The following is a 56,967-nucleotide window of genomic DNA, read 5'->3' on the forward strand; positions in this document are numbered from 1 at the left end:
CGGCGGAGGCCGGGCAGGCGGTCGCCGATTTCCTGCGCGCGACCGGCCAGGCCGCCGCCGGGGTGGCGCCCTGCCCGCCGCCGGCCGCGGGGGCGCTGCCGCTGCGGGTGCACTGGCCGCTGCCCGGACCGCCGCCGCTGGCCAGCGTCATCGTCCCGACCCGCGACCACCCTGACCTGCTCGCGCGCTGCGCCGAGGGCGTGCTGCAGGACACCGCCTATGCGCCGCTCGAGCTGCTGGTGATCGACAACGGCAGCACCGAGCCGGCGACTCATGCGCTGCTCGGCCGGCTGCGGCAGGACCCGCGGGTGCGGGTGCTGGATGCGCCGGGGCCCTTCAACTACGCCGCGCTCAACAACCGCGCCGTGGCCGCGGCGCGGGGCGAGGTGCTGGTGCTGCTCAACAACGACGTCGCGGTGATCGAGCCGGGCTGGCTCGGCGAGATGGTCGCCCACGCCCTCCGGCCGGGGATCGGCGCAGTGGGGGCGCGGCTGCTCTATGCCGATGGCCGGGTGCAGCATGGCGGCGTCGTGCTCGGCGTCGGCGGGGTGGCCAGCCACTACCACCCCTTCGCCGGGCGCGAGGATCCCGGCTACCATGGCGCGCTGCGCCTGGTCCGCCGCGTCGCGGCGGTCACCGCGGCCTGCCTGGCGATGCGCCGGACGGTGTTCGAGGCGGTCGGCGGGCTGGATGCGGAACACCTCGCCGTCGCCTTCAACGACGTCGATCTCTGCCTGCGGATCCGCGCGGCCGGCCACGCCATCGTCTGGACGCCCCATGCCGAGCTCTACCACCTCGAATCCGTTTCGCGCGGCTTCGACGGGGCGCCGCAGAACCGCGAGCGCTTCGCCCGCGAGGTCGCCTACATGCGCGGGCGCTGGGGGCCGGCGCTGGATGCCGACCCCTACTATTCGCCGAACTTCTCGCTGCAGGATGCCGGCTTCAACCTGGCCTTCCCGCCGCGCCGGCCGCGGCGTTGGGAGGCGGGCGGCGTCGCCCCGCCAGGGGCGCCACCCGAAGCCCCGCCAGGGGCGCCACCCGAAGCCCCGCCAGGGGCGCCACCCGAAGCCCCGCCAGGGGCGCCACCCGAAGCCCCGCCAGGGGCGCCACCCGAGGCCCCGCCAGGGGTGCTGCCCGAGGTACTGGCGGCGGCGCGCTGAGGCCGGCGCCGGGTCAGCCGAGCAGCCGGCCGATCACCCGGGCGGTGTAGTCCACCACCGGGATGACCCGGCCGTAGTTGATCCGCATCGGCCCGATCACGCCGATGGCGCCGACGATGCGTTCCTGCCCGTTGCGGAAGGGTGCCACGACCATCGACAGGCCGGCGGTGTTGAACAGCCCGCTCTCGGCGCCGATGAAGATCTGCACGCCCTCGCCGCGCTGGGCGAGCTCGAGCAGCTTCAGCACCGTCTCCTGCGCCTCCAGCCGCTCGAACAGCGCCTGGATCTCGTGCACCTGGGCGAGCTGGTCGAGGTTCTCCAGCAGCCTTGCCTGGCCGCGGACGATCAGGCTGCCGCTCGCCCCGCCGGCCCAGGTCGCAAGGCCTGCCTCGACCACCTGGTTGGTGAGCGCATCGAGCGCGGTGCGGTTGGCGGTGATCTCCTCGTTCACCCGCGACCGCGCATCGTCGAGGCTGCTGCCGGCGAGCCGGGCATTGAGGTAGTTGCTGGCCTGGGCGAGGGAGGAGGGCGGCAGCCCGGCCGGGACCTCGATCACCCGGTTCTCCACCTGGCCGTCCTCCATGACCAGCACGACCAGGGCGCGGCCGGGGCCGAGGGCGACGAATTCCAGGTGGCGGATGCGCCCCTCGCTCTTCGGCGCGACCACTAGGCCGGCGGCGCCGGCGAGGCCCGAGAGCATCTGCCCGGCCTCGGCCAGGGTTTCCTGCATCGACCGGCCGGAGGCGGCGCAGCGGGCCGAGATCGCCTCCCGCTCGGCCGGGCCGAGGTCGCCGAATTCCAGCAGGCCGTCGACGAAAAGGCGCAGGCCCCGATCGGTCGGCAGCCGGCCGGCCGAGGTATGCGGGGCATAAAGGAAGCCGGCTTCCTCGAGGTCCGCCATGACGTTGCGGATCGAGGCGGGGGAGAGGCCGAGCGGCAGGCGGCGCGAAAGGGTGCGGGAGCCGACCGGCTCGCCGGTCAGGACATAAACCTCGACGAGTTCGCGGAGGATGGTCGCGCTGCGGCTGTCGAGGCCCGCGAAGGACGCCCCGGTCGCGCCGCCGAGCGCTTTCGTTGAAGGCATCATCGTGCGGGTCGGATCCAGACGGGACACGCATGAAGGCTAGGGAGGGGGGGCGCGGGCGTCAACCGCCGCCTTGCCGAGGACGGGCGGGAGCGCCTATAACGCCCAGCCGGCCGCGGGCGTAGCTCAATGGTAGAGCTCTTGGTTCCCAACCAAGTGACGAGGGTTCGATTCCCTTCGCCCGCTCCAGCCCGCCCGCCGGGCTCCCGGTCCGTCGTCGCCCTTCCGTCATCGCGTCCCCCGCCAGCCCAGCACGGCCGATGCAGCCGGCGGCGCAGCCTGTCCCGGCCGCGGGGTTCCGGCGGCAGCGCGCGCCGGCCCGCCGCGGGTCAGGGCGGCGCCGCCAGGCAGGTGCCGGGCAGGGTCGCGGACGGATCCGCCAGCAGGGCCCGCAGGTCCGCCGCCCCGCCCGGGCCGAGCGCCGCCTGCCGGCGCCGGAGCTCCGCCGGCCAGGTGCTCTTCAGGTAGGCGACGAGGTCGGCGATCCCGTCCGGCCCGAGCTGCCCGGCGAAGCCCGGCATCGCAACCCCCTGGCGGCCCGGCCCGCCGATGCCGAGGGCGATGATGCCGGCGAGCTCCTCGTCCGCGTGCCGCCAGGCATGGCCGCCGGCATCGAGCGGCGGCGCCGGGCCGCCGGGCACGCCGTGGCACTCCGTGCAATGCGCGGCATAGGTGGCCGCGCCGCGGGCCACCGCCGCGGCATCCAGCGCCGGCGCGGAGCGCGTCAGGCCGAGCCCGGCCACGACCAGCCCGGCACCGCAGCCGAGCGCGGCGAGCGCCGCGCCCGGGCCTGCGGCCCGGCGCGCGAGAGACGGTCCGGGCATGGCGCCGGCGCCCCGCGCGTCAGCGGATGTGCTGCGGCGAGGCGAGGCTCGCCACCCGGTGCCCGGCCGACCCGTCCCGCGGCTCGGTGTGCTGCAGCCCGTAATAGGCGAGGAAGAACATCCCCACCGCCCCGAGGAACAGCGTGCCCGACAGGCGTGCCTCCGCCAGCATGCCGCGCCCGGCGTCGTGCAGCGCATGGTGCAGCGGGGTCGGCCCGTGCAGGAACATCGCCGCGAGCGCCGCGACCAGCGGCAGGTGGCCGATGGCGTCGACCTTGCCGAAGTCGAGGATCGCCGCGACGAAGATGAGCCCGAGGATGCCGATCCCGAGCCGCAGCAGCCCGAGCCCGGTCAGGATGTAGAAGGCCAGGGCGAACTCGACGAAGCCGGCCAGCACCAGCATCCCCTCCGGCGGCAGGCCGAAGGCGAGGTAGGGCCGCTCCGCCAGCAGCGGATAGGTCCATTGCGGATAGGCCCATTTCTCGATCGCCCCCCACATCATGCTGACGCAGAGCGTGACGTAGAGGATCGGCATGCGGAGCGCGCGCAGCCGCGGGGCGCTGCAGGAGGTCAGCACCAGGTAGGCGGCGATGCCGAGGAAGATCGGGTAGTCCGCCAGGTGGAAGGCGCCGTAGAGCGCGATGCCGTAGCCATAGAGCAGCAGGATCCCGATCCCGCCGAGGACGCAGCTGCGCGCCGAGAACAGGCTTGCGGCGATGCCGAGCTGCAGCCAGGCGGGCCATTCGGCCTCGGTCCGCAGCTCCGGCGTCAGGATGATGCCACCCATGGCGAAGAGGGCGACGAAGAAGGCGCCGATGGCCGCGCGCAGGAAGGACTCGACGGATTCGTGCGGCGCGAATGCGCAGGTCGCCCAGCGCGCCGAGACCACCAGCCGGTCGAGCAGGAACCCGCCGGCGACCAGCAGCGCGAAGCCGGTGAGCACCAGCAGGTACTGCCGCGACATCACCTCGGTGATCGGCACCGGCGCCTGCGAGACATCATAGGGTTCGAACCACTTGATGTGCGCCGCCGCGGGGCCGGCGGCGAAGCACGTGGCAGCGAGCGTGGCGAGCGGGCCGGCGGCATGCAGCCGCCGGGCCGGCCGGGGGGGTGGGGAGGTGCGGGGATGCGCCTGCATGGATATCTCCTCGGCAAGGGGGCGACCCGGCCAGCGCCGCCGGTCCGGCGGGACATCGGCGCGCCGGCGCCGGCGCAGCGGGACCGGCCGTGGCTGACGCGAGGTCAGCGCGCGATCGGGCCGCGATGCGTGGCGGGAAGTGTCCGGCGCGGCCGCCGCGGCCGCTGTGCCAGCCGTCACATGCCTCGGAAAATATCCGGCCGCGTACCCGCCGCGGCAGCCGTTGCGCGCGGATCCGCCGCGTGCCGGCGGGAAGCCTGGCCGCGTCAGGCGGGGACCGGACTGGGCCCGCACCGCCCGACGCGCCGGCACGCCGTGCGCTCGGTCAATTCCTGTTGCGGTAGGTCACGCCGCGCCGCGCGGGAAGGCGGCGGAGGCCAGGCGGGTCGCGGCGAGGGCCGCGACCCGCGCGTGGATCAGTCCCGGCGGCCCGCGGCCAGGGGACGCGGATGGCCCTCCGCGTCGATGGCGACAAAGGTGAAGACGCCCTCCGTCACCTTCTGCGGCGCCTTGCCGTGGCCGCGCCCGCGGGCCCAGGTCTCGACCTTGACCTCCAGCGAGGTTTCGCCGGTCTTTGCCAGGGAGCAGTAGCAACTCACCTCGTCGCCCACCGAGATGGGCCGCAGGAAGCGCATCGCCTCGATCGCCACGGTGGCGACGCGGCCCTGCGCCTGTTCGGCCGCCAGCCCGCCGGCGGCCAGGTCCATCTGCGACAGCGTCCAGCCGCCGAAGATGTCGCCGCCCGCATTGGCATCGCGGGGCATCGCGATGGTCCGCAGGTGCGGGCCGCCCGGGACATCCGGAAGGGTTTCGGTCACGCTCGTGTCCTCTCGCCGCCTGCGGGATGGCCGGTGCGGCGGCCCCGGCAGGTCCTGCCGGGGCCGCGCGCAGGCATGGCGCGGCCGCTCCGGCCGCCTGCCGTGATCGCCTAGACGGGGCCGACGCGCGGCGAGCCCGGCGCCGGCGCGGGGGCCGGCCCTTCGTCGCGGCGCGGCTGGCCTTCGATGGCGCCGCGCGCCTCGCCGGCCAGGTCATGCGCGGCATCGCTCGCCGCCTGCCGGACCTCCCGCGCCGCATCGGTCAGCGCCGCGCCGACGCCGCCCTGGCCGCTCGCCGCCTGCCCGACCGCAGCCTTGGCATGATCCAGATGCTCGCCCGCGGTGTCCTTCAGCCGCTCGTAGCCCTGCTCGGCGCTGGCCTGGACACGGTCCGCCACGGCGTCGCGGGTCTCGCCCATCAGCCGGTCCTCGGCCTCGGTGCCCGGCAGCAGCGCGCCGACCGCGGCACCCAGCGCCACGCCGATCGCGCCGAGCACCAGCGGCTGCTCCCGCATCAGCCAGGTGGCGCCCTGGCGGGCCTGGTCGCCGAGCTCGCCGGCCCGGGCCTGCACCGCCTGCCCGCTGCCCGCCACCTGGTCGGTGACCGAGGCGGTCGCGCCGCGCAGGCTGTCCGCCACCGCGCCCACCGCATCGCCGACGCTTCGATAGGCCTGCCCGGCCTTCTCGATCGCCTGGTCGGCGGCGCCCGCGACGCTGTCGCGCGCCGCGCCCACGGCTTCCGAGGCGCGCCCGGCCATCGAGCCGCCGGATCCCGCATCCCCGCCATAGACCCGCACCCGGGTGCTGCCGGCCCCGATCGTGCGGTCGGGCGAGGCGGCCATGGACGGCGCGGTCCCGCCCTGGCGGCCGCTGCCCGACATCATCAACCAGCCGATGCCGGCGCCGATCAGCAGCAGCGGCAGCGGGTTGTCCCGCACCGAGGTGCCGAGGTTGCGGACGAACTCGTTGCCGCCGGAGCTGCGGACATAATCCACCGCCTGCTCGAAGAGCTGGCCCGGCGAGGCACGCTCGCGCAGCTCGTCGAGGGTGCTGGTGAGGCCGGCGCGGGTCTGCTCCACCTCGCGCTCGATCTCCGCGGCGGAGCGGCTGCCGGGGTCGGTCGTGCTGCTGCTCATTGGATCTGCTCCTTCGCCACCTGCGCGTCGCGCGACAGCTGCGTGGTCGTGCGGCTCGGCACGAGGTTGGATGTCTTGAGTTGCGACAGGCCGCCGCGGATCAGCGCATAGCCGGCGATCGCCGCGACCAGGCCGACGATCAGCTCCGCCCAGCCGGTGGCGATGCCGAAGCTCACCAGCAGCGAGACCAGGGCGAAGAGCAGCACGATCAGGGCGCCGAGCAGCAGCCCGCCGCCGGCGGCCAGCGGCGTGACGGCGCCGGCGGCGTCGCCGAGCTTCTCGCCCAGCTCGGCGCGCGCGAGCTGCACCTCCTTGCGGAACAGGGTCGAGATCTGGCCGATGGCGTTGCCGAACAGGTCGGCGACGCTGCGGTCACGCTCCGGCGCTCGGTTCATGTCGGATGGCATGGCAGCTCCCTCCTCAACCGGCATCCTTGACCGGGCTGGTCTGCCCGGCCTGGGCTGTGCTGCGGGCGGCGGCGCCGCCCAGCGAGGCCGCGGCGACGGTGGCCGGCCGCGGCGTGTCGTCCGGCCCGCCCTGGACCCAGCCCGGCGCGCCCATGGCGGTGGAATGCGGCACCGCGCGGCCGCCGCCGATGGCCGCATCCGCGGGCCGGCCGCCCGGCCTGCCCACCGGCCCGTGCGCCGCCTGCGCGCCCGGCTGCCGCGCCTGCTCGGCCGAGCTCTTGGCGAAGCGCGCCAGGGCGAAGCCCGCCAGCACCGCGGCGCCGAAGAAGGCGACCGGCTGGCGGCGGGCGAGGCCTTCCATCTGGCCCATCAGCTGGCCCGGGCTGCTGTCGCGCAGGCCGCGCGCCAGCCCGTCCATCGCCGAGGCGGCTTCCTGGACGTAGCGGGCGATCTGCGGCGACGTTTCCTGCAACTGGTCCGCCGCGCCGTGCACGGCGCGGGCGATCCCCTCGGCCTGGTCGGCGCCGCGCCGCGCCTGCTCCTCGGCGAAGCCGAGGGCCTGGTCCTTCGCGGCCTCGGCCACCCCGGCGCCCTCGGCCCTGATATCCTCGACCGCGCCGGCGGCCTCCTGCCGGAGCTGCCCGGCGGTGGCACCGGCCGTGCTGACGTCGCTCATCCCCATATCCCTGCTGCTGTGGCGAGGCCGGACGCCCTCCCGACCCGGACGGCGGCCGCCTCGCGTGACCGGACCTCAACAGCAGGCGGGACCAGATGTTCCTTCCGGCATGGGCGACGATCCGGCGGAACGTGGGACCGGCGCGGGCCGCCGCATTGCCGCATCCGGCATCGCGGCGCCAGGCGAACACCGCGCCCCGCCGCGCGTTGGCCACCCGAACGGAAGAGGGATCCACGGGCCATGACGCAGCGATGGCCGAGCCGGCTCTGGGTCGTCCGCCACGGCGAGAGCAGCGGCAATGTCGCGCGCGACACTGCCCATGCCGCGCGCCTGACGCATATCGACACCGGCGGACGCGACGTCGACGTGCCGCTGAGCGGGTTGGGGGAGCAGCAGTCGCGCGCCCTCGGCCGCTGGTTCGCCGGCCTGCCGAGGGACGCGCAGCCGGAGGTGGTGCTCACCTCGCCCTACCGGCGCGCGGTGCAGACGGCGGTGCTGATCCACGGCGCGGGCGGCCTGCGCGTCGACCCAGCCGGCTTCCTCCAGGACGAGCGGCTGCGCGAGAAGGAATTCGGCGTCCTCGACCGGCTGACCCGCTACGGCATCGAGCAGCACCATCCCGACCAGGCGGAGTTCCGCCGCATCCTCGGCAAGTTCTACCACCGTCCGCCCGGCGGCGAGAGCTGGTGCGACGTCATCCTTCGCCTGCGCAGCGCGCTGGATACCATCTCGCTGCATCACGGCGGCGCCCGCGTGCTGATCGTGGCGCACCAGGTCGTGGTGCTATGCCTCCGCTACCTGCTCGAGCGCATGACCGAGGACGAGATCCTGCGGATCGACGCCGAGGGCGACGTGGCCAATTGCGCCGTCACCGAATACGCCCAAGATCCGGGCCAGGCCGCCGGCATGGTGCTGCAGACCTACAATTTCGTCGTCCCGCTGCAGGAACAGGGCACGCAGGTGACGGCGGAACCCGACGCACCGATCGGTGCGCGATGAGCGGCCCCGTCGTCCCGGTCACCGAGGCGCTGCTCCGCGCCATGCCCCTGCCGCGGCACGAGGAGGGCGAGGACAAGGATGCGCGCGGCCGCATCCTGGTCATCGGCGGCAGCACCGAGACGCCCGGCGGGGCGCTGCTGGCCGGGCTGGCGGCCCTGCGCGCGGGCGCCGGCAAGCTGCAGATCGCCACCTGCCGCAGCGTCGCGCCGGCGCTGGCCGTTGCGGTGCCGGAAGCCCGGGTCAGCGGCCTCGAGGAAACGCCGCAGGGCGGCATCTCCGCGGCGGCGGCCGGCCTGCTGGCCGAACGCTGCGGCCGGGTCGACGTCGTCCTGCTCGGGCCCGGCATGCTGGACGGCGCGGCGGTGTCGCTGCTCACCGCGCGCCTGCTCGGGTCGACGGCCGGCGCGTGCTTCGTGCTGGACGCGGCCGTGCTGCAGGAACTCGCGGGCTGCCGGGCGGCACTGGACGGGCACGCGGGCCGCGTGGTGCTGACCCCGCATGCGGGCGAGATGGCAGCCCTGCTGGGCATCGGGCGGGACGCGGTGCTGGCCGACCCGCTGGCGGCCGCGCGGCGGGCGGCCACGGAACTGCAGGCCGTGGTGGCGATGAAGGGCGGCTGCACCTTTATCGCGGATCCAGGCGGGCGGGCCTGGTCCTGCGACCGCGGCAATGTCGGCCTGGCCACCTCCGGCTCTGGCGACACCCTGGCCGGCATCATCGCCGGGCTGCTCGCCCGCGGTGCTGAGCCCACCGAGGCGACGCTCTGGGGGGTGTTCCTGCATGCCGAGGCGGGCGCGCGGCTCGCCCGCAGGCAGGGGCCGATCGGCTATCTCGCCCGCGAGCTGCTGGCGGAGATCCCCCGCATCCTGGCCGACCTGCTGCCGCGGCGGGGGGATGCGGCGGGATAGCCGACCCGGCGGCGCGGCGGCCCTGGTGCTGCTCGCCCTGCCGTCGCTGGCCGGCTGCGGCCCGCGCTTCGTCCCGCCCGCGGCGGATCCGGCCGGGCTCGCCGCGGCCCGCGCGGCGATCCTGGCCACCCCGACCGCCGCCGGCATGGCGGAGGCGCCGGAGGCGATGCTGGCCGGCGTCGCCGGGCGCCTGACCCGGGCGGCGCAGCCGCTCTGCACCGCCGATGGCGGCCAGGGCTGCATCCTGCAGGTCTCGCTCGATCCCGCCGCCACGCCGCGCGCGGCGATGACCGGCGGGGGAGGGGTGACGATCACCCTCGGCATGCTGCGGCTGCTCGACAGCGAGGACGAGGTCGCGGCGGTGCTGGGACACGAGCTTGGCCACCACCTCGCCAACCATCTTGGCCGGCGGCGGGCCCGCGGCCTGGCGGCCGGCACCGTGGCCGGCACGCTGCTCGGGGCGGTGCTGCCCTTCGGCGGGCTGGCCGGCTGGGCGCTGGGCGAGGGCGCCGCCCTGGCGGGGTCGCAGGGGGCGCAGCTCGCCTTCTCGAAGGACGAGGAGCGGGAGGCGGACTACCTCGGCGCCCATCTCGTCGCCCGGGCAGGCTACGACCTCGACCGGGCGGGCCTGGTCTGGGTCAGGCTGACCCGCGGCGGGCCGCAGGAGACCGCCGGCCTGCTCGACAGCCATCCGGCGGGCCCGGAGCGCCTGGCCGCCTGGCGGCAGGCCGCCGCGGAGATCCGCCGCTCGCCGGATGCGATGCCGCGGCGGTCCGGCCAGCCGGCGCCCTCGTGACAGGCGGCCGGGTGATGCCGCGGGAAGGGCCCTGCGGCCGGGGAAGCCGGGGACCACCGATCGCGGGGAGGGCAGGGGCATGACGGTCTTCTTCACCGCCGACACGCATTTCGGCCATGCCGGCGCCCGCGCGCTCTACCGCCGCCCCTTCGCCTCCGTCGCCGCCATGGACGCGGCGATGCAGGCGCGCTGGAACGCGGCGGTCGGCCCGGCGGACGAGGTCTGGCACCTCGGCGACGTCGCCATCGGGCCCGGTCCCGCGTCGATGGCGGCGCTGCTCGAGGGGCTGCACGGCCGCAAGCACCTCGTCACCGGCAACAACGACGGCCCGGCGACGACCGGCCTCGCCGGCTGGGCCAGCGTGGCGCCCTATGCCGAACTGATGCTGGAGGGCCGCGGCCTCGTGCTCTGCCACTATGCCTTCCGCACCTGGCGCAACATGGGCCGGGGCTGGCTGAACCTGCATGGCCACAGCCATGGCCGGCTGGCGCCGCTGCCCCGGCAGGTGGATGTCGGCGTGGATGCCTGGGACTTCCGCCCGGTGACCCTGGCGGAGATCCTGGCCAGGCCGCGCCGCCGGGCCAGGGCGGCGGCGGCCGATCCGGGCTGACCGGCGGCACTGCCCTGGGCGGCCGGCTCGAGGGGTCAGATCGGCGTGACGGCCGCAGGCCGCGCTGCGGGCCGGATCGGCCGGGGGCATAGGCTGTCCTGCGGCACTGGCGGGTGCCGGGTGCCGCGTTGCGGGAGGGCACGCCATGACCGACCCAAGGGAACGGAACGCGATCACCGCCCACGAACACGCCCATGCACATGACCACGGCCATGGCTCCGGTCATGGCCACGGGCCCGGAGCTTCGCCGGGCTGCCACGCGCCAGGCGGGGCATCGCCGCCATCCTTCGTCTTCGCCGCCGATGACGGCAGCCACGGCGCCGAGCCCTGGGTGAGCGACGGGACGGCGGCCGGGACGCACCTGCTGCGGGACATCAGGCCGGGCCCGGATGCCAGCGGCCACTACTCCACCGGCAATGCCTTCCTTTATGGGGCCACCGCCTTCGTGCCGGCCTCCGGCGGGCGGTTCGTCTTCGAGGCCAATGATGCCACGCATGGCGACGAGCCATGGGTCACCGACGGCACCAGCCGGGGCACCCAGCTGCTGGCCGACCTGGCGCCCGGCCCCGAGAGTTCCTTTCCGCTCCTGTTCACCCCGCTCGGCGACGGGCGCGTGCTGTTCGGCACGACCGGCGGGGCCGAGGGGACCGGTTGGGCCGAGATCGGCACCCGCTACTGGATCACCGACGGCAGCGCCGAGGGCACGCGGGAAGCGCCGCAATTCGAATCCGGCAGCCGCTTCTTCGGTGCCGGCGACTTCGCCCCGCTCGGCGACGGCCGGATAGTGTTCACCTTCGCGTCGGAGCTGCGGGTCGCCACGCCGGACGCGCCGTCCAGCGAGGTCGTCCGCAGCTTCGCCGCAAGCCCCTTCAATGCCGACCTGGGCTACCTGACCGCGCTCGGCGACGGCCGGGCGGTGTTCCGGGCCGATGACGGCATCCACGGCATCGAGCCCTGGATCACCGACGGCACCGCCGCCGGCACGCATCTCCTCGCCGACCTCAACCCCGGCGGCGACGGCAGCTTCGCGGCGGGCTTCACGGCACTCGGCGACGGCCGGGCGCTGTTCACCGCCGACGACTCCCTGCATGGCCGCGAGCTGTGGATCACCGACGCGACCGAGGCCGGCACGCAGCTGGTGGCCGACATCCGGCCGGGTGCCAATGGCAGCCAGCTGCTCTACCTGATCCCGATCGGCGGCGGGCGGGTGCTGTTCTCGGCCAACGACGGCGTGCACGGCGAGGAGCCCTGGGTGTCCGACGGCACCACGGCGGGCACCATGCTGCTGCGGGATATCTACCCCGGCCCGGTCCGCGCCGGGGGCCCGGGCATCCCCGCCCTCGGCAACAGCTTCCCGGGCGACATCATCCCGCTCGGCGACGGAAGGGCGCTGTTCAGCGCCTTCGACCCGGAGCAAGGGCAGGAGCTCTGGGTGAGCGACGGCACGCCGGCCGGGACGCATGTCGTCGCCGACCTCGTGCCCGGCACGGGCAGCAGCTCGCCCTCCTCGATCGGCGCGCTCGGCCGGGGGCTAGCCGCCTTCGCGGCGGATGACGGCAGCACCGGGCGCGAGCCCTGGATCACCGACGGCACGGAGGCGGGAACGCACCGCCTGGCCGACATCAACCCCGGGGCCGCGGGCAGCGGCGCCCAGGGCTTCACGCCGTTGCCGCTGGCCGAGCACGCGCCGATCGGCTGAGGCGGCGCCGGCCTCACCACCTGCCTGCCGCGGGCGCCCCGCCGGCCCGCGGCCGGTTCGCGCGCCCGGCCATGGCCGACAGCGACGTGCCGAACATACGGTTCGGCACGTCGCTGCGGCTCATGGCTTTCGAAGCGGATTCACGCCTGCGGGTGGGTCCGCCCTCCGGCGATCTGCACTAGGCTGGGCGCGACGGCCGAGGAGGAGACGCGGAGATGGCGGCGCCACGCATCGGATACCTGCTCCCGACGCGCGAGCGCGTCATGGAAGGCCGGCACGACACCGGCCCCCTGCTGGCCCTGGCCGAGCGTGCGGAGGCGCTGGGCTACGATTCCATCTGGGTCGGCGACAGCCTACTCGCCCGCCCGCGGCACGATCCGATGACGCTGCTGGCCGCCGTCGCCGCGCGGACGCGGCGCGTGGAGCTCGGCACCGCCGTGCTGCTGCCGGCGCTGCGGAACCCGGTGCTGCTGGCGCATCAATGGGCCACGCTCGACCGGCTGGCGGAGGGGAGGCTGATCCTCGGGGTCGGCATCGCCTCCGACGTGCCGAACATCCGCGACGAATTCGAAGCCGCCGGCGTGCCCTGGGACAGGCGCCTGGGCCGGATGCTGGAGGGGCTGCGGCTGTGCCGCGCCCTCTGGTCAGGCCAGCCGGTGGACTGGGACGGCCGCTGGCGGGTGAGGGCCGGCACGCTGGGTCCGACGCCGCACCGCCCGGGCGGGCCGCCGATCTGGGTCGCCGGCAGCGCCGAGCCGACCATCGAGCGCGTCGGCCGGCATTTCGACGGCTGGTTCCCGAATGGACCCTCCCCGGCGCAGTACGCCGAGACCTGGCGCGCCATGCAGGCGGCCGCCAGGACGGCCGGGCGGGACCCGGGCGCCATCACCGGCGCCGCCTACCTGACCCTGGCGGTGGACGAGGACGCGGCGCGGGCGAATGCCCGGCTGGACCGCTTCATGGCGGGCTACTACGGCCAGCGGCCGGACACCATCCGCAAGCGCCAGGCCTGCTTCGCGGGGCCGCTGGCCGGCGCGCGCGACTGGCTGGCCGCCTATGCCGCGGCGGGGGTGAGCCACTTCACGCTGCGGTTCGCCGGGGATCACGAGCGCCACCTGGAGCTCCTCGCCGGCATCGGCGCCGGGCTCGCGGCGCCGGCGCCCGCCGGATAGCACCGCGTCACGCATCGTCGCCGCAGGCCGCGGGATCAGAAGCGCCAGACCAGCGGCACCAGGAACACCGCCACCGCGAAGAACCAGATCATCAGCGGCAGGCCCAGCTTCCAGTAGTCGCCGAAGGCATAGCCGCCGGGGCGCATGACCATCAGGTTGGTCGGCGTGGCGATCGGCGTCAGGAAGGACGCGGCGGCGGCGACCGCGACGCACATCAGCACCGGCCGCGGCGAGACGCCGATGCTCTCTGCCGCGGCGACGCTGATCGGGATGATGATCAGGGCGGTCGCCGTGTTGCTGATCAGCTGCCCGAGCACGCCGGTCAGCACGAAGAGCCCGGCCAGCAGGGCATAGGGCCCGGCATCGCCGACCACCGCCACCAACCCTTCCGCCAGCAGCCGCGCCGCGCCGGTCTGCTCCATGGCGGCCGAGAGCGGCATCAGCGCGGCGACCAGGATCACCGTCGTCCAGTCGATCGCCCGGTAGGACTGCTCGACGCTCATCACCCCCGTCAGCACCAGCAGGGTGGCGCCGAGCAGCCCGGCGACCGCCGGCGGCATCAGGCCGGTCGCCAGCAGGACCACCATGCCGAGCAGCACGGCGATCGCCTGCCGGGCGCCCATCCCGAGCGGCACGGCCTGCCGGCGCACCACGTCCGGCGCGTTCACCACGAGAACCTGCGGGTCGTTCAGCCGCAGGTCGAGCGCCTTCCAGGTGCCCTGCAGCAGCAGGGTGTCGCCGGCCCGCAGCGCGGTGCGCGGGTCGTCCAGGTCCTCGCCCTGGCGCTGCACCGCGATCACCACGAGGTCGCCGCTCTCGGTCACCATGCCGGGGAAGACCGTCTCCCCGATCATCGCCGAGCGCGGCGGGATCATCACCTCGGCGAGGCCGGAACTGCGGTTGAACAGGGTCTCCTCCACCTCCGCCGCGGTGTCCTCCTCGCGGAAGCCGAGATGCTGGTCGGCGGCGAAGGCGGCGGCCGCATCCGCCGCGCCGGAGACGACGAGGAAGTCGCCCTCGGCCAGGGCGGGCCGGCCCAGCCGGGCGCCCGAGGCCTGCTGCGCCGCGACCAGGCGAAGGTCACCGAAGCGGGCCAGGTCGAGTGACGACGCGGGCTGGCCGACCAGCGGCGAGGTGCCGCGCAGCCGCAGCCGGAAGATGTTGCTGGCCAGGCCGTACTGCTCCACCAGGGTGCGGGCATGGCGGCTGAAATCCGCCGGCATGGCCGGGCCGCCGCGTTCCGGCAGCAGCTTCTGGCCGAACAGCACGATGATGGCGATGGTGCCGAGCAGCAGCGGGACGCCGATGATGGTGAACTCGAAGAAGCCGAAGCCGCCGAGCCCGGCATCATAGGCCGCCTCCGCCACCAGCACGTTCACCGGCGTGCCGGTGAGCGCGAGCAGCGAGCCGGCATGCGCCGAGAAGACCAGCGGCATCAGCAGCTGCGAGGGGGCGCGGCGCAGCCGCACCGCCATGACGACGACGACCGGCAGCAGCGCGGCGACCGCGCCGTTGACGCTGATCAGCGCGGTCAGCAGCGCGACCAGCAGGGCGATCAGCACCAGCAGCCGGGTGCGGCTTTCCTCCCCGGCGCCGGCGATCAGCATGCGCCCGGCCCAGGCGGTGACGCCGGTGCGGTCGAGCGAGGCGCTGATCACGAAGAGGCTGGCGATGAACAGCACCGCCGGGTCGCCGTACCCTGCCAGCGCGCCGTTCAGGCTCAACAGGCCGGTCGCGTAGAGCGACAGGCCGACGCCCATGGCGACGATGACGACCGGCAGCCTGTTCCAGACGAACAGGACCACCGCGACCGCGATGATGAGGCCGATGACGGCGACCTCGCTCATGCGGCTGCCCCCGGGCGCGGGGCGGCGTTCACCCGAGGCCCCAGGGCAGGCCGAGCAGGTACCAGCCGGCGAGGAAGGCGGTCCAGACCACCGACAGCACCAGCACATAGGGCAGCATCAGCGCGATCACCGTGCCGACGCCGGCATCCTTCTGGTAGCGGATGGCGAAGGTGACGATCATGGCGAAATAGGCGTTCAGCGGCGTGATGGCATTGATCGGCGAATCGCCGACGCGGTAGGCGGCCAGCACGGCTTCCGGCTCGACGCCGAGCTGCATCAGCAGCGGGACGAAGACCGGCGCGAAGATGGCCCATTTGGCGATCGCCGCGGTGATCAGCAGGTCCAGGACGAAGACCACGACGACAAAGCCGACCAGCAGCCAGAGCGCATCGAGGTTGGCCTGCTGCAGCACGCCCGCGAGCGAGACCGCGGCCAGCGTCGCCATGTTGGTGTAGTTGAAGAAGGCGATGAACTGGCTGATGACCAGCAGCAGCAGGATCAGCCCGCCGAGCGAGCCGATCGCCTTCTGCATGGCGCCGATCGCCTCCCCCGTCGTCTTCAGGGTGCCGGCGCCGCGGCCATAGGCGATGCCGCAGGCCATGAAGACCAGCGCGATGGAGACGATCAGGCTGTTCATGAAGGGCGAGTCGCTGATCATCGCCCCGGTGTCCGGGTTGCGCAGCGGCGCGCCGGGCGGCAGCAGCAGCAGGCCGATCAGGACGGCGACCGCGATCAGCCCGCGCAGCGCGAAGCGCAGGCCGCGGTATTCGTCGTCCGACAAGGTGTTCTCGCCGGGGACGTGGTAGTCGCCGGCATAGGCGCCGAGCCGCGGCTCGATGACCTTCTCGGTGATCACGGTGATGAGCACGGTCAGCAGCACGACCGAGCCGATGGAGAACCAGAGGTTGGCGGCAAGGTCGATGGTGCGGTTCGGGTTCACCAGGCGGATGGCGTCGTTGGTGATCTCGGTCAGGATGCCGTCGACCGGCACGATCAGGACATTGACCAGGAAGGCGGCGGCGACCGCGGCGAAGGCGGCGGCGAGCCCGGCCAGCGGGTGCCGGCCGACGCTGAGGAAGGCGGCGGCGGCCAGCGGGATCAGCACGAGGTAGCCGGCATCCGCGGCGATCGAGGAAAGGATGCCGACCAGGACCAGGATGAAGGTCAGCGCCTTCGGCGGCGCCACCATGACCAGCTTGCGGATCAGCGCCTTGACCAGGCCGGATTCCTCGGCGACGCCGACGCCCACCATGGCGACGATGATGACGCCGACCGCGTTGAAGCCCATGAAGTTGCGCACCACGCCGGCGAACATGAAGCGGATGCCGTCGATGGTCAGCAGGCTGCGGGCGGCGGTGGTCGCCGGCTCGATCTCGTGCGTCGCCGGGTTGTAGGCCATGTAGCTGACCTGCACGCCGAACAGCGCGAGGATCGCCGACAGCACCACCACGATGCCGATCAGGTAGACGAAGATCATCACCGGATGCGGCACGCGGTTGCCCACGCGCTCCACCGCATCCAGCAGCTTCTGCATGCCCGTCTTCGGGGCCGCGATCACCGTGTCCATAGGCGTCTGCTCCGGCTCAGCGCGACAATGCGTCGAGGATGCGCGCCCAGGAGCGGATGCCCTTGTGGAAGCTCGCCAGGTTGTACTTCTCGTTCGGGCTGTGGATGCGGTCGTCGTCGAGGCCGAAGCCGGCCAGCACCACGTCCATCCCGAGCGACTGCTTGAGCTGCGAGGTGACGGGAATGGACCCGCCGCCGCCGATGAAGACCGCCGGCTTGCCCCATTCGTCGCTCAGCGCCTGCCGCGCCAGGGCGAAGGCCGGGTCGTCGTCGGGGAAGCGGATCGCCTGGCCCGAGCCGTGCTCGATGAACTCGGCGCGGCAATCGGCCGGCAGCCGGTCCTGGACATGCTTGCGGAAGGCGGCGCGGACCTTGTGCGGGTCCTGGTCGAAGACCAGGCGGAAGGACACCTTGGCCGAGGCGACGGCGGGGATGACGGTCTTGAAGCCTTCGCCCTGGTAGCCGCCGCCCATGCCGTTGATCTCGCAGGTCGGCCGCGACCAGACCATCTCGAGCGCGCTGCGCCCCCTCTCCCCCGCCGGAACCGACAGGCCGATCGCGCCGAGGAAGGCCTCGGCGCTGAAGCCGAGCGTGTCCCACTGCGCCGCCAGCGAGTTCGGCAGGTCCGGCACGCCGTCGTAGAAACCGGGGAGCGTGACGCGGCCATCGGCGTCGTGCAGGTCGGCCAGGATCCGCGCGAGGATGCGGTTCGGATTGGCGGCGGCGGAGCCGTAGAAGCCGGAATGCAGGTCGCGGTCGGCGGCGTGGATGGTCACCTCCTCCCCGCACAGCCCGCGCAGCATGGTGACGATGGCCGGCGTCGCCGGGTCCCACATGTTGGTGTCGCAGATCAGGCCGATATCGGCGCGCAGCTCCGCGGCATTCGCCGCGAGGAAGCCGGGCAGGTTGGCGCCGCCGCTCTCCTCCTCGCCCTCGAGCATGATGGTGACGGGGATCGGCAGGCGGCCGGTGACCGCCTTCCAGGCGCGGCAGGCCTCGACGAAGGCCATGAGCTGGCCCTTGTCGTCGGCCGCGCCGCGGCCGCGGATGACCTTCGTGCCGTCTTCGAGCGCCTCGATCTTCGGGTCGAAGGGGTCGTTGTCCCAAAGCTCCAGCGGGTCCACCGGCTGGACGTCGTAGTGGCCGTAGAACAGCGCCGAACGGCCGGATGCGCCGCGGTCGTGCGCGACGACGATGGGGTGGCCCGGTGTCGGCCGCGCCTCGGCGGTGAAGCCGATGCTGCGGAGATCGGCCGCGTGCCATTCGGCATTCGCCTGGCACTCGGCGGCATAGGCGGGATCGGTCGAGATGGAGCGGATGCGCAGCACGGCAAAGAGCCGCTCCAGCGCCGCGTCGATGTCGCCGTCGATCCTCATCAGGACATCGTCGAGCTTGGCCATGTTTCCTCCCGTCCTGGTTGTCCCGGGTGCGGTCTTCGCCGCATGCCCTGATCCTTCGTTCGTCCCGGCCGAAGCTTCGGTTGGCCGGTTGGGGTCGCGGCAACGCAGCGCGACGGCAGACCCGATGGTCCCGCCGCCAGCCACAGGCCGCCGCGCGCCTGTCGCCGGGTGTCGCCGCCGTTCGGTGATGCAGGCGTCCATGCTGCAGGCCCAGCGCCGCCCCGGTCGGTCCACCGCGATCGACAGAGCGCAGGAGAGGTGCCTTCCTGTGGCCGCGACCACCACGCCAGCCTCGTCCGCATCATCAACGCACATAATTCGGTGCCGAACGACGATTGCTCGCCTGGATCACACAATCGCTATTTGACCCCGACGCCAGGCAACCGTGTCGAAGCGAGATGCATGTTGCTGCCGAAAAGGCATGCGGGTTAGCGTGCCGCCTCGCCGCACAGTCCCGCCCTGCCCCGCTGCGGCAGGCGGACCTGCGGCGACACGAACCAGGACGGGAGGCCTCGATGCGGTTCGCCACTCAGATCGCCGCCGGCATGACGACGCTCGCCCTCGGCCAGGCACCGGCAAGCGCCCAGGCCCCGACAGGGCCTGCCGGCGCGGTCACCACCAGCACCCTGGCGGAAGCCTGCGCGGCCAGCGGCACGGACATCACGGGCGCCACCGCGGTCGGCTATTGCCGCGGCTTCATCACCGGCGCCGGCCAGTACCACCAGGAGATGATCACCGGCCGCCCAGCCATCTTTTGTCTGCCCAGCCCCTCCCCGACCCTGGAAGCGGTGCAGGTCTCCTTCGTCGCCTGGGCGCGCGCCAACCCGCAGCGCGCCGAGGAAAAGGCGCTCGACGGCCTGCTCCGCTGGGCCTCGGAAACCTATCCCTGTCCGCCGGCGGCCGCGGCGAAGACCGCCGCGCGCAAGCCCCACCGCTGACCCGGGAGGATCGACCATGACCCGTCGCCTGGCGCCCGCCGGCCTGCTGGCCGCAGCTCTCGCCCTTTCCGCCTGCGCCGATCTCAGCCCAACGGCGCAGCGCACCGGCACCGGCGCCCTGGGCGGCGCCGCGGGCGGCGCGCTGATCGGCGCCATGGCCGGCAATGCCGGGCTCGGCGCCGCCATCGGCGCGGGCGTCGGCGGCGCCGGCGGCTTCGCCTGGGACCGCCACCAGCAGAGCAACGAGCGCGCCTTCAACCAGGGCGTCCAGGCCGGCCGCGCCTCCTCTCGGTAGGATCGGGCGATGCGGGCGCGTCGCGGACACGTCGCGCTGGCCCTGGTGCTCGGCATCCTGTCCGCGCCGGCGGCCGGCCTTGCGCAGCCGGCCGGCAGCGAGGCGGCGACCATCGCCGAGTTGCGGAAGCAGCTCGAGGCGATGCAGCGCCGGCTGGACCAGCTGGAGGCGCGCGCCGCGAAACGCCCGCCCGCGGTCGCCACCGCGCCCGCTCCGCGGTCGGCGCCGCCGCCGGAGCTGCGCGCGGCGCAGGACGCCGCGCGCCAGGCCCAGGCCCAAGCGACCGCCGCGGCGGCGGAAGCCCGCGCCGCGCGCGAGGATGCCCAGCAGGCCCGGCAATCCGCCAGCACCGCGGCCAGCATCACCGCGCCGGTCCAGGGTCTCGACCCGCCCGACCCGATGGGCCGGCCCTACGTCTCGGAGGAAGCGCTGCGGGCCGACCTGCCGGGCATCGCGCTGCGCGTGCCGGGCACGGACACCCAGGTGCGGCTCTACGGCTTCGCCAAGCTGACCACATGGTCGGACTTCAACGGCCGCAACCAGACCGACGCGCCGTCCCCGGCTTCCATCCCGCTGCGCGGCAGCCCGGCCGACCAGCAGGGCGGCGACTACGGCATGACCGCGCGCTTCAGCCGCTTCGGCGTGGATACCCGCACGCTGACCGGCTGGGGCACGCTCGAGACCCGGCTCGAGGGCGATTTCGGCGGCGGCTCCCCCACCTCCTCCAACGCCGTCTTCCGCCTGCGCCAGGCCTGGGGCGAGCTCGGCACGCCGGCCTTCCGCGTGCTGGTCGGCCAGGCCAACAGCCTGTGGAACGAGGGCCTGTTCGAGACCATCATCGACGCCACCAACCTCAACCAGTCCTTCATCCGCCAGGCGCAGATCCGCCTGACCGGCCGGCTGGCGCCCGGCCTGACCGGGCAGGTCTCGCTCGAGGCGCCGGAGACCAACTACGTCTCCGCCGCCGGCACCTTCAACCCGGGCAGCTCGCTGAACAACGGCGCCAGCCCGGCCTTCAACGCGCTGCCCGACCTGCATGGCCGGCTGACCTGGCGGGATGCCGGCTGGGAGCTCGGCCTGCGCGCCCTGCTGCGCGACCTGAGGATCGAGACCGCCGGCACCGCCGCGACGGGCGGCAGCCGCAGCGCCACGGGCTGGGGCCTGGCGGGCCATGCGCGGATGCCGCTGAACATCCTCGGCGCCCGCTTCGGCGCGGATGAGCTGATCGGCATGGCCTATTACGGCGAGGGCATCGGCCGCTACTTCTTCGGCAATACCGGCGGGCAGGATGCCGTCTCCAACCTCGGCCTCGCCTCCGCCGGGCTGGGGCTGCGGCTGGACCCGCTGCCCTCCTGGGGCGTCACCGCGGCCTGGCGGCATTTCTGGCTGACCCAGCTGCGCAGCAACTTCGCCTATTCCTACGCGCGGCAGGACTACCCCGGCTATGCCGCGGAATTCACCCCCGGCTCGGCCACCGCACTCACCCTGAACCGCGAGGTCCAGCAGGCCTTCGCCAACCTGATCTGGAGCCCCTTCGCCGAGCAGGGCGCCGGGACCGCCACGACCGGCTGGCTGGACATCGGGCTCGAATACCTGTTCACCCGGCGCGACCTGTTCGGCGGCGCCACGACGGCGGGCAGCGGCGGCATCGGCCATGGCACCGCCAACCGCGTCCTGCTGGGCGCCGTCGCCCGGTTCTGAGCCTGCGGGGAGGGACGCGCTTGCCGAGGCCGAGACGCTCCTTCGCCCGCGCCGGGGCATGCCCCGGTTTGCTGCGCGTCGCCCTGGCGCTGCTCCTGCTGCTGCCGCTCGCCGGCTGCGCCGGCATCCTGCGGCTGGACGCGCCGCCGGCCGAGGCGACCGTGGACCTGCCCGTGCTCGGCCTCCCGAATGCGCGCTTCTGGCCGGACGGTCCGCCCGAGCCGCTGCAGCGGGAGGTCGCGCTGATGCTGGCGCGCCAGGGTGCGCTCCAGGCCGGGGCCGCCGGCCGCGCGCTGCCGCCGGCGCATTTCCTCGCGCTGTCCGGCGGCGGCGACAACGGCGCCTATGGCGCCGGGTTGCTGACCGGCTGGACCGCCAGCGGCACGCGGCCGCGCTTCGATATCGTCACCGGCATCTCCGCCGGCGCGCTGATCGCACCCTTCGCCTTCCTCGGCCCGGACTACGACCCGCAGTTGCGGGAGGTCTTCACCGAGATGGCGCCGCCGGACCTGATCCTGCTGCGGCGGCTCCCCGTCGCGGTGCTGTTCAACGATTCCCTGGCCGATACCTCGCCGCTGCTGCGCCTCATCCAGCGCCATGCGGACGGGGCGATGCTGGCCGCGATCGCCCGCGAATACGCCGAGGGGCGGCTGCTGCTGATCGGCACCACCAACCTCGACCTGCAGCGGCCGGTGGTCTGGAACATCGGCGCCATCGCGGCCAGCGGGCACCCCGATGCGCTGACGCTGTTCCGCAAGATCCTGCTGGCCTCGGCCTCGATCCCCGGCGCCTTCCCGCCGGTGCTGGTGGACGTCGAATATGCCGGCCGTGCCTTCCAGGAGATGCATGTCGATGGCGGCGCGGCGGCGCAGGTCTTCCTCTACCCGCCCTCGCTCGACCTGCGCGGGGTGACGGGGCCGCGGCGCATGCCGCGCCCGCGCACCATCTGGGTGATCCGCAACGGGCGGATCGACATCGAGGGCGCCAGCGTCAGCCGCGGCCTCTTCTCCATCGCCCGGCGCTCGATCGCCACGCTGCTGCATTTCAGCGGGGTCGGCGACATCAGCCGCATCTACCTGACGGCGCAGCGCGACGGCATCGATTTCCGCCTCAGCTATATCGGCTCGAACTTCGCCGCCGAACGGCGGGAGCCCTTTGACCAGCGCTTCATGCAGGCGCTGTTCGACTATGCCGAGGCCAAGGCGCGCGCTGGCACGGCCTGGGTGGCGGCGCCGCCCACGGCCGGCACCCGGCCCGCGACGGCGGACCGCTGAAGCGGCATGACGAATTGCCGGGGCGGCGCGCCGCTCCGGCATGGTGCCGACACAGCCGTTGCATGGCTCCGCCGTCAGCGATCCGTTGCGGCGAGCATGCCTGCTTCCTGGACGGTGGCACGCCACGGCCTGGGCCTGCGGTCTCCTGGGCCTGCGGTCCCCTCGGCCTGCGGTCCGCAGCAAGGACACCGCCACGCCGCCGGAGGCGGCGCGGTCCGGCGCGGCCAGCCTAGCCTTCCGCCGCGGCGGGGCACCCTCAGCCGGGCGCCGAGACCAGCAGGGCAAGGCCGAGCGCGAGCACCAGGCCGAGCAGCGCCGCCCCGGCCGCCGGCCAACTGCGCAGCACCGCTTCCAGCCCCGCCATCCGGCCGGCCCAGGGCGCCCCGGCCCCCAGGAACCGGCTGACCGGCACCAGCAGGTCGCCCTCCGGCACCGGCGGCAACGTCACCCGGCGCAACGCCAGCGCCAGCCCGCCGCCGAGCAGCACCGGCCAGAGCCCGGCGGGGTCGAGGCTGTCCAGGGGGTCGCCGAGCCCGCTCGGGCCGAACAGCCACCAGGGCACCGCGACGGCGGCCAGCGCCAGGGCCAGCCAGGGCAGCAGCAGCCCCGCCGGCGGCGGGGCGGTGGGGTCGGCCGCCGCCTCGGCCACCAGCCGCCGGCAGAAATGCAGCATCAGCAGGGTCGACCCGGCGGCTGAAAGGCCGGCGAGCAGGCCGAGCGCACCATGGCCGAACAGCCCCTTCACCGCCGCCTTGCCGAGCGCCCCGCCGGTGCCGGGCAGCCCGCCGAAGCCGAGCGCCAGGACCAGCGCCGGGCCGAGCACCGGCCAGGGCCGGCGCCGCCCGCTCGTCATGGCGACGCCGACGCCGAGGAACAGCGCCCCCTTTGCCAGCATGTGGCAGAGCGCATAGAAGGCGACCGCCGCCGCGGCCCCGGCCTCTCCCGCCGCCAGGCCGAGGCCCAGCGCGGCGCCGGCCACGCCCATCTGGCTGATGCTGGAATAGGCCAGCACGGCCTTGGGGTTGCGCTGAGTGACCCCCACGGCGACTCCCCAGAAGGCGGTCAGCAAGCCGATCCCGGCCAGGATCGCCCCCCATCCGGGCACCGCGCCATCCCCCGGCAGGAAGCGGACAAGCCCGATGATCCCGGCCTTGATGATGGCGCCGCTGAGCACGGCCGAGGCCGGCATCGCCGCCGCCGGATGCGCCAGCGGCAGCCAGACATGCAGCGGCACCAGGCCGGCCTTCAGCCCGAAGCCGGCCAGCAGCAGGCCGATGATCAGGTCGCGCCCCGGCGCTCCCGGCAGCGCCGCCACCAGGTCGCGGATCGCCAGGCTGTCGCCCGGGATCTCGGCCGCCAGCAGGGCGAAGCCCAGCAGCAGGCAGGCCTCCCCCGCCACCGCCAGCAGCAGGTAGACCGCCGCGGCGTGCCGGGCGCCCGGCGTGCCGTCATGCCCGACCAGCCCGAAGGCGGCCAGGCTGACCACGGCGAAGGCGAGATAGAAGCTGCCGAGGTCGCCGGCGATGAAGACGCCGAGGCTGCCGGTCAGGGTCAGCAGCCACCAGGCGGCGAAGCGCCCGGCGCCCGGCCCGGCGACATAGGACCGCGCATAGGCGCCGGCCAGGCACCACAGCAGCGCGGCCCCGCCGAGCAGCAGCGCCCCCGGCGCATCGAGCGCGGCGGTGAAGCGGCGCGCCTCGTCCAGCACGATCGGCGGGTGTCCCGCCCCCAGCAGCGCCGCGGCCAGGCCCGGCAGCGGTGCCAGCCAGAGCAGCCCGGGCATCGCCCGCCGCGGCCCCGGCCAGGCGCAGGCACAGAGCATGCCGAAGGGGGCCAGCACGGTCAGCGCCAGCAGCAGCCCGGTCATGGCGCGCTTCCCAGCCGGCCGATCTGCACCAGCCCGAAGGAGCCGAGCGGCACCAGCCCGAGCACGACGGAGATCAGGGCAAGCGTCATGGCGATCGCCTCCTGCCCTCGCGCGCCGGGCGGGCGCGCCGCCGGGCCGCCCTCGGCCGGGGCCTGCACCGCCGCCAGCACGCGGTAGACGTAGCCGCCCGTCAGCAGCCCGCCGGTGACGATGACCAGCGACCACCACCATTGCCCGCTCTCGACCGCGGCGCGCAGCAGCAGCCACTTGGCGGTGAAGCCGCCGCTCGGCGGCATGCCCATCAGCGACAGCCCGGCGAGGCCGAAGGCGATCACCGTCACCGGCATGGCCCGGGCGGCGCCGCCCAGCGCGTCCAGCCGGTCATGCCCATGGGCGGCCGCCAGCAGCCCCGCCGCCATGGCCATGGCGGCCTTGGCGAAGGCATGGCTGACCGCCTGCAGCACCGCCCCGGTCCAGGCGAAGGCGCCGAGCGCGGGGGTGGTGGCGACGACCAGCGGGAAGGCCAGGAAGAGGTAGCCGAGCTGGGCGACCGTCGAATAGGCGACCAGCAGCTTCAGCCGGGCCTGCCGCACCGCGACCAGGCTGCCGACCAGGATCGCCGCGCCGCCCAGCCCGGCGAGCAGCGGCGCGACCGCCGGCAGCAGCGCCGGTGCGGCGCCGAACCAGAGCCGCAGCAGCACCACGAAGGCGGCCTTCACCACCAGCGCTGACAGCAGGGCGCTGACCGCGGCGGAGGCGCCGCCATGCGCCGCCGGCAGCCAGAGATGCAGCGGGAAGAGCGCGGTCTTGGCCAGCAGCCCCGCGGTCATCAGCGCGCAGGCGAGCAGCGTCGCCGGCTCGGCCCGCGTCAGCCCGGCCAAGGCCTGGATGTCGAGCGTGCCGGTGCGGCCGAGCAGCAGCGCGCAGCCGAGCAGGATCAGCGCCGAGCCGAGCAGGCCGAACAGCAGCGACCGCAGCGCCGCCGCGACGGTGCCCGGCCTGCCGTCCAGGCAGACCAGCGGGACGGAGGCGAAGGTCAGCAGCTCCAGCGCGATCGCCAGGCTGAACAGGTCGGTCCCCAGCAGCACCAGCGCCATGGCGGCCCAGACGCCGAGCAGCAGGCTCCAGAACGCAGGGGCGTCGCCATGGTCGGCGCGGGCATAGAGGCCGACGGCGCCGGTCACCATCGCGCTGGTGCCGAGCATGGCGGCAGCCAGGCCGTCCGCCCGCAGCAGCAGCCCGCCGATCGGCTGCAGCAGCGGCGTGCCGCCGCGATAGACCGCGAGCTCGATCGCCACCGCGGCGAGGTTGCCGAGCAGGCAAACCAGGCTGGCGAAGCGCGCCGCGAAGCGCCCGGGCAGCAGCGGCGCCAGCAGCGCGCCGAGCAGCGGCAGGCCGATGGCGAGCGGCAGCAGCAGGCCCGTGCCGCTCATGCCTCGGTGCGCAGCCGCAGCAGCAGGGCGAGCGCCAGCGCGGTCGCCGCGGTGCCGATCGCCAGCGCGGTGACGGCGATCGCCTGCGAGGCCGGCTGCGCGCCGAGCAGCAGCACCACGCCACTGCCCAGCAGGTTGGCAGCGAGGATACGCCGCAGCGGCTCCGGCCGCGTCAGCAACCCATAGAGGCCGATGCCGACCAGCGCCGAGGCGCCGATGCCGAGCAGCGTCACCGCGCCGATCCGCCGCGGGCGAGCGACCAGAGGCCGATGCCGGCGACCGGCAGCAGGGCGAGCGCGACCAGCGTGTCGGCAAGCCGGCGGCCGAGCAGGACCTCCGCCACCGCCCCGGCCGCCTGCGGCGCGGGCGGGTCCGGCAGCACGAGGGCAAGCGCGGCGGCGAGGCCGGCGCAGAGCAGGGCAATCACGCCGCGCAGCGCCGGCGCGGGCCGGTCCGCCGGGTCGGCCAGCTCCGCCGCCCCCGGCAGCCGCACCGCGCGGCCCAGCAGCAGCGCGGCGAAGCCGGTGCCGAGGAACTGCGCCGCCGCCACCAGCGGCGCACCGCGCGCCAGCCAGGCCAGCGCCAGCACCAGCCCGCAGCCGGCAAAGCCCAGCACCGCGGCCATCCCCCGCGCCCGGACCAGGGTCCAGAGCGCGAGCGGCAGCAGCCCCAGCACCGCCGCGACCGGCAGGAGGTCCGCCATGACCGGCTAGTCGGCCCCGGCCCGCGCGCCGGCCGGCAGCGCCGCCTGCCGGGCCGGCGCGCGGGCGCCGTAGACGGTGGCGTAGAGCGTCGGCAGGAAGACCAGGGTCAGCAGCGTCGCCACCAGCAGCCCGCCCATGATGGCGAAGGCCATCGGCCCCCAGAAGACCGTCGGCGCGATCGGGATCATGCCGAGCACGGTGGAGAGCGCGGTCAGCATCAGCGGCCGGAAGCGCGAATTGCTGGCCGCCACCAGCGCGTCCCAGACCGTCATGCCCTCGGCCCGGTCGGCTTCGATCTGCACCAGCAGGATGACGCCGTTCTTGGCGATCATCCCGAGCAGCGCGAGGATGCCGAGGATGGCGACGAAGCCGAGCGGCTGGCGGAACAGCAGCAGCGCCGCCACCACGCCGATCAGCCCGAGCGGCAGGGTGGCGATCACCAGGGCGAGCCGGACGAAGCTCTGCAACTGCACCATCAGCGCGGTGAACATGATGACCAGCATCATCGGCACGACCGCGGCGACCGAGGCGCGCGAGGATGCGCTCTCCTCGGCGATGCCGCCGAGTTCGAGCCGGTAGCCCTTCGGCAGCGTTGCGGCGATGGCGGCCATGCCCGGCTCGAGGCGCGTGACCACTGCTTCCGGAAGCACGCCCGGCACCACGTCGGCGCGTACCGTCAGGGTCGGCACCCGGTCGCGCCGCCAGACCAGCGGGTATTCCTGTTCGTAGTCGAAGCTGGCGAAGGTGCCGAGCGCCACGGTGCGGCCGCCCGGCACCGGCACCTGCAGCCCGCGCAGCGTGTCGAGCGAGAGCCGCTGGTCGGCCGTCGCGCGGGCGACGACGTTGACCAGGTAGATGTCGTCGCGCAGCTGCGTCACCGTGGTGCCGGTCAGCGTCGCGTTGAGGAAGGCGGAGAGGCCGGCCGAGCTGAGGCCGAGGATGCGTGCCTGGTCCTGGTCGACGCGCACGCGCAGCTGACGGGCCGGCTCCATCCAGTCGAAGTTGGTGCCGCGCGCGCCGGGATCGGCGGCCATCACCTGGGCGACGCGGAAGGCGATGTCGCGCACCGTCTCCACCTCCGGCCCGGTGACGCGGTACTGCACCGGCCAGCCGACCGGCGGGCCGAGCTCGAGCGGGTAGACGCGGCCGGTCGCCTCGGGGAAGCGCTCGGCGAGCAGCGCCTCGAGCCGCGGCTGCAGCCGGGCCCGCGCCGGCAGGTCCTTCGCCACCACCACTGCCTGGGCGAAGAAGGGGTTGGGCAGCTGGGCGTTCAGCGGCAGGTAGAAGCGGATGGCGCCGCGCCCGACATAGGCGCTCCAGCTCTCGACATCGGCGTCCTTGGCGAGGATCGCGTCCAGCGCCTCGGTCGCGGCTTCGGAGGCATGGATCGAGGCGTTCTGCGGCAGGGCGAGATCGACCATCAGCTCGACCCGGTCGGAGGCCGGGAAGAATTGCTGCGGCACGAAGCGCACCGCCCAGACCGAGAGGGCGAAGATGCCGACCGTCAGCCCGATGGTGAGCCAGCGCGCCCGCATGGCGCCGACCAGCAGCGCGTTGAAGCCGCGCATCAGCCAGCCCTGCTTCGCCGGCCCCGCCTGCACCGGCCCCTGCGGCGGCTTCAGGATGGCGAGGCCGAGCACCGGCGCGAAGAGCACCGCGACGAACCAGGAGACCATCTGCGATATGGCGACCACCGCGAAGATGGCGAAGGTGTATTCGCCGGCGCTGCTGGCGGCGAAGCCGATGGGGACGAAGCCGGCGATGGTGATGACCGACCCGGTCAGCATCGGCGCCGCAAGCGTCGTATAGGCGAAGGTCGCCGATTGCTCCTTTGTGTCGCCCGCGGCCAGCCGGCGGATCATGGCGTCGATCGCGGTCATCGCGTCGTCCACCAGCAGGGCGAGCGAGATGATCAGCGCGCCGAGCGAGACGCGGTCGAGGTCGATGCCCCAGAGCGCCATCAGCGGGAAGCAGATGGCGAGGCTGAGCGGGATCGACAGCGCCACCACCGAGCCGGGCCGCACGCCAAGCGCGACGAAGCTGGCCACGAGGGTGATCAGGATCGCCTGCCAGAGCGATTCCATGAACTCGCCGACGGCATGGTCCACGGTGCGCGCCTGGTCGGCGACCAGCACCGGTTCGATGCCGATCGGCAGGTCGGCGACGATCGCCGCCATCTCCCGCCGGATGTTCCGGCCGAGCGTGAGGATGTCGCCGCCCTCCCGCATCGCCACCGCCAGCCCGATGGCGGGCTGGCCGTTGACCCGGAACAGCGGCTGCGGCGGGTCGGCGACGCCGCGGCGGACCTCGGCGATGTCGCCGAGCCGGATCAGGCGGCCATCGGCGACGAAGTTGACCGCCAGCACGTCTTCGGCGGTGGAGAAGGCGCCGGAGACGCGGACCGAGAGACGTTCGTTCCCGGTCTGTACCAGGCCGGCCGGCAGCACCAGGTTCTGCGCCTGCAGCGCCTGGATCAGCGCCGGGTAGTTCAGCCCGAGCCCGGCCAGCCGCTCGGGCGAGAATTCGATGAAGATCACCTCGTCCTGCGCGCCGAGGATCTCGACCTTCGAGACGTCGGGCACCTGCAGCAGGCGGGAGCGCACCTGCTCGACCTCGTCGCGCAGCTCGCGGTGGGTGAAGCCGTCCGCGGTGAAGCCGTAGATCGTGCCGAAGGTGTCGCCGAAATCGTCGTCGAAGCCGGGGCCGACCACGCCCTGCGGCAGGGTGTGGCGCATGTCGCCGACGCGCTTGCGCACCTGGTACCACATCTCCGGCACATCGGCCGGCCTGGTCGAGCCCTTGAGGTCGACGAAGATCGTCGTCTGGCCCGGCACCGTGTAGCTGCGCAGCGTGTCGAGGTTCGGCACCTCCTGCAGCGTGCGCTCCAGCCGTTCGGTCACCTGCAGCAGCATCTCCTCGGTCGAGGCGCCGGGCCAGCCGGCCTGCACGACCATGGTGCGGAAGGTGAAGGCAGGGTCCTCGTTGCGGCCGAGCCGCAGGAAGGTGAGGGTGCCGGCCAGCACCGCGAGGATCATGAAGTAGACGGTCACCGACTTCCGGCTGACCGCGGCGGCCGAAAGGTTGGGGCCGATCATCGCGCCGCGCTCACGCTGCCCAGCAGCCGGACTTTCTGCCCCGGGCGCAGCGCCTGCACGCCCGCGGTCACCACGGTTTCGCCGGTCTCGAGCCCCTGGGCGATCAGCACGCGGGCCGGGTCGAAGCGCAGCACCTCGACCGGCCGCAGCGCCACGGTTTGGGTCGCCGGGTCCACCACCCAGACCGCCGGCTGCTGCTGGGCACGGGTCAGCGCCGAGGCCGGGACCTCGATCGCCGTGCCGCCGCCGATCTCCATCCGTCCGGTGACGGTGGAGCCGAGCCGCATGGCCGGCGGCGGGGCATCGAGCCCGACCCAGACGCGGAAGGTGCCGGTGGCCGGGTCGGCGCGCGGCGAGACTTCCCGCACCCGCCCCGTGGCGCGCACCGTCGGGTCCATGGTCAGCGCGACCTCGATCACCGGGTCGGCCGGGGCCTGATCCTTCATGCTGGGCGGCACGTCGAAGACCGCGTCACGGCCTTCTTCCCGCGCGATCTGCACGATCATGCGGCCGGGCTGCACGACCTCCCCCGGCTCGGCGCCGCGGGCGGTGACGGTGCCGCCGGCATCGGCGTGCAGCTCGGTATAGCCGAGGCGATTCTCGGCGATGTTCGCCTGCGCCTGGGCCGCGTCCAGCGCGGATTCGGCGCTGCGCAGCGTTTGCGTCGCCTGGTCGTAGCGCACGCGCGTGGTGAAGCCGGTCTGCAGCAATTCGCGCTGCCGCTGGTAGTTGTTGCGCGCCTCGGTCAGCTGGGCGCGGGTGGCGGAAAGCTGGGCGCGGGCGGCGCGGAGCGAATTCTCCTCGTTCTGCCGATCCAGCCGGGCGACGACCTGGCCGGCGCTGACCCGGTCGCCGACATTGACCAGGCGTTCGACCATGCGGCCATCGATGCGGAAGGCCAGGTTGACTTCGGTTTCCGCCGCCACGGTACCGGTGATCGAGACGCTGTCGCCGCCGCTGCGCGGCGCGACAGTCACGATCCGCACGGGCCTGATCTCGGGCGCCGGCGGAGGCGCGTTGTCGTCGCAGGCGGAGAGCAGCAGCAGGACGCCGAGGCAGGCCCGCAGGCGCAGTATGGTCCGGCATGCGGCGTGCAGCGAGGCCGTCAGGGGACGCATGGTGATCTCCGTTACCGCGGCGACAGAGTACCCGAAGCAACCGCGCAACAAAATGATTTTGCTACAACCGTGAAACGCCAACGCTAGCGGCCGGCGGCAGTGATCGTTTGTTCGATGCGGTCCATCAAGTATGAGTAGAAAGGGTTCGAGCTGACCCGCACCAAACTGTCGAGATCGAGCACCAGCACGCCTCGTTCGCCGCGCGGCGCCACGGCGCCGAGCCGCATGCCGAAATCCTCCTCCGGTGCCGGGTCGGGCCGGGCGCCATAGAGCCCATCGGACACCGGGAAGGGCAGCGCGACATGCGACAGCGAATAGAGCTCATGCGGCCAGTCGATGCCGAGCGGCGCGATCGCTTCCGCCGTGCCGCCCGCGGCGACGGCGCGCGCCACCACCGCGTCCTGGTCCGGGTCCGCATTGCCGACCACGACCGCGGCGTAGCGGCGCGGCGCCGGCGGCAGCAGCCGATCGGCCAGCGCGGCGGCGGCCGGGCTCAGCAGCGGGCCGAGCTTGGCATTGCGGTTGATGTCGAACAGCACGATCTCGCTGCCGTTCGCCGGCAACTGCGAATAAAGCGCGCTGAGCACGGCCGGCGTGCTGACGGTGGCATCCGCCACCGACTGGAAGGTGAGGACCGGCGGCAGCGCCTGCAACCGCCCGGCCGCGCCCATGCTGCGAAGCTGCGCCTGCAGCGCGCTGGTCAGCCGCCAGGACTGCCGCGCCCCGTTCACCGGGAAGGAGTTGTACTTGAACGGGTTGAACTCCGGCAGGATCGCCAGCCAGGCGGTCTTGGCGAAGGCCGGCAGCATTGCCGGCAGCGCCGCCAGCCCGGCGAAGCGCGCGAAGGCGGTGACGCCGATCATCGGCGAGATCAGCACCAGCTGGTCGGCCCGCGACAGGCGCGAATCCTCGATCGCATCGAGCGCGTATTTCATCGCCAGCGCGCCGCCGTTGGAATAGCCGACGATGTGCAGCGGCAGGTCGGGACCGATCCGCCCCCGCGCCTCCCGCACCGTCAGCCGCGTCGCCGCCAGCCAATCCTCCCAGCCGATCTTCGTCAGGCCAGCTGGCACGGTGCCATGGCCGGGCAGGCGGATGCCGTAGGCGACGAAGCCCAACTGCCGGTAGCGTTCAGCGATGTGGCGCTGGCTGTAGGGTGCGTCGGTCAGGCCGTGCAGGAAGACCACCGCGCCGCGCGGCGTGCCGTCTGGCAGCAGCAGGAAACTGCGGTTCCAGTCCTGCACGAAGCGGTCGGCATGCATCGGGCTGCCGGCGAAGTAGCGGTTGGCGGCGACCTGGTCCTCAGGCTCCAGCCTGTCCGTCACCTCGCGGCGCACCGTCTCGAAGGCGGTCTTCTCGACCTCGAGGTAGCGCGTCCAATCGGCGGCATCGAGCGCCGCGACCGGAAGCTCGTCCGGCACCACCAGGTGCCAGGGGCGCAGCGGCGGCGCGCTCGACACGTCCCAGATGCGCAGGCCGAGCAGCGCGGCGAGCAGCACGGCCAGCAGGATGCCGCCGCGGCGGAGCAGGCGTCTCGTGCGGTACAGCATGCGCCTCGTGTCCTGCAGTCTGACTTACGCTTCCGTAATGCCATTCCCGACGTTGCGCCAGCCATGCGATGATGCCGTCCGCCGCAGCGGCTGCATCAGCCTCGGCCGATCGGTGCAAGGGGATGCGTGGGATGGCGGGCGATGGCGGCGGCCGGTTGGCCTTGGGGATCTGCGCGACCATCCTGCTTGCCGGCGCCGTCAGCCTGGCGGAGCCCGTGCTGGCGCCGGTGGCCTTCGCGCTGCTGGTCGTCGCGCTGGCCTGGCCGGTGCAGCGCGGGCTGCTGCAGGCGCGGGTGCCGGCGATCCTGGCGCTGCTGGTGACGGTGGGCGTCACGCTGGTGGTGCTGGTGGGGCTGGCGTTGGCCGCGGGCTGGGGCTTCGGCCGCGTCGCGCGTTGGGTCATCGCCAATGCCGGGGCCTTGCAGGTGCTCTACCTGCAGCAGCTGGAGTGGCTGGAAGCGCGCGGCATCGCGGCGGCGGGACTGGTCGAGTTCGACAGCCGCTGGCTGGTGCGGATCGCCCAGGCGGTGCTGGGGCAGCTGCAGGGTGTGGTCGGCTTCCTCGGCGTCACGCTCGTCTTCGTCATCCTTGGCCTGCTGGAAGCCGGCGTCGCGGCGCGGCAACTGGCACGCATCGGGCGGGACAGGCCGGGTGCCGCCCGCCTTCTGCGGGGCTGCATAGAAACGGCGTCAAAGCTGCGCACCTACATGCGGGTACGGACGATCATGAGCATCGCGACCGGCATCGCGGTCTGGGCCTTCGCCCGCGCCATGGGACTGGAGCTGGCGCTGGAATGGGGCGTGATCGCCTTCGTGCTGAACTACATTCCGTTCATAGGCTCGCTGCTGGCGACGCTGTTTCCGACGATCTTCGCGGTTCTGCAATTCGGTACGTGGCAATCGGCGGTCTTCGTCTTCCTGGCGCTGCAGGGCATCCAGTTCCTCTCGGGCAGCACGATCGAGCCGCGGCTGGCCGGGGCGCGGCTGGCCATGTCGCCCTTCCTGGTGCTGGTCGCGGTCTTCCTCGGCGCCTTCCTCTGGGGCATCCCCGGCGCCTTCATCGGCGTGCCGGCATTGATCGCCGGGCTGACCTTGTGCGAGCAATCTCCCCGCAGCCGCTGGGTCGCGCAGCTGCTGTCCGGCAAGAACCCAGGCTAGGTTTGTGGACAGTTGCCTGAGCCAGAGGACGGTTGCGGCGAGGGTTGATGATGACGAGGTAGTTCGCGCGGTCCCTTCGTGCCGTGTGGCGACGCGGCGGAACTCCTTGAGCCTGGAGAAGCAGCACTCGACGAGGTGGCGTTCGTTGTATGGCGCCTTCTTGAAGGGATGCCTGATGGCGCGGGACGGGTTGTTGGCAATGACCGCGACCGTGCCAGCCGCGACGATGACCTGGCGGAAGGCGTCCAAGTCGTATGCTGCATCGGCCGGCACCGCCTCGGGCTCGTCCTCGCCGAGCGGGGCGAGCGCTTGTCGGGCACCGCCGCGCTGGCCCGCGGTCAGGATGATCCGCGCGGGGCAGCCAAGGCCGCGGACGACAAATGCCTGACGCAGGACGTTCCGACCTGCGCAATTGAACTCGGTGGAGCGGGTCTGCCTCTACCCGCGCGAGCGCTTTCTCTCGCTCCGGCTCTTTGACGATCCCGACGGCATCTTCGAGGGTTGCTGCGGCGCCTTGAACCGCTTCGTCGCAGAGCCAGGCCGCATCGCATCCCTGACCGATCACCCCTATTTGCGCTTGGTCAGGACTTCATGAGCCGTCGCGCCGGGACGCTGTAGGCGCCGCGGCTGCGGCGCGGCATTCCGAGACGGCCTTGCTCGTGCTGCCACGCGCGAAGCGGTGCCAGGCGAAGCCGCGGAGACCGCGCCAACGCAGCGCGATGCGCAGCTGCGGTGCATCACCGAGCGCGGTCGCAAGGGCCGGCAGCGGCCTCGGGGTATGGCTGACGCGCTCTCCTGCAGTCCGATATGCGGCGCTCGGAGCGTGCCGTCAGTGACGGGCCACGCTTCCGGACAGACGGGCAGCAAGTGGCCATCGTCGCCGACGCGCTGAACCGCGTGCTCAACCAGGGCAGCCCGAACTACATCCGCATCGCCAGGTCCCAAACGCGGCTAGGGCTCAGTGCATCCATGCCGCCGGCCCGGCAAGAGAGTGAAGCCACATCCAAACCGCCACATGCGACACGGCGCCTGTGAACACTAGGAAGCCCGCAGCACCTCCGGCCGCGTCGGGCTTGCCTTGAACAGCACCTCCCGGTCCCGTGCGAAACTGGCCAGCAGGGGAAGGGAGGCAGCACCGATGGCGCGCGCGTCCCGGCCGATGGACCCTTCCACCACCTCGAAGCCTGACAGTCCCTGGCGGTCCAGCGCCTCCATCTGCTGCGCGACGCGCGCGACGAGCCGACTCCGCACCTCCCGCGGGAAGGCGCCCTCGATCACCACCGCTTCGAAATCCACCACTGCGTTGGCCGCGACCACCGCCTGGGCCAGGCCCGTCGCCGCCTCATCCAACCATGCGTCGAGCGGCTCGCCGAAGCCACGCCACTCGTCGGGCGAGAGCCAGATGGCCGAAGCGTCGTGGCCGGCGGCCAGCAGGTGGCGTTCCAGCGCATAGAGCGAGGCGGTGTGGAGCAGCTGCCTTGGCGCGCCACCGCCGGGCGCGGCAACCGGCATGGACCCGATCGCCCCGGCATTGCCGGTGCGGCCGGGAAAGAGCTGTCCGTCCAGCACCAGGCCACCGCCGATGAAGGCGCCGAGATAGACGTAGAGGAAGTCGCGCCGGCCGCGGCTCTGCCTGCCGAAGGACAGCTCGGCCGCGCAGGCGGCGGTCGCGTCGTTGAACACGTGCACCGGCAGCGGCGCCACCTGCGCCGCCAGCACCTCCGCGACATCGAGATGCCGCCAAGCCTCCAGGGCACCGGCCGGGATGCCTAGCTCCTCCTCCCAGCTCCAGAGGTCAAAGGGAATGGCGACGCCGAGACCGGCGAGACGCGCTCGCTCGGCCGGCGTCATCCCGTCCAGGATCGCGCCCAGCGTGTCGCGCGCGAAGCCCAGCACCCGCCCCGCGTCCGGCACCGCATAGGTGCTGCGCTGCCGGGCGCGGAGGCCGGCGACGAAGTCCATCAGCACCACATCCGCGCTGCGCCGGCCGATGACGAGTCCGAGCGCGAAGGCTCCGTCAGCATTGAGCCGAAAGGGGACGGCCGGCTGGCCGATTCGGCCGCGCCGCGGCTCGCCGGGCAGGACGAAGCGCTCCTGCTCCAGCCGGTTGACGATGGTCGTGGTGGTCTGCGGCGAGAGACCGGTGAGCCGCGCGATCTCGATCTTCGAGAGGCTGCCGTGGCGGCGGAGAAGCGAAAGGACCAGCCGCTCGTTGTACAGCCGGACGCCGGCTTGGCTGGTGCCACGGCTGAGGGTCGAGGCCGCGGGCGCGCCGGGCTCGTCCGGGATGAGGTCGCCACCCTGAGTCATGATCCTGTCACCGGCCGGTCCGGGCCTGCGGGCAGTCTAGGCCGCCCGCGACCGACCCGACAACGATTTAATCCTTCCGGTGGATTTATTTATTGACTCGCTCCGGGCAGCAGGCATCATGCTCGGCAAGCCGGTCCGACGAACCGGCGGGGCGGAAACGCCCGGGAGAGGACGTGCCATGTACCGCTTCGCCGCGGCCCCATCACTCCGTTCCGCATGCCGTGGTGCGCACGCGTCCCGCCGCACCCCGAAGTCGCTCCCATGCCCGCCGTCACGCTGAACCGGCAGGTCCTGGCCGGGCTTTCCTCCGCGGTCCACGTGCCGCGCTATGACCTGGGCGCGGTCAGGCCGGGGGTCGTCCATCTCGGCCTGGGCAATTTCCACCGCGCCCACATGGCGCGCTACACGCATGACCTGATGGCGCGCCGGTCCGACGCGCTGCGCTGGGGCATCCTCGGCGCCGGCCTGCTGCCCGGCGACCGCCGGATGCAGGAGGCGCTGGCGCCGCAGGACGGGCTCTACACGCTGGTGGAGCGCAGCGGTGCGGCGGAGGAGGTTACCGTCATCGGCGCGCTGGCCGGCGTGATCTTTGCCGGCGATGCATCGGCCGAGCTGCTGCGCGCCATCGACGACCCGGCCATCCGCATCGTCAGCCTGACGGTGACCGAGCACGGCTATTGCCTCGACCGCGCGACCAAGCAGCTGGACGCCGACCACCCCGCGATCCGCCACGACCTGGCGGACCCCGAGGCGCCGCGCAGCGCCATCGGCATCCTGGTGGAGACCTACCGCCGCCGGCGCGATGCCGGGCTGCCCGCCTTCACCGCGCTCACCTGCGACAACATCCAGCACAACGGCGACGTGCTGCGCGACGCCGTGCTCGACCTCGCGGAGCGGCGCGACCCGGCGTTGGCCGACTGGATCCGCGCCGAGGCTGCCTTCCCCAATACCATGGTGGACCGCATCACGCCGGTCACGCGCGAGGCGCAGGCGGCCGAACTGCGCGCCCGCTACGGCATCGAGGACCGCTGGCCGGTATTCGCCGAGAGCTTCCGGCAATGGGTGATCGAGGACCGCTTCGTCGCCGGGCGCCCGGAATGGGAGGAGGTAGGCGCCCAGTTCGTCGCCGACGTCGCGCCCTACGAGTTCATGAAGCTGCGGCTGTTGAACGGCAGCCACCTCGCCGTCGCGGCCCTGGGCCGGCTGGCCGGATACCATACGATCGACCAGAGCATGGCCGATCCCGCCATCCGCGCCCTGATGGTGGCGCTGATGGACCGCGAGACCGGACCGACCCTGCCGCAGGTCCCGGGCATCGATATCGCGCTCTACAAGCGCACGCTGGTCGAACGCTTCGCAAATACCGCCATCGAGGACACGGTGGAGCGGGTGAACACCGATGCGCCGGTGAACGTGCTGGTGGACCCGCTGCGCGACCGGCTGCGCGCGGACGGTGGGATCGGGTTGCTCGCCCTGGCTTTGGCCGCCTGGTTCCGCCGCATCCGCGGCGAGGACGAGGAGGGCAGGCCGATCGAGATCCGCCACCCGCTGGCCGCGACGCTGCGCGAGCGGGCGGTGGCGGGCGGCCCCGACCCGGCGCCGCTGCTGGCGGTGCGGCCGCTGTTCGGCGAGCTGGGCGAGGATCCGCGGCTGCGGCAGGCGGTCGGGCGCTGGCTCGCCTCGCTCTATGCCGTGGGCTGTCGGGAGACGCTGCGCCGCGCGCGGCAGGAAGAAGGCTTTTGATGCGCCGGCCCTCAGGCGGTCGGCACCGAAGGGGAGAATAAGGAATGCGTCCCAGGCATCGTCTCGCGGCGGTTCTTGCCGCCTTCGTCGCCGCCTGCTGGCCGGGCAGCCAAGCCTTGGCCCAGGCGACCGTCACCATCGCCACGGTGAACAACGGCGACATGGTGGTGATGCAGCGGCTGTCGAGCCGATTCGAGCAGCAGAACCCCGACGTGAAGCTGCGCTGGGTGGTGCTGGAGGAGAACGTCCTCCGCCAGCGCCTGACCACCGACATCTCCACCAAGGCCGGCCAGTTCGACATCCTGACGATCGGCAATTACGAGGTGCCGATCTGGGCCAAGCAGGGCTGGCTGGCGCCCTTCGACAACCTGCCGGCGAGCTACGACGTCAACGACATCCTCGCCCCCGTGCGCACCGGCATCAGCCACCAGGACAAGCTCTACGCGCTGCCCTTCTACGCCGAGAGCGCGATGACCTACTACCGCACGGACCTGCTGCAGAAGGCCGGCATCACCATGCCGGCCGAGCCGACCTATGCGCAGATCCGCGACATCGCGGCGAAGATCACCGACAAGTCCAGCCAGACCTACGGGCTGTGCCTGCGCGGCAAGCCGGGCTGGGGCGAGAACATGGCCTTCGTCACGCCGCTCGCGACGGCCTTCGGCGGCCAGTGGTTCGACGCGCAGTGGAAGCCGCAGCTCGACACCCCGGCATGGCGCAACGCGGTGACCTGGTACAGCACCGGGCTGCGGGAATACGGCCCGCCCGGTGCGACCTCCAACGGCTTCAACGAGAACCTCGCGCTCTTCGCCGGCGGCCGTTGCGGCATCTGGATCGACGCCAGCGTCGCCGCCGGCCTGCTGTATGACACCAAGCAGTCGCAGGTGGCGGACAAGGTGGGCTTCGCGCCCATGCCGACCGGCGAATTCACCGGCGGCCCGACCTGGCTCTGGAGCTGGAACCTGGCCATCCCCGCGACGTCGAAGCAGCAGGAGGCCGCGCGGAAGTTCGTCCTCTGGGCGACGTCGAAGGACTACATCCGGCTGGTCGCGCAGGAGAATGGCTGGGTGGCGGTGCCCCCGGGCACGCGGCAATCCACCTATGACAGCCCGGACTACCAGAAGGTCGCCCCCTTCGCCTCCTTCGTGCAGAAGGCGATCATGAGCGCCAACCCGAGCGCGCAGACCCGCAACCCGCGTCCTTATACCGGCGCGCAATTCGTGGCGATCCCGGAATTCCAGGGGCTGGGTACGCAGGTCGGGCAGACCATCGCCTCGACGCTGACTGGCACGCCGGTGGAGCAGGCGCTGCGGACTGCCCAATCCGCGACCGAGCGGACCATGCGCCAGGCGGGCTATCCGAAATAGGCGGCGCGGGAAGGGGATCGGCATGTCCTTCACCACCCTCGACCAGGGCGCCGAAGTCACGGCGGCGCCGCCCGGGGCCCGGCGCCGCAGCGCCTTCCCGCTGCTCGCGCCCTCGGTCAGCGTGCTGCTCCTGTGGATGATCGTGCCGCTGGCGATGACGCTGTGGTTCTCCTTCCAGCGCTACAACCTGCTGAACCCGGAGGTCTCGGGCTTTGCAGGCCTCGAGAACTACGAATTCCTGGTCACCGACCCGGATTTCTGGGCCTCGCTCACCAACACGCTGATCCTGGTGGGCTCGGTGCTGGTCATCACCGTCGGGTTCGGCACGCTGCTGGCGGTGCTGTTCGACCAACCCTTTCCAGGGCAAGGCGTCGCCCGGGTGCTCGCCATCTCGCCCTTCTTCGTTATGCCGACGGTCAGCGCGCTGGTGTGGAAGAACCTGATGATGCACCCGATCTACGGGGTGCTCGGGTCGCTCGCGCGCGCGGTCGGGATGGAGCCGGTCGATTGGTTCGCCGAATATCCGCTGCTGGCCGTCATCGTTATCGTCGCTTGGCAGTGGCTGCCCTTCGCCCTGCTGATCCTGCTGACCGCGGTGCAGTCCCTCGACCACGAGCAGAAGGAGGCGGCGCGGATGGACGGTGCCGGCCCGGTCGCGCAGTTCGTCTTCATCACCCTGCCGCATCTCGGGCGCGCCATCAGCGTCGTGGTGATGATCGAGACCATCTTCCTGCTGACGGTTTTCGCCGAGATCTTCGTCACCACCTCGGGCGGCCCGGGCAATGCCACGACCAACCTCGCCTTCCTGATCTATGCGCGCGCCCTGCTGCAATTCGATGTCGGCGGCGGCTCGGCCGGCGGGGTGGTGGCGATCCTGCTCGCCAACGTCGTCGCCTTCTTCCTGGTGCGCTCCATTGCCCGGCGGCTGGAGGTCTAGGCCATGCGCTCGTCCCGAAGGCAGATGCTGCTGGCCACGGTGCTCGGCTGGGGCGCGGCGCTGCTGCTGTTCTTCCCCATCTTCTGGATGGTGCTGACCAGCTTCAAGTCCGAGATAGCCGCCATCGCCACCCCGCCGCAGTTCCTCTTCGCGCCGACGCTTGAGAGCTATGCCGAGGTGCAGGAGCGGGCGGACTACCTGCATTTTGCGCTCAACAGTGTCCTGATCTCGGTCGGCGGCACGTTGCTCGCGCTCGCCTTCGCCATCCCGGCTGCCTATGCCATGGCCTTCCATCCGACGGCGCGCACGCGCTCGACGCTGCTCTGGATGCTGTCGACCAAGATGCTGCCGCCGGTCGGCGTGCTGGTGCCGATCTATCTGCTGTTCCGCAGCCTCGGCATCCTGGATACGCGAAGCGGTCTAGTGGTGATCTATGCGCTGATGAACCTGCCCATCGTGGTCTGGATGCTCTTCACCTTCTTCAAGGAGGTGCCGGGCGAGATCCTGGAGGCCGGGCGGATGGACGGGGCCCGCACCGGGTCGGAGTTCTGGCACCTGCTGCTGCCGCTCTCGGTTCCCGGCATCGCCTCCACCGCGCTGCTCTCGCTCATCCTCTGTTGGAACGAGGCCTTCTGGAGCCTGAACCTGACGACCTCGGAGGCGGCGCCGCTGACCACCTTCATCGCCTCCTTCTCCTCGCCGCAGGGGTTGTTCTTCGCCAAGCTCTCCGCCGCCTCCACCATCGCCGTCGCGCCCATCCTGGTCTTCGGCTGGCTCAGCCAGCGCCAGCTGGTCCGCGGCCTGACCTTCGGCGCCGTGAAATAGGGAGACCGCCATGGCCACGCTCCAGCTCCGCAACCTCCGCAAGAGCTACCTGGCGCACGAGGTCATCAAGGGCGTCGACCTCGAGGTGGCGGACCGCGAGTTCGTCGTCTTCGTCGGCCCCTCAGGCTGCGGCAAGTCCACGCTGCTGCGCATGATCGCGGGGCTGGAGGAGATCACCTCAGGCGACCTGCTGATCGACGGCCAGCGGGTGAACGAGGTGGGGCCGGCCGACCGCGGCCTGGCCATGGTGTTCCAGTCCTATGCGCTTTATCCGCACATGACGGTGCGGGACAACATGGGCTTCGCGCTGCGCATGGCCGGCGTGCCGAAGCCGGAACGGGCGCGGAAGGTGGCCGAGGCGGCGCGCATCCTGCAGCTCGAACCTTATCTCGACCGCCGGCCGAAGGAACTCTCGGGCGGCCAGCGCCAGCGCGTTGCGATAGGCCGCGCCATCGTCCGCAACCCGCGCATCTTCCTGTTCGACGAGCCGCTCTCGAACCTCGACGCCGCGCTGCGCGGCCAGATGCGCATCGAACTGGCGCGGCTGCACGAGGACCTGCAGGCCACCATGATCTACGTCACCCACGACCAGGTCGAGGCGATGACGCTGGCCGACAAGATCGTGGTGCTGCAGGCCGGCCGCGTGGAGCAGGTCGGCTCGCCGCTCGAGCTCTACCACCACCCCGCCAACCTCTTCGTCGCCGGCTTCATCGGCTCGCCGCGCATGAACCTCCTCGAGGCGCGCGTGCTCGGCGCCGACGGCGCGGGCGTGATGCTGGAAGCAGCCGGCGCACGGCTGACCGTGCCCGCCGGCGGCGCGTCGCGGCCGGGGGCGGCGGTCACGCTCGGCATCCGGCCCGAGGCGCTGCGGCCCGACCCGGCCGGCGCCTTCGCCGGCGAGGTACGGCTGGTGGAACGGCTCGGCGGCCTGACCCTGCTGCACGTGACACTGGTGGGCGGGGAGGCGGTGGTCGTGCAGATCGAGGGGAGCGATCCGACGCCGGCGCATGCGCCCGTCCGCCTCGGCGTCGAGGGCGCCGCCTGCCATGTCTTCGATGCGGAGGGGCAGGCCTTGCCGGCGCTGGGGCGGCACCCGTTGGCGGCCTGACGCGCATGATCCTGGTCTGCGGCGAGGCGCTGATCGATCTTTTCGTGCAGGGACCGTCCGATGGCGCGACGCTGCCCGCCGTCGCCGCGGCTGGCGGTTCGCCCTTCAACCTCGCGGTCGGGCTGGCACGGCTCGGCATGCCGTCCGGCTTCCTCGGCGGCCTCTCGCGCGACGGCTTTGGCGACTTTCTCGCGGCCCGCCTCGCGGCGGAAGGCGTGGACACCGGCTTCGTTCGGCGCAGCGGCCGGCCGACGCCGCTTGTCGTCGTCTCGCCCGGTGCGGAGGGCCACCCACACTACACCTTCCACGCCGAGGGCTGCGCCGACCGCGACCTGACGGCGGCGGACCTGCCCTCCGCCCTGGGGCCAGGCACCGAGGCACTCGCCATCGGCTCCTACGTCCTGGCGGTGGAGCCGGTCAGCAGCGCCCTGCTGACCTTGGCCGAGCGCGAGGGACCGCGGCGCGTGGTCAGCCTCGATCCCAATCTCCGCCCGATGCTGGTCGGCGGAATCGACCGCTGGCGCGCGCGCTTCGACCGCTTCCTCCGCACGGCCGCCATCGTGAAGCTGAGCGAGGAGGACCTGCACGCCGCCTATGGCATGGGCGCCGACCCGGCGGAGCATGCCGCGCGCTGGCAGGCGGCGGGCGTCGGCCTCGTGGTGCTGACACGCGGCGCGGCCGGTGCGACCGCCTTCCATGCCTGCGGTCGGTTCGACGAACCGGGGCGCGCCGTGCCGGTGGTGGACACGGTCGGCGCCGGCGACACCTTCCACGCGGCGCTGCTGGCCCGATTGCGCCATCACGGGCGGCTGACGCGGGAGGGCGTCGCAACCATCGATTCCGGCACGCTGCGGGACGTGCTGCGCTACGCCGCCGTCGCAGCGTCCATCACCTGCACCCGCCGCGGCGCCGATCTGCCGCGGGCGGCTGAGGTGGCGGCGGCGCTCGGCTGAGCACGGGACGGGGAGGCGCAAATGTTCCTGGGCTTCGACCTCGGCACCTCCTCCGTCAAGGCGATTCTGGTGGATGGCGACCAGCGCGTCCTGGCCGAGGCCTCCGCGCCGCTCGACCTTCTCCGCCCGCAGCCCGGCTGGAGCGAGCAGGACCCGGAGGCGTGGTGGCGGGCGGTGCTGGCCTGCACCGCGGCGCTGCGCGCGGCGAAGCCGGCGGAATGGGCGGCGGTGCGGGGCATCGGCCTGTCCGGTCAGATGCACGGCGCGGTACTGCTCGACGCCACTGGGGCCGTGCTGAGACCCTGCATCCTCTGGAACGACACCCGCAGCACGGCGGAATGCCGCGCGCTGGAGGCCGCGGTGCCGGAACTGCAAGGCATCGCCGGCAACCTCGCCATGCCGGGCTTCACCGCGCCGAAGCTGCTCTGGGTGCGGCGGCACGAGCCCGACCTCTTTGCCCGCACGCGGCGGGTGCTGCTGCCCAAGGCCTGGGTCGCACAGCGCATGACCGGCGATGCCGTGGAGGAGATGTCGGATGCGTCCGGCACGCTCTGGTTGGATGTCGGCCGGCGCGACTGGTCGGACCGGCTGCTGGACGCGACGGGCCTGACCCGCGCCGCCATGCCGTGGCTGGCGGAAGGCAGCGCGCCGGCGGCCCGGATGCGCGCCGCGCTGGCGGCCGAGTGGGGCTTCGCCGCGCCGCCGCTGCTGGCGGGCGGCGCCGGTGACAACGCCGCGGGGGCGGTCGGGCTCGGCGCCATCCACGCCGGTGACGCCTTCGTATCGCTCGGCACCTCAGGCGTTGTCTTCGCCACGACCGATGCCTTCCGCCCCTGGCCAAGGGACGCGGTGCATGCCTTCTGCCATGCCTTGCCGGCGACCTGGCACCAGATGGGCGTCACGCTGTCCGCGGCGGCGTCCCTCGCTTGGTGGGCCGGTGTCGCGGGGCAGGCGGAAGCGGCGCTGCTGGCGGAGATGCCGCCGCCGCGCGCGCCGAGCCCGGCGCTGTTCCTGCCCTACCTGTCGGGCGAGCGGACGCCGCACAACAACGCCGTCATCCGCGGCGCTTTCGCTAATCTCTCGGCGGAGGCGGAGCGCCCGGCGCTGACCCAGGCAGTGCTGGAAGGCGTCGCCTTTTCGCTGCGGGACTGCCTTGACGCGCTGGCCGCCTCCGGCACCGCGCCGCGGCAGGCGACCGTCATCGGCGGCGGGTCGCGGTCGCGCGCCTGGGTGGCAATCCTTGCCGCCGCTCTCGGCATCCCGCTGCATCGGCCTGCTGCCGGCGAGTTCGGCGGCGCCTTCGGCGCGGCCCGGCTGGCGCGGCTGGCGGTGACCGGTGAAGCGGCGGAGTCCGTCTGCACGCCGCCGAGGCGGACGGAGACGGTCGAGCCCGATCCCGATCTTGCCGCCGCCTATGCCGCGCGGCTGCCGCACTGGCGCGCGCTGTACGGCGCCCTGTCACCGCTGGAGACCACCGCATGATGCTCGCCGGCAAGTCCGCCCTGATCACCGGCGCGGCGCGCGGCATCGGCCGCGCGATCGCCGAACGTTACCTGCGGGAAGGCGCGCGGGTGATGATCGCCGACCTGAACGAGGAGGGCGCGCGGGCGACCGCTGCGGCGATCGGCGAGGGTGCAGTTGGGATGCATATGGACGTCACCCGGCAGGACTCCATCGACGCCGCCGTCACCGCCACGGCGGCGGTTTTCGGCCGGCTCGACATCCTGGTGAACAATGCCGGGATCTTCGACTTGGCGCCGATCGTTGAGATCACGCGCGAGAGCTACCGCCGCGTCTTCGCGGTGAACGTGGAAGGCCTGCTCTTCACCCTGCAGGCCGCGGCTCGGCAGATGATTACGCAGGGCCAGGGCGGCAAGATCATCAACTTCGCCTCCCAGGCGGGCCGGCGGGGCGAGCCGCTGGTGGCCGTTTACTGCGCGTCGAAGGCGGCGGTGATCAGCCTGACGCAGAGCGCCGGCCTCGACCTCATCCGGCACGGCATCAACGTGAACGCCATCGCGCCTGGCGTGGTGGACAACGAGCACTGGGACGACGTGGACGCCCGCTTTGCCCGGTACGAGAACCTGCCGGCCGGTGAGAAGAAGCGGCGGGTCGGCGCGGCGGTGCCTTTCGGCCGGATGGCCCGGCCCGACGAGATCGGTGGCCTCGCCGCCTTCCTGGCCAGCGCCGATGCGGACTATGTCGTCGCGCAGACCTATAACATCGATGGCGGCAACTGGATGAGCTGACGCGGGATTGCAGAATCGAGCCGGTCGAGCCCCCGGTCTGGCGTAGCGCGAAGCGGAACACGGCCCGCAGCGTCAGGGCCGTGGCAGTCGCCGGGGTCGAGTACGAGGGCTGACTGCCCCGACCGATACGCGGCTCGGCCCTCCAGGCCTTCACCGCCTCTGGCATGAAGCAGGCCGTCAGCCTGCCGCGGGCTCGCAGGCCGGCGTCGTACTTGGCCCAGGTGGTCACCCGGTGCTCCTGCTTCGGGATGCGGTGGTGCCGGGCGGCATTCACTTTGAACAGCAGAAGGGATGCCCGTGCGGGGTGAAGCGGCCTCGCCCTATCCGACGTCACCCGGACGGGCGACCCATGCAACGAGGCGACGGGGAGCAAGTGGAGCCGCGCCGGCCAGGGCATCGAGTCACCGAAGTCGCTGCAGCCCGCGGCCTTCTGGTGGTCGGGCACCAATGCGCCGAGCCACCCTCCTTGTTGACCTGAGCATCCTGATTAAGGTGAGCGCCGCAGCATCCGACGATAGCCCGGCGCGCTGCCGCTTTCGAAGATCGCCATCAGACGGTCCCTCTGGACACAAGGTATCGGTGATCGCCAAGCTCACCTGGCCAAAAGGAGCCGTCCCAATGACGATCATCGACTCACAGGTTCATGCTTATGAGGCGAACACGCCCAAGCGGCCCTGGCATACCGTGCCGAACTGGCCCGACCACGTCACCGGTGACGAGATGGTGGCAGCGATGGACAAGGTCGGCGTTGACGGCGCGATCTTTATCTCTTCGTTTTCCATGTACCGTTATGACGCCAGCTATGCGGTGGATGTGCAGCGGACCCATCCAGATCGCCTAGCCATCGTCAAACCAGTCGATCCGGACGACCAGGCGGTGGCTGATGTCATCGCTGAATGGAAGAATACGCCGGGCGCTGTCGGGGTTCGCATCATGGTGCCCAAGGAGTCTGGGCGCGAGGCAAACGATCCTGGCCTCGATCGGATACTGCGTGCGGCCGTCCGGCACGATTTTCCGGTTAACATCCTGTGCTGGGGCAATCTGGATACGGGTGCTGCAATCATCGATCGTCATCCCGAAACGCGCTTCATCATCGACCATCTAGGCATCCTGCAGCCACGCGTGCCGCCCGCTTCGGCGAATTCCTGGGCTGATCTTCCCAAGGTGCTGGATCTCGCCAAGCGCCCGAATGCAGTGATCAAGGTCAGCGGCGCATGCACGCTGTCACGTGAGCCGTATCCGTTTCCGGACATCTGGGGCCCGCTCGCCCGTGTGTTCGACGCCTGGGGCTTCGACCGCTGCTTGTGGGGTACGGACTGGACGCGCGCCTTCGCTGTTGTCAACTACGAGCAAGCGGTCGGACCTTTCCTAAAGGCAAGCCAGCTCAGCGATACTGAGCGGGCAATGCTCATGGGCGGCGCCTGCGCGAAGGCATACGGTTGGTCGCCGAACAAAGCATGATTCGAACCGTCAGGGCTGGTGTGGCGGACGCCTGTTCTGCTGAGACAAGCGCAACCTGGAGCAGCGTCCCTGCATATAGGCCATCGTGGCCGGCGGCTTCTTCGCCCACCTATTACTATGGAAGCTCGTGTCGGAAGCCGCGCTGACCTGGGTAGCCTCATTGGGGAAGACGCGGACCGGCTGGATTTCGGCTGGCACGCGGTCGCGTGGTCTCGCAACAGCAGCCGTGCTGGCTGAAATGGTGGGCGACAAGATGCCTTTTGCGCCAGACCGCCGCATTGCGCCGTCCGTTCTGGTGCGCATTGCCACCGGCGCGGTCGGTGGCGCGGCATTGACCGGACGAAATGCTCCACTGGCAGCCGGTGCTCTGGCTGGCATTGCGGGAGCCACCCTGGGCACCCTGGTGGGCCGCACGGCGCGGGGCGGCACGACACGGTCAGATGCGGACTGGGCACGGGCCCTGACGGAGGACGCGGTCGCCGCCGGGCTCGCGGCGGCGCTGGTCGGGTCGGCGGCGCGTCGCAGCCGGGCCCAGCCGGTTCAGCCTCGACGTGCCGTTGGAGGGCTTCGGCTTGGCCGCAGGGCAAGAGGGTGCTCTTGAGGGCGTGGTCTGGTGAGCTACGCGGTCAAGGAGATCTTCTACATGCTCCATGGCGGGAGGGGGCGCAGGCGGGGCGACCCGCGGCGTTCTGCCGGTTCGTCAATGCTGGGGTGCTGGCCGACGCCGTCGCCGCAGCATGGCCTGGTGGTGGACGATCATTCGCAGCCTGCACCGGGGGCGACCCCCTCCTCCAATTGGATGACGCGGCCGTCGGTACGATGCACGACCACGGCTTCGAAGTCGCTGTCGAGACGAATGGCACGATCACTCCAGCGTCGGCCGGGCTCTACTGCATCTGCAGGAGCTCCAAGGCAGGCGCGCAGCTGCAACTGATCGAGTGCGACGAGTCGACGGTTGTAACTCCGCAGGCGAGCTTGGATTTGGAAGCGCTCATGGGACTCAGCGTCACGCGAATTTCGGTGCGATCAACGAACTGTCGGCGCATTGCCGAGAACACGAAAGACGCCCCCGATTTGTGCCTGCATCGGCCGCGCTGGGAGCTCAGCCTCAGTCGCACAAGCTGCTAGGGACCCGATGAGTGAACCGCCTCGACTTTGCCGGAGGCGGTCCGGCGTGAGTTCTCCGCCAGGGTTCCTGGCCGAGTTGATCGCGGGTGAGCGCGCCACCAGGATTGGTCTTTCCAGGCGCGTGGTGATAATCAAAGGTTGATTTTAGGTTCAATAATATCGCAAGTGTGGCTTGGAGTGGTCGTTAGACGGAAGCGGCGGCCACCAGCACCTCCTTCCGCTTCCGAGGACCTGCGGCCGTCGATGTCACCCGCCCCGCTGCCGCCGAACGAGGCGGAACGTCTCGCCGCCCTGCGCGCCTACGACATTCTCGACACCAACCCGGAAAGCAGCTTCGACGACTTGGTCGTTCTCGCCGCCGCGCTGGCCGGCTGCCCCGCCGCAGCCATTACCCTGGTGGATGCCGAGCGGAGCTGGTTCAAGGCGCGCATCGGCCTCGGCGTGCCTGAGGCGCAGCGTGGCGACACGTTCTGCGCCTATGCCGTTTTGCAGCCTGACCGCCCGTTGCTGGTGCCGAACGCGGCCGAAGACCCACGCTTTGCCGATTTCCCGGTGGTCTCCGCTGACCCGGCGATCCGCGCCTATGCCGGCATGCCGCTGGTTTCGCCGGAGGGCTACGCGCTTGGCACCCTTTGCGTCTTCGACCATGTGGCGCGAGACTTCGATGCGGTACAGCAGCGAAGCCTGAGCTCCCTCGCCCGCGCAGTGGTGACGACCCTGGAACTGCGCCGCGCCGGACTGCGGGTGCGGGAGATGGCGCTGACCGATGTGCTGACCGGCATCGCCAATCGCCCCGCCTTCCTGGACGCGCTGGCTCGCGCCATGGCGCGGCAGCGGCGAGACGACCAGCCTTTCGCACTGCTCTACCTCGACCTGGACGGCTTCAAGCGAGTGAACGACCTGCACGGCCACGCAGCAGGCGATGCAGTGCTCCGGGAGGTGGCGGGAGCGCTATCCGCCTGCCTGCGAAGGGAGGACCTGGCGGCGCGCATCGGCGGCGACGAGTTTGCAGCCGTCCTGGTCGGCGGTGACGGCCGGGAAATCCCGCATGTCGCCGAACGGGTGCGATCGACGGTCGAGGAACGGATGAAGGCGCAGGGCCGCGCGGTCACGGCCTCGGTCGGCGCGGTGTCCTTCCTCGCCCCCCCCACGAATGAGGCTGTGGCGATCGCCGAGGCAGATGCATTGATGTATGCCGCAAAGACGGCGGGGAAGAACCGGATGCTGCACCGGAGCATCGGCGTGGCTGTGGTGGCGGAGCCGGCCTGAGGCCGCGTTGCCAGGAAAAGCGGGCGGCCATGGATCATGGCACGGCAACCAGCACCAGATGCGCCGGCGCCACGACAACAGTCTGCTTCAAGCACTGGCGGCACTGCGAGCCCAGTCTCGACCGCCGTGCACGATCGGGAGCAAGCAGCCGCCTGCTTAAGGTGTCGATACGGAAGGACGGGTTGCAAAGGCTTTGCAGGTTCGTCATCGGCTGCGACGGAAAAGCGGGGGACCACGCAGCCCGCCACTCGCATAGCTTCGACCATCGGCAATACTTGGCCTCGCCGCGTACCGCACTGGCAACTGCCAACGGCTGGACGGTTCAAACCAGCCGCGCCGCATCGAGTTGGCAATCCCCTGCGGCGCCCTACCTGTGATGGACTGCTAATCAGGGGGTCCAATCATGCCCGAGGATGGCTTGCCCCAATTGCCGCCGCATGCCTTCGCCAAGAGTGACTCGTCACCGGACACGATCTTCTACGCCGAGCCCCGCTTTGTTACGCATATCGATAACGACGCCATCGGGGCCGTGACCAGGCTCTATCGCGCACTCTTCTCCGCCGACGGCACGGTGCTCGACCTGATGTCGAGCTGGGTCAGCCATCTGCCTGAGGACGTCGCATATAAAAAGGTGATCGGCCATGGCATGAACGCGGCAGAACTGGCCGCCAACCCGCGACTTGACCATTGGTTCGCTCAGGACCTGAACCAGGATCCCAGGCTGCCACTTGACGACGCGAGCGTGGATGCGGTCGGCATCTGCGTTTCCATCCAATACCTCCAGCGTCCGATCGAGGTGTTGCGTGAGGTGGCGCGCGTGCTGCGGCCCAAGGGTCCCGTAGCAATCACATTCTCCAACCGCTGCTTCCCCACCAAGGCCGTGGCGATCTGGCAGAACCTCGACGGGCCGGATCAATGCGAACTCGTCTCGCTCTATCTGCGCCACGCTGGTTTCTCCGCCGTGGAGGCGCGGGAACTCGCATCGCCGGGGCAGTGGGGCAGCGACCCGCTTTGGGCTGTGATCGGGCGCAAGGACGAACACAGTGAGGGCTAGCCGTGGTGGATGCGTTGCCGCTATGCCGCTCCTCGCAGGGCTAGCGGGTGCAGCCGTGACGCTCATCGTGTCCGCCTGCTCAGCTGCAGCGCCGAATGGCGCGGTGCCGGCCGTAGCACCGCCTGGCCTGGCCCAGGAACGCTTTCCGAAGCCGCAACGCCCGGTGGCCAGCATCATATCCGACCAGTGGGCAGGCGAGGACAGCCGCGAGCGCGCCGGCGAGGCGGCCAAAGTCATGGACCTGCTCGGCATTCGTCCCGGGATGACCGTGGCCGACATCGGCGCCGGTGCCGGCTACTATGTCGGGCGCCTGTCGAAGCGCGTCGGCCCCGGCGGTCGGGTCATCGCGCAGGAGGTGGACCGGCGCACCATCGACCGGCTCGGGCGGCGTGTATCGCGCGAGCGGCTCGACAATGTATCGCTCGTCCTCGGCGAGCCGCACGACCCGCGCTTGCCGCCGCGTTCGGTCAGCCTCGCCCTGATGGTCCACATGTACCACGAGATCGAGCAGCCTTTCGGCCTGCTCGCCAACCTCGTCCCGGCAATGCAGCCCAACGGGCGAGTGGCGATCCTGGACGTAGACGGCCCTGTGCTGGCGCATGGTACGCCCCATGCGCTGCTGTCCTGTGAACTAGCGGCCGTCGGGTATCGGGAAGTGGCGTGGCACTGGATCGAAGGACGATCGATCTACCTTGCCGTGTTCGAACCTGCGGCGGAGCCGCCCGCGCCCGAACGCATCGTCCCTTGTGGTGTGCGGTAGGAGTGCGGCCGGACATGCGCGCACGGAAGATTGCGCTACCCTGTTGTCTCCAAAGTCGCGAGGACGCCCGTGGACGCCAGTTACCGTTTCGGCATCGAGGAGGAGTATTTCCTTGCCGACGCCATCACGCGCGGCACCCCACGTCGCACGGTGAAGGCTTTCCACGCCGCGATCCGTACGCGCGTGCCCTCGGCAGAGCGCGAGCTACTGCAGAGCCAAGTTGAGGTTGCTTCGCCGCCTGCCACCGACTTCGCCGAGGCACGCGGGGAACTGGCGGACCTGCGCGCCGGCCTTGCCAAGGTCGCGCGCGAGCACGGCATCCTCGTGCTCGCCTCTGGCACTCACCCTGTCGCGCGCTGGTCGCGTCAGGCGCATACGGAGGCTGAGCGTTACGAGGGACTGATGCGCGACCTTCAACTACTGGGTCGGCGCAATGTGGTCTGCGGCATGCACGTCCACGTGGAGGTGCCCCGGCCCGAGGCGCGCGTCGACATGATGAATCGGCTGCTTCCCTTCATGCCGACGTTGCTAGCGCTGTCCACCTCCTCGCCTTTCTGGCAGGGCCGCGCGACCGGTCTCGCGGGCTACCGCCTCTCGGTCTTCGGCGAGATGCCCCGCACCGGCCTGCCGGACCTGTTCGACGACGAGGCCGACTACCTGCGCTACGTCGAGGTCATGACGCGGGCCGGTGCCATCGCGGATGCCAGCTTTCTGTGGTGGACGCTGCGCCCGTCAGTGAAATATCCGACGCTGGAGCTGCGCGTCGCCGATGCCTGCACCCGCCTGGACGACACCATTGCGATCGCGGCTCTCTACCGCTGCCTGGTGTGCCTGGTGGACCGCCGGCCGGAGCTGAATCGTGGGTTGACCGGCGCTTCACGGGCGATCGCGGCAGAGAATCTATGGCGCGCCCAGCGCGACGGGGTACGCGCGAGCCTCATCGACGAGGTGTCGGGAAACGTCGTGCCGTTCGCGGCCCATTTAGATGGGGTGCTCGCGCTTGTGGCAGAGGTAGCGGACACGCTGGGATGTGCGGCCGAGCTGGCTGCTGCAAGCACCATTGTTGCAGAAGGCACCAGCGCCGATCGTCAGACAACGGTCTTCGCCAAAGCGCGCAATCAGGGCCTGGGCGAACGTGATGCACTCGGCCTCGTGGTAGACTGGATTGCCGAAACGACAAGTCCGGTACAGGGGTAAGGGCCCATCCGGGACGTTTGTGTTCGGTGAGGGCTTCGCTGCCAGGCGCCTGAGCATGAGGCCGGATCATGGCCATGCGGACGAGGGCGGCGGCGATGCGGCAAAGTCGCGGGCCAGGGGGCGATTGCGACTGGTCCAGGCGATGGTGCGCTCGGCGATCCGGCGTTTCGGCAGCACGACGAGGCGGTGCCGGTCGCACCGGCGCACGATCTGCAGGGACCAAGTGCCGGTGCGGGCCATGGCGGCCGCCATCTTCGGGCCTTGGTACCCGGCATCGCCGATGAACCGCTCGAGGAAGGGAAACTGCCTCCGCGCCTGCCGCAACAGGGGCTCGGCACCGTTGCGGTCCTGCAGGTTGGCCGGGTGAACCACGATGCCGAGCAGCAGGCCGAGCGTGTCGGTCAGCAGGTGGCGCTTGCGGCCGACAACCTTCTTGCCTGCATGGTGTTGCGCCCGTGGCGCCGGGCAGCGGCCGACCGCACCCGGTTAGGACGCGTGCGTGACTGCAGCAGGGACATTGGCCGTCGAAGGGCGGCGCGGCGCTCCACAGGCCGCCGAGGCGCGACGATGACTGGCGGTTCGGCAGCAACGGGTCACGGCGGGCGAGCCAGTCACCGCGACGGGCGATAACCGCAATGAACGGAATTGTTCGCCTTCTCCCATCGATGGTGGTGTTCTGATTCGTCGTCAAACCGCTCGCCGCAAAATCGCTAGGGGAGGCTGAACGATGTTGGTGTCAAGAATCACGGCGCGCGGCCGGCGCTGGATCCGATCCGCACGTCGGTCGGTGCGCGTCGTCGCCGGCTGCGCCCTGCTGGTTGCCGCGATCGCTCCGCCAGCAGCGGCGCAACCGACGAATTCTCGCGTGACGTTGATCGTCCCGGCTTCCGCCGGCGGCAGCACCGATGTCATCGCCCGTGTGCTGGGCGAGCATATGGCTCGCACACTTGACCGGATCGTGGTGATCGAGAACGTGTCGGGTGGCGCCACCACTGTCGCCTCAGCGCGGACAGCGGCCTCGGCACCGGACGGGACGACGGTGCTGGTCGCTCAACTGCCGCTCCTGGCCGCGCCCTTCCTCTTCACCGGCCTGTCCTACGACACTCGGACCGCCTTTGCGCCGGTCGGGCTCATCAATGCCGGCCATACCGTTTTGATGGCGCGCAAGCAGCTTGCCCAGTCGCCGACCGAGGCGGTCGCCTGGCTGCGGGCAAACGGGACCTCGGCGAATATCGGCCATGGCGGGATCGGCAGCAGCGGGCATTTCTGCGCCCTGCTTCTGGCCCGCGCGCTCGGCGTCCGCCCGGCCTTCATCGCTTATCGCGGCGGCGGCCCGGCGATGACCGACCTGGTCGGCGGCACGCTGGACATGGTCTGCGACCAGTCGACCAATGCCGTTCCGCAGGTCCAGGCCGGCGCCGTCCAGGGCATCCTGGTCGCCGGGCCCGCGAGGATCGCCAGCATCTCGGCGGTGCCGACCGCGGCAGAGCTGGGCCTGCCCGACGTCTCGCTCGCGGTGTGGCATGGCATGTACGTCGCGCGCTCCACCCCGACCGCCGTCATCGGCCGCCTGAACGCCGCCCTCGGCACCGCCCTGGCGGACCAGGCCATCGTCGCCCGCTTCGGCCAGCTCGGCACAAGCGTCTTCCCGCCCGACCAACGCAGCCCGCAAGCGCATGCGGCGATGTTCGAGGCGGAGTACCAGCGCCTCGGCAGCCTGCTCTCCGGCATGGGCATCACGCCGCAGACGGTCGAATAGCCGGGCGCCCGGGGCTCAGAACACGCCGGGGAACTGCCCGCCGTCGAGCAGCAGGTTCTGCCCGGTGATGAAGCCTGCCTGCCGGCTGCACAGATAGGCGCAGGCATCGCCGAACTCCGACGGGTCGCCGAAGCGCCCCGCCGGCATGGTGGCGCGCTGGCGTTCGAGCTGCTCGGCGAAGCCGATGCCGGCGGCCTTCGCCCGGCTGGTGACGCCGCCGCGGAAGCGGTCCGTCTCGAAGGGCCCGGGCAGCAGGTTGTTCATGGTGACGTTGTGCCGAGCGACCTGCCTCGCCACGCCGCCGACATAGCCGGTCAGTCCCGACCGCGCGGCGGTGGACAGGCTCAGGTCGGCGACCGGTCCCTTCACCGTCGAGGAAGTGATGTTGACGATCCGGCCGAAGCGCCGCTCGATCATGCCGTCGATCACGCCGCGGATCATCTCGATGGCCGCGACCATGTTGTCGTTGACCGCGGCCATCCACTGTTCGGCAGTGAAGCTGCGGAAGTCGCCACGCGGCGGCCCGCCGGCGTTGTTGACCAGGATATCGGCCTGCGGCGCCGCGGCGAGAATTGCCGCGCGCCCGGCCGGGGTGGTCACGTCGGCCGCGACCGCAGTCACCACCACGCCATGCGTCTGTCGGATCTCCTCCGCCGCGGCCTCGGTATCGGCTGCCGTGCGCGCGGCGATGGTGAGGCTGACGCCCTCCCGGGCCAGGGCGGCGGCGCAGGCCCTGCCGAGGCCCTTGCTCGCGGCGCAGACGATCGCGTGCCGGCCTTTTATGCCGAGATCCATCCTGATGCCTCCCTATGCGGGGCAGGCCCGGATCGTTCGGCCGCCCTTCGCCGGTTCGTCACGCATCCCGCCGCACGTTGAGCGGCAGCGCGAGGCCGCGCCGCTCAACCCGCAGGCCACGCCGGTAGGCGCTGTCCACTTGGTAGATTCCGAGCGGCCAGTATGGCAGGTCGGCGAAGAACTGCGCTTGGATCTGCCGGCCGGTGCGCTGCTGCGCCGCGGCGTCCGGTTCCTCCAGCCAGGTGTCGCGCAAGGCCTCAAGCGCTGGGCTGGACGGCCAGCCGAACCAGGCATCGCCGCCGTTGGCGCGCAGCAGCGGATGGCCGCCGGGGTTGAGCAGGTCCTCCGCGCCGAACAGCACCACCACCGCGTTCCAGCCGCCCTGCGCCGGCGGGTCCTTCCTCGCCCGGCGCTGCAGCATGGTGCCCCAGTCGGAGGTCGCGTCCTCCGGCGCAAAGCCGATCTTCTTCAGCAGGTCGTCGGCCACCATGGTGAGCGCGCTGTTGGTCTGTTGGTCGGCCGGGTGCAGCATGACCACCTTGGCGCCGGCGCGGCCGGTCGCCGCCAGCGCGGCGCGGGCGCGGCCGAGGTCGCGCGGCGAGGTCAGCGCCTCCAGCCCCTCGTCGGAGGCCAGCACGCTGCCCGGCGGGAAGCAGCCGACGCCGTCGCGCCAACGGTCCCGGTCGTCGCCGAATAGCGCCGCCATGAAATCGGCCTGGGCCAGGGCTGGCAGCACGGCGCGGCGGACCGCCGGGTCGTCGAAGGGCGGGTGCAGGTGGTTCGGCCGCAGCATGGCGACCGTGCCGAGCGTTTCGATCCGGTCAATCACCACCTCGCGCCGCCGTGCCAGCAACGGCCGCAGGTCTGGGGTGATGCGCTCCCACCAGTCGATCTCGCCGGCCTGCAGCGCCGCGGCGGCGGTCGCGGCATCGGGGATGATACGCCATTCGAGCCGCTCGAAACCGGCAATCTTTGGTCCGGCCGTGACGCCCGCGGTGCCGACCGGGCTCGGGACATAACCATCGTACCGGCGATAGACCACCTGCGCGCCGGCCCGGCGCTCTTCCGCGACGAAGCGGTAGGGGCCGGAGCCGACGATCTCGGTCAGCAGGGTCGTCGCGGGCAGGGCGGCGAAGCGCTCCGGCATGATGAAGCAGGGATAGGAGGAGGACTTGCCGAGCGCGTCCAGCATGACGCCGAATGGCCGCTTCAGGCGCAGCTCGAAGCGCCGATCGTCGAGAGCGCGGATCTCCTCGATCCGTGCCGCGAGGGTCTGGCCATGCGTGTCTCGCGTCATCCATCGGCGGATCGAGGCGACGGCGTCGGCGGCGCGGACCGGCACCCCGTCGTGGAAGGTCGGGCCCTGGCGCAGGGTGAAGGTCCAGCGACGGCCGTCGTCAGCGACGACGTGACCCTCGGCAAGCTGAGGTTGCGGGCTGAATGCCGCGTCGAGCCCGTAGAGCGTGTCCCAGCAGAGATGCGCGTGGTTGCGCACCGCATAGGAGGTGGTGGCGAGCGGGTCGAGCACCGTGACATCGGCTTGCGGCACCATGCGGAGCGTGCGTGCGGCATCGCCCTGGGCAAGGGCCGGGGCGGCGAGAAGGCCGGTGGCACCGGCCAGAAGGCTGCGACGGTGGGGCATGGGCGCAGCCTGCCCTCGATCCGCCGCGCTGCCAACGCCGGATGTGGGCCGGAGTGACGCCGGTGAGTGCCGGCCCCGGAGACGCGAAAGGCCCCATGACCTCGGCTTGAGATCATGGGGCTCTCGGATGCCCTCCGCTGGGGAGGGCAGGGGGACGCCTAGGTCTTGTGGGCTCTTGGGATTCGGCTTCGGTCTGAAGCGTGATTCAAGGCTGCCTTTTGGAGGTGGCTGATGGGAGTGATGGAGCGGCTGGTTCTGCGGGACGACCAGTGGGAACGGACGTCGGCGCACATCATTGGCACCGAGCGGACCCGTGGTTCGTCCGGCCGGGACACCCGCATGTTCGTCGAGGGGGTGCTGTGGACTGCTCGCACCGGCACCCCTGGCGCGACCTGGCAGAGGTCTTCGGGGCCTGGAACAGCGTCTTCCGGCGGTTCGGCCGCTGGGCGGCGAAGGGCATGTGGGACCGGGTCTTCGCGGTCATGTCGGATGACCTCGGCTTCGAGTACCTGATCATCGACAGCACCGTCGTGCGCACCCACCAGCACGCGCCGAGGGCGAAAAAGGGGCTCAGGATCAAGCCAAGGGGGCGCTCACGCGGTGGCCCGAGCACCAAGCTCCGCTTAGCCGTCCGCGGCCTTGGCTGCCCCGCGCGGACCATCCTGACCGCGGGTCAGCGCGGCGATGCCCGACAAGCGCTCGCCCCGCTCGGCGAGGACCAGCCCGAGGCGGTGCCGGCCGATGCAGCATATGCCTCCGGCGCCTTCCGTCCGGTCATCGTCGAGGCTGGCACGGTCGCGGTCATTCCCAACAACCCGTCCCGCGCCATCAGGCATCCCTTCAAGGAGGCGCCCTACAAGGAACGCCACCTCGTCGAGTGCTGCTTCTCCAGGCTCAAGCAGTTCCGCCGCGTCGCCACACGGCACGAAGGGACCGCGCGAAACTACCTCGCCATCATCAACCCTCGCCGCAACCGACCTCTGGCTCAGGTAACTGTCCACAAAACCTAGGAGTACATTTCATGGCCTGATAGGCTTC

General features: G+C 71.9%; 46 protein-coding genes, 1 tRNA gene and 3 pseudogenes. 28 read left to right on the forward strand and 22 right to left on the reverse strand.

The window, feature by feature from the left end; genetic code table 11:
- A partial coding sequence (locus E2C06_RS21145) for a glycosyltransferase family 2 protein (RefSeq protein ID WP_133290607.1) occupies positions 1-1,160 on the forward strand: 1,160 nt, incomplete at its 5' end.
- Between the two features lie 13 nt (positions 1,161-1,173).
- Here the strand turns inward: E2C06_RS21145 and hrcA are convergent.
- Positions 1,174-2,247 (reverse strand): heat-inducible transcriptional repressor HrcA, encoded by a 1,074-nt coding sequence (gene hrcA, locus E2C06_RS21150; protein ID WP_370451466.1) that lies wholly within the window; start codon positions 2,245-2,247, stop codon positions 1,174-1,176.
- Between the two features lie 112 nt (positions 2,248-2,359).
- Here hrcA and E2C06_RS21155 point away from each other — a divergent pair.
- A tRNA-Gly gene (locus tag E2C06_RS21155) sits at positions 2,360-2,433 on the forward strand.
- Between the two features lie 140 nt (positions 2,434-2,573).
- Here E2C06_RS21155 and E2C06_RS21160 read toward each other — a convergent pair.
- From E2C06_RS21160 to E2C06_RS37755, 6 genes are all read right to left on the reverse strand, one after another.
- Positions 2,574-3,068 (reverse strand): c-type cytochrome, encoded by a 495-nt coding sequence (locus E2C06_RS21160; RefSeq protein ID WP_165982533.1) that lies wholly within the window; start codon positions 3,066-3,068, stop codon positions 2,574-2,576.
- 19 nt (positions 3,069-3,087) lie between these two features.
- Complete coding sequence (locus tag E2C06_RS37750) at positions 3,088-4,206, reverse strand: hypothetical protein (RefSeq protein WP_165982534.1); 1,119 nt, start codon at positions 4,204-4,206, stop codon at positions 3,088-3,090.
- 416 nt (positions 4,207-4,622) lie between these two features.
- Complete coding sequence (locus tag E2C06_RS21165) at positions 4,623-5,024, reverse strand: acyl-CoA thioesterase (protein ID WP_456305187.1); 402 nt, start codon at positions 5,022-5,024, stop codon at positions 4,623-4,625.
- 110 nt (positions 5,025-5,134) lie between these two features.
- Complete coding sequence (locus E2C06_RS21170; protein ID WP_133290609.1) at positions 5,135-6,160, reverse strand: DUF3618 domain-containing protein; 1,026 nt, start codon at positions 6,158-6,160, stop codon at positions 5,135-5,137.
- Complete coding sequence (locus tag E2C06_RS21175) at positions 6,157-6,567, reverse strand: phage holin family protein (RefSeq protein WP_165982535.1); 411 nt, start codon at positions 6,565-6,567, stop codon at positions 6,157-6,159. Before E2C06_RS21175 ends, E2C06_RS21170 begins: the two co-directional genes overlap by 4 nt.
- 13 nt (positions 6,568-6,580) lie before the next feature.
- Positions 6,581-7,243, reverse strand: a complete 663-nt coding sequence (locus E2C06_RS37755) for a hypothetical protein (protein ID WP_165982536.1) — start codon at positions 7,241-7,243, stop codon at positions 6,581-6,583.
- Between the two features lie 240 nt (positions 7,244-7,483).
- Between E2C06_RS37755 and E2C06_RS21180 the strand changes: the two genes are divergently transcribed.
- The 6 genes from E2C06_RS21180 (at position 7,484) to E2C06_RS21205 (ending at position 13,427) form a co-directional block, all read left to right on the forward strand.
- Entirely contained in the window at positions 7,484-8,242 is a 759-nt protein-coding gene (locus tag E2C06_RS21180; RefSeq protein WP_133290611.1) for a histidine phosphatase family protein, read from the forward strand.
- The gene (locus tag E2C06_RS21185) at positions 8,239-9,150 is read left to right on the forward strand and encodes an NAD(P)H-hydrate dehydratase (protein ID WP_133290612.1); all 912 of its coding nucleotides are present in this window, start codon (positions 8,239-8,241) and stop codon (positions 9,148-9,150) included. The genes E2C06_RS21180 and E2C06_RS21185 overlap by 4 nt, the downstream gene beginning before the upstream one ends.
- Positions 9,137-9,946 (forward strand): M48 family metallopeptidase, encoded by an 810-nt coding sequence (locus E2C06_RS21190; protein WP_165982537.1) that lies wholly within the window; start codon positions 9,137-9,139, stop codon positions 9,944-9,946. The genes E2C06_RS21185 and E2C06_RS21190 overlap by 14 nt, the downstream gene beginning before the upstream one ends.
- 79 nt (positions 9,947-10,025) lie before the next feature.
- Positions 10,026-10,556 (forward strand): metallophosphoesterase, encoded by a 531-nt coding sequence (locus E2C06_RS21195; protein WP_133290614.1) that lies wholly within the window; start codon positions 10,026-10,028, stop codon positions 10,554-10,556.
- A gap of 145 nt (positions 10,557-10,701) precedes the next feature.
- Positions 10,702-12,255 (forward strand): hypothetical protein, encoded by a 1,554-nt coding sequence (locus E2C06_RS21200; RefSeq protein WP_133290615.1) that lies wholly within the window; start codon positions 10,702-10,704, stop codon positions 12,253-12,255.
- A gap of 215 nt (positions 12,256-12,470) precedes the next feature.
- Entirely contained in the window at positions 12,471-13,427 is a 957-nt protein-coding gene (locus tag E2C06_RS21205; protein WP_133290616.1) for an LLM class flavin-dependent oxidoreductase, read from the forward strand.
- Positions 13,428-13,462: 35 nt separating this feature from the next.
- Here E2C06_RS21205 and E2C06_RS21210 read toward each other — a convergent pair whose 3' ends face one another.
- Genes E2C06_RS21210 through E2C06_RS21220 form a run of 3 tightly spaced genes read right to left on the reverse strand, consistent with a single transcriptional unit; the run spans position 13,463 to position 18,240 of the window.
- Positions 13,463-15,274, reverse strand: a complete 1,812-nt coding sequence (locus E2C06_RS21210) for an SLC13 family permease (protein WP_133290617.1) — start codon at positions 15,272-15,274, stop codon at positions 13,463-13,465.
- A gap of 28 nt (positions 15,275-15,302) precedes the next feature.
- Positions 15,303-16,841 (reverse strand): AbgT family transporter, encoded by a 1,539-nt coding sequence (locus E2C06_RS21215; protein WP_133290618.1) that lies wholly within the window; start codon positions 16,839-16,841, stop codon positions 15,303-15,305.
- Between the two features lie 16 nt (positions 16,842-16,857).
- Positions 16,858-18,240 (reverse strand): M20/M25/M40 family metallo-hydrolase, encoded by a 1,383-nt coding sequence (locus tag E2C06_RS21220; RefSeq protein ID WP_133290619.1) that lies wholly within the window; start codon positions 18,238-18,240, stop codon positions 16,858-16,860.
- Between the two features lie 515 nt (positions 18,241-18,755).
- Here E2C06_RS21220 and E2C06_RS21225 point away from each other — a divergent pair.
- The 4 genes from E2C06_RS21225 (at position 18,756) to E2C06_RS21240 (ending at position 22,448) form a co-directional block, all read left to right on the forward strand.
- Entirely contained in the window at positions 18,756-19,178 is a 423-nt protein-coding gene (locus tag E2C06_RS21225; RefSeq protein WP_133290620.1) for a Rap1a/Tai family immunity protein, read from the forward strand.
- A 16-nt stretch (positions 19,179-19,194) separates the two neighbouring features.
- Positions 19,195-19,473, forward strand: coding sequence for a glycine zipper domain-containing protein (locus tag E2C06_RS21230; RefSeq protein WP_133290621.1), 279 nt, complete (start codon positions 19,195-19,197; stop codon positions 19,471-19,473).
- Positions 19,474-19,482: 9 nt separating this feature from the next.
- A complete protein-coding gene (locus tag E2C06_RS21235) occupies positions 19,483-21,174 on the forward strand; it encodes a DcaP family trimeric outer membrane transporter (protein ID WP_133290622.1) in 1,692 nt (563 codons plus the stop codon).
- Between the two features lie 68 nt (positions 21,175-21,242).
- Entirely contained in the window at positions 21,243-22,448 is a 1,206-nt protein-coding gene (locus E2C06_RS21240) for a patatin-like phospholipase family protein (protein ID WP_133290623.1), read from the forward strand.
- A gap of 256 nt (positions 22,449-22,704) precedes the next feature.
- On the opposite strand, the gene E2C06_RS21245 is transcribed toward E2C06_RS21240, so the two are convergent.
- The 7 genes from E2C06_RS21245 to E2C06_RS21270 all read right to left on the reverse strand — a co-directional run bounded on the left by E2C06_RS21245 (position 22,705) and on the right by E2C06_RS21270 (position 32,215).
- On the reverse strand, positions 22,705-24,315 hold the full coding sequence (locus E2C06_RS21245; RefSeq protein WP_133290624.1) for a complex I subunit 5 family protein: 1,611 nt from the start codon (positions 24,313-24,315) through the stop codon (positions 22,705-22,707).
- Positions 24,312-25,748, reverse strand: coding sequence for a complex I subunit 5 family protein (locus E2C06_RS21250; RefSeq protein WP_133290625.1), 1,437 nt, complete (start codon positions 25,746-25,748; stop codon positions 24,312-24,314). The genes E2C06_RS21245 and E2C06_RS21250 overlap by 4 nt, the downstream gene beginning before the upstream one ends.
- Positions 25,745-25,981, reverse strand: a complete 237-nt coding sequence (locus E2C06_RS37760) for an NADH-quinone oxidoreductase subunit K (protein ID WP_206664624.1) — start codon at positions 25,979-25,981, stop codon at positions 25,745-25,747. The genes E2C06_RS21250 and E2C06_RS37760 overlap by 4 nt, the downstream gene beginning before the upstream one ends.
- Positions 25,978-26,451, reverse strand: a complete 474-nt coding sequence (locus tag E2C06_RS37765; protein ID WP_165982538.1) for a hypothetical protein — start codon at positions 26,449-26,451, stop codon at positions 25,978-25,980. Before E2C06_RS37765 ends, E2C06_RS37760 begins: the two co-directional genes overlap by 4 nt.
- Positions 26,452-26,457: 6 nt before the next feature.
- Entirely contained in the window at positions 26,458-29,547 is a 3,090-nt protein-coding gene (locus tag E2C06_RS21260) for an efflux RND transporter permease subunit (protein WP_133290626.1), read from the reverse strand.
- Positions 29,544-30,665, reverse strand: a complete 1,122-nt coding sequence (locus E2C06_RS21265) for an efflux RND transporter periplasmic adaptor subunit (protein WP_133290627.1) — start codon at positions 30,663-30,665, stop codon at positions 29,544-29,546. The genes E2C06_RS21260 and E2C06_RS21265 overlap by 4 nt, the downstream gene beginning before the upstream one ends.
- Before the next feature lie 83 nt (positions 30,666-30,748).
- On the reverse strand, positions 30,749-32,215 hold the full coding sequence (locus E2C06_RS21270) for an alpha/beta hydrolase (RefSeq protein WP_133290628.1): 1,467 nt from the start codon (positions 32,213-32,215) through the stop codon (positions 30,749-30,751).
- Positions 32,216-32,346: 131 nt separating this feature from the next.
- On the opposite strand from E2C06_RS21270, the gene E2C06_RS21275 reads away from it, so the two are divergent.
- Positions 32,347-33,372, forward strand: coding sequence for an AI-2E family transporter (locus tag E2C06_RS21275; RefSeq protein ID WP_133290629.1), 1,026 nt, complete (start codon positions 32,347-32,349; stop codon positions 33,370-33,372).
- A gap of 1,038 nt (positions 33,373-34,410) precedes the next feature.
- Here E2C06_RS21275 and E2C06_RS21290 read toward each other — a convergent pair.
- Positions 34,411-35,682, reverse strand: a complete 1,272-nt coding sequence (locus E2C06_RS21290; RefSeq protein ID WP_133290630.1) for an ROK family transcriptional regulator — start codon at positions 35,680-35,682, stop codon at positions 34,411-34,413.
- A 261-nt stretch (positions 35,683-35,943) separates the two neighbouring features.
- Between E2C06_RS21290 and E2C06_RS21295 the strand changes: the two genes are divergently transcribed.
- The 8 genes from E2C06_RS21295 to E2C06_RS21330 are packed head-to-tail and all read left to right on the forward strand — an operon-like array spanning position 35,944 to position 44,864.
- On the forward strand, positions 35,944-37,425 hold the full coding sequence (locus E2C06_RS21295) for a mannitol dehydrogenase family protein (RefSeq protein WP_165982539.1): 1,482 nt from the start codon (positions 35,944-35,946) through the stop codon (positions 37,423-37,425).
- A gap of 44 nt (positions 37,426-37,469) precedes the next feature.
- Positions 37,470-38,792, forward strand: coding sequence for an ABC transporter substrate-binding protein (locus E2C06_RS21300; protein WP_133290632.1), 1,323 nt, complete (start codon positions 37,470-37,472; stop codon positions 38,790-38,792).
- 22 nt (positions 38,793-38,814) lie between these two features.
- Positions 38,815-39,729, forward strand: coding sequence for a carbohydrate ABC transporter permease (locus E2C06_RS21305; RefSeq protein ID WP_133290633.1), 915 nt, complete (start codon positions 38,815-38,817; stop codon positions 39,727-39,729).
- Between the two features lie 3 nt (positions 39,730-39,732).
- Entirely contained in the window at positions 39,733-40,554 is an 822-nt protein-coding gene (locus tag E2C06_RS21310; RefSeq protein WP_133290634.1) for a carbohydrate ABC transporter permease, read from the forward strand.
- Between the two features lie 10 nt (positions 40,555-40,564).
- Positions 40,565-41,662 carry an ABC transporter ATP-binding protein gene (locus E2C06_RS21315; protein WP_133290635.1) on the forward strand — a complete coding sequence of 366 codons (1,098 nt, stop codon included), beginning with the start codon at positions 40,565-40,567 and terminating at the stop codon, positions 41,660-41,662.
- A gap of 5 nt (positions 41,663-41,667) precedes the next feature.
- The gene (locus E2C06_RS21320) at positions 41,668-42,615 is read left to right on the forward strand and encodes a carbohydrate kinase family protein (RefSeq protein WP_133290636.1); all 948 of its coding nucleotides are present in this window, start codon (positions 41,668-41,670) and stop codon (positions 42,613-42,615) included.
- A gap of 21 nt (positions 42,616-42,636) precedes the next feature.
- Positions 42,637-44,097, forward strand: a complete 1,461-nt coding sequence (xylB, locus tag E2C06_RS21325; RefSeq protein ID WP_133290637.1) for a xylulokinase — start codon at positions 42,637-42,639, stop codon at positions 44,095-44,097.
- Entirely contained in the window at positions 44,094-44,864 is a 771-nt protein-coding gene (locus tag E2C06_RS21330) for an L-iditol 2-dehydrogenase (RefSeq protein WP_133290638.1), read from the forward strand. The genes xylB and E2C06_RS21330 overlap by 4 nt, the downstream gene beginning before the upstream one ends.
- Positions 44,865-44,883: 19 nt before the next feature.
- Here E2C06_RS21330 and E2C06_RS40360 read toward each other — a convergent pair.
- Positions 44,884-45,261 (reverse strand): annotated as a pseudogene (locus tag E2C06_RS40360) (transposase); the annotation flags it as partial.
- Between the two features lie 221 nt (positions 45,262-45,482).
- On the opposite strand from E2C06_RS40360, the gene E2C06_RS21340 reads away from it, so the two are divergent.
- The 5 genes from E2C06_RS21340 to E2C06_RS21370 all read left to right on the forward strand — a co-directional run bounded on the left by E2C06_RS21340 (position 45,483) and on the right by E2C06_RS21370 (position 51,733).
- The gene (locus E2C06_RS21340) at positions 45,483-46,325 is read left to right on the forward strand and encodes an amidohydrolase family protein (RefSeq protein ID WP_165982540.1); all 843 of its coding nucleotides are present in this window, start codon (positions 45,483-45,485) and stop codon (positions 46,323-46,325) included.
- 1,371 nt (positions 46,326-47,696) lie between these two features.
- Positions 47,697-48,722, forward strand: a complete 1,026-nt coding sequence (locus E2C06_RS21355; protein WP_133290640.1) for a GGDEF domain-containing protein — start codon at positions 47,697-47,699, stop codon at positions 48,720-48,722.
- 403 nt (positions 48,723-49,125) lie between these two features.
- A complete protein-coding gene (locus E2C06_RS21360) occupies positions 49,126-49,776 on the forward strand; it encodes a class I SAM-dependent methyltransferase (RefSeq protein WP_133290641.1) in 651 nt (216 codons plus the stop codon).
- Positions 49,777-49,831: 55 nt separating this feature from the next.
- A complete protein-coding gene (locus E2C06_RS21365; protein WP_206664625.1) occupies positions 49,832-50,536 on the forward strand; it encodes a class I SAM-dependent methyltransferase in 705 nt (234 codons plus the stop codon).
- Positions 50,537-50,605: 69 nt separating this feature from the next.
- Positions 50,606-51,733 (forward strand): carboxylate-amine ligase, encoded by a 1,128-nt coding sequence (locus tag E2C06_RS21370; protein ID WP_133290643.1) that lies wholly within the window; start codon positions 50,606-50,608, stop codon positions 51,731-51,733.
- Positions 51,734-51,799: 66 nt separating this feature from the next.
- Here E2C06_RS21370 and E2C06_RS21375 read toward each other — a convergent pair.
- A pseudogene (locus E2C06_RS21375) lies at positions 51,800-52,177 on the reverse strand (transposase); the annotation flags it as partial.
- A 421-nt stretch (positions 52,178-52,598) separates the two neighbouring features.
- Between E2C06_RS21375 and E2C06_RS21380 the strand changes: the two are divergent.
- Positions 52,599-53,492, forward strand: coding sequence for a tripartite tricarboxylate transporter substrate-binding protein (locus E2C06_RS21380; RefSeq protein ID WP_165982541.1), 894 nt, complete (start codon positions 52,599-52,601; stop codon positions 53,490-53,492).
- A 15-nt stretch (positions 53,493-53,507) separates the two neighbouring features.
- On the opposite strand, the gene E2C06_RS21385 is transcribed toward E2C06_RS21380, so the two are convergent.
- Positions 53,508-54,287, reverse strand: a complete 780-nt coding sequence (locus E2C06_RS21385) for an SDR family oxidoreductase (RefSeq protein WP_133290646.1) — start codon at positions 54,285-54,287, stop codon at positions 53,508-53,510.
- A 58-nt stretch (positions 54,288-54,345) separates the two neighbouring features.
- Positions 54,346-55,929 (reverse strand): ABC transporter substrate-binding protein, encoded by a 1,584-nt coding sequence (locus tag E2C06_RS21390; protein ID WP_133290647.1) that lies wholly within the window; start codon positions 55,927-55,929, stop codon positions 54,346-54,348.
- 231 nt (positions 55,930-56,160) lie between these two features.
- Between E2C06_RS21390 and E2C06_RS21395 the strand changes: the two are divergent.
- Positions 56,161-56,922 (forward strand): annotated as a pseudogene (locus tag E2C06_RS21395) (IS5 family transposase).
- Positions 56,923-56,967 lie beyond the last annotated feature (45 nt).

The sequence above is a fragment of the Dankookia rubra genome (genome assembly GCF_004355005.1).
Lineage (GTDB): Bacteria > Pseudomonadota > Alphaproteobacteria > Acetobacterales > Acetobacteraceae > Paracraurococcus > Paracraurococcus ruber_A.

What these genes read in the sequence shown, in the direction of transcription:
- hrcA (WP_370451466.1), bottom strand. Translation starts at nt 2,247, where the DNA reads ATGATGCCTTCAACGAAAGCGCTCGGCGGCGCGACCGGGGCGTCCTTC.
- E2C06_RS21160 (WP_165982533.1), bottom strand. Translation starts at nt 3,068, where the DNA reads ATGCCCGGACCGTCTCTCGCGCGCCGGGCCGCAGGCCCGGGCGCGGCG.
- E2C06_RS37750 (WP_165982534.1), bottom strand. Translation starts at nt 4,206, where the DNA reads ATGCAGGCGCATCCCCGCACCTCCCCACCCCCCCGGCCGGCCCGGCGG.
- E2C06_RS21170 (WP_133290609.1), bottom strand. Translation starts at nt 6,160, where the DNA reads ATGAGCAGCAGCACGACCGACCCCGGCAGCCGCTCCGCCGCGGAGATC.
- E2C06_RS21175 (WP_165982535.1), bottom strand. Translation starts at nt 6,567, where the DNA reads ATGCCATCCGACATGAACCGAGCGCCGGAGCGTGACCGCAGCGTCGCC.
- E2C06_RS37755 (WP_165982536.1), bottom strand. Translation starts at nt 7,243, where the DNA reads ATGAGCGACGTCAGCACGGCCGGTGCCACCGCCGGGCAGCTCCGGCAG.
- E2C06_RS21180 (WP_133290611.1), top strand. Translation starts at nt 7,484, where the DNA reads ATGACGCAGCGATGGCCGAGCCGGCTCTGGGTCGTCCGCCACGGCGAG.
- E2C06_RS21185 (WP_133290612.1), top strand. Translation starts at nt 8,239, where the DNA reads ATGAGCGGCCCCGTCGTCCCGGTCACCGAGGCGCTGCTCCGCGCCATG.
- E2C06_RS21190 (WP_165982537.1), top strand. Translation starts at nt 9,137, where the DNA reads ATGCGGCGGGATAGCCGACCCGGCGGCGCGGCGGCCCTGGTGCTGCTC.
- E2C06_RS21195 (WP_133290614.1), top strand. Translation starts at nt 10,026, where the DNA reads ATGACGGTCTTCTTCACCGCCGACACGCATTTCGGCCATGCCGGCGCC.
- E2C06_RS21200 (WP_133290615.1), top strand. Translation starts at nt 10,702, where the DNA reads ATGACCGACCCAAGGGAACGGAACGCGATCACCGCCCACGAACACGCC.
- E2C06_RS21205 (WP_133290616.1), top strand. Translation starts at nt 12,471, where the DNA reads ATGGCGGCGCCACGCATCGGATACCTGCTCCCGACGCGCGAGCGCGTC.
- E2C06_RS21210 (WP_133290617.1), bottom strand. Translation starts at nt 15,274, where the DNA reads ATGAGCGAGGTCGCCGTCATCGGCCTCATCATCGCGGTCGCGGTGGTC.
- E2C06_RS21215 (WP_133290618.1), bottom strand. Translation starts at nt 16,841, where the DNA reads ATGGACACGGTGATCGCGGCCCCGAAGACGGGCATGCAGAAGCTGCTG.
- E2C06_RS21220 (WP_133290619.1), bottom strand. Translation starts at nt 18,240, where the DNA reads ATGGCCAAGCTCGACGATGTCCTGATGAGGATCGACGGCGACATCGAC.
- E2C06_RS21225 (WP_133290620.1), top strand. Translation starts at nt 18,756, where the DNA reads ATGCGGTTCGCCACTCAGATCGCCGCCGGCATGACGACGCTCGCCCTC.
- E2C06_RS21230 (WP_133290621.1), top strand. Translation starts at nt 19,195, where the DNA reads ATGACCCGTCGCCTGGCGCCCGCCGGCCTGCTGGCCGCAGCTCTCGCC.
- E2C06_RS21235 (WP_133290622.1), top strand. Translation starts at nt 19,483, where the DNA reads ATGCGGGCGCGTCGCGGACACGTCGCGCTGGCCCTGGTGCTCGGCATC.
- E2C06_RS21245 (WP_133290624.1), bottom strand. Translation starts at nt 24,315, where the DNA reads ATGACCGGGCTGCTGCTGGCGCTGACCGTGCTGGCCCCCTTCGGCATG.
- E2C06_RS21250 (WP_133290625.1), bottom strand. Translation starts at nt 25,748, where the DNA reads ATGAGCGGCACGGGCCTGCTGCTGCCGCTCGCCATCGGCCTGCCGCTG.
- E2C06_RS37765 (WP_165982538.1), bottom strand. Translation starts at nt 26,451, where the DNA reads ATGGCGGACCTCCTGCCGGTCGCGGCGGTGCTGGGGCTGCTGCCGCTC.
- E2C06_RS21260 (WP_133290626.1), bottom strand. Translation starts at nt 29,547, where the DNA reads ATGATCGGCCCCAACCTTTCGGCCGCCGCGGTCAGCCGGAAGTCGGTG.
- E2C06_RS21265 (WP_133290627.1), bottom strand. Translation starts at nt 30,665, where the DNA reads ATGCGTCCCCTGACGGCCTCGCTGCACGCCGCATGCCGGACCATACTG.
- E2C06_RS21270 (WP_133290628.1), bottom strand. Translation starts at nt 32,215, where the DNA reads ATGCTGTACCGCACGAGACGCCTGCTCCGCCGCGGCGGCATCCTGCTG.
- E2C06_RS21275 (WP_133290629.1), top strand. Translation starts at nt 32,347, where the DNA reads ATGGCGGGCGATGGCGGCGGCCGGTTGGCCTTGGGGATCTGCGCGACC.
- E2C06_RS21290 (WP_133290630.1), bottom strand. Translation starts at nt 35,682, where the DNA reads ATGACTCAGGGTGGCGACCTCATCCCGGACGAGCCCGGCGCGCCCGCG.
- E2C06_RS21295 (WP_165982539.1), top strand. Translation starts at nt 35,944, where the DNA reads ATGCCCGCCGTCACGCTGAACCGGCAGGTCCTGGCCGGGCTTTCCTCC.
- E2C06_RS21300 (WP_133290632.1), top strand. Translation starts at nt 37,470, where the DNA reads ATGCGTCCCAGGCATCGTCTCGCGGCGGTTCTTGCCGCCTTCGTCGCC.
- E2C06_RS21305 (WP_133290633.1), top strand. Translation starts at nt 38,815, where the DNA reads ATGTCCTTCACCACCCTCGACCAGGGCGCCGAAGTCACGGCGGCGCCG.
- E2C06_RS21310 (WP_133290634.1), top strand. Translation starts at nt 39,733, where the DNA reads ATGCGCTCGTCCCGAAGGCAGATGCTGCTGGCCACGGTGCTCGGCTGG.
- E2C06_RS21315 (WP_133290635.1), top strand. Translation starts at nt 40,565, where the DNA reads ATGGCCACGCTCCAGCTCCGCAACCTCCGCAAGAGCTACCTGGCGCAC.
- E2C06_RS21320 (WP_133290636.1), top strand. Translation starts at nt 41,668, where the DNA reads ATGATCCTGGTCTGCGGCGAGGCGCTGATCGATCTTTTCGTGCAGGGA.
- xylB (WP_133290637.1), top strand. Translation starts at nt 42,637, where the DNA reads ATGTTCCTGGGCTTCGACCTCGGCACCTCCTCCGTCAAGGCGATTCTG.
- E2C06_RS21330 (WP_133290638.1), top strand. Translation starts at nt 44,094, where the DNA reads ATGATGCTCGCCGGCAAGTCCGCCCTGATCACCGGCGCGGCGCGCGGC.
- E2C06_RS21340 (WP_165982540.1), top strand. Translation starts at nt 45,483, where the DNA reads ATGACGATCATCGACTCACAGGTTCATGCTTATGAGGCGAACACGCCC.
- E2C06_RS21355 (WP_133290640.1), top strand. Translation starts at nt 47,697, where the DNA reads ATGTCACCCGCCCCGCTGCCGCCGAACGAGGCGGAACGTCTCGCCGCC.
- E2C06_RS21360 (WP_133290641.1), top strand. Translation starts at nt 49,126, where the DNA reads ATGCCCGAGGATGGCTTGCCCCAATTGCCGCCGCATGCCTTCGCCAAG.
- E2C06_RS21385 (WP_133290646.1), bottom strand. Translation starts at nt 54,287, where the DNA reads ATGGATCTCGGCATAAAAGGCCGGCACGCGATCGTCTGCGCCGCGAGC.
- E2C06_RS21390 (WP_133290647.1), bottom strand. Translation starts at nt 55,929, where the DNA reads ATGCCCCACCGTCGCAGCCTTCTGGCCGGTGCCACCGGCCTTCTCGCC.